This window comes from Citrobacter freundii ATCC 8090 = MTCC 1658 = NBRC 12681, from assembly GCF_011064845.1.
Taxonomy (GTDB): domain Bacteria; phylum Pseudomonadota; class Gammaproteobacteria; order Enterobacterales; family Enterobacteriaceae; genus Citrobacter; species Citrobacter freundii.
In genome coordinates, this window is sequence record NZ_CP049015.1 from 3,788,458 (window position 1) to 3,845,462 (window position 57,005).

Genomic DNA, 57,005 nt, shown 5'->3' on the forward strand with positions numbered 1-57,005 from the left:
CGTTTGCTGAAAATAAGCGGTGAGGATCTCCTCACCGCCTTCGTAATTAGATCAAAAAGTCATCAAGAGATTTACCGGTAGCCAGCGCCTGGGCAATTGGCTTCGGTGTGCGACCTTGCCCAGTCCATGTTTTCGTTTCACCATTGAGATCGATAAAACGATATTTCGCCGGGCGCGGTTGGCGTTTTTTAACTGAACGTGTCGTAGCAGGTGTTATGCTCAGCAGCTCCTCCGGGCTGATCCCGTCTGCCTGCATCTGCGCCAGCAAGGCATTAATTTTTGCCTGCTGTTCTGCGCGTTGGCGCTGTAGCTGTTCTTCTTCATCGCGCCGTTCTTTGGTCACTACCCTGAATTTTTCAAGCATATCTTCCAGTACATCAACGGAAAATTCACGAGCCATTGCACGCAGCGAGCGGATATTATTTAAGTTTTTTAACATTGAACTCATATTAACAAAACCTCTTTAACGTAAAACATAAAATGGTATTACGCTAAATATTGTATGCAACTGATTATTATATTTCCAGTCTAATTTATTCGCAGGTCATTAAACAAATAGCCAACTCTGATATTTATAGCATCCATTCTGCTATCGCTCAGACAATATATTCTATGACCCTGATTGCAGCTTTGAATATACCTGCAAGGTATCTCAGTGCGTCACTTAAGAAACAGGCCATAGCATCGCGTGGAACCAACGAGTATACATATTGCACATCAGTCAACATTCAGAAAAGGAGCGCAAAAATTTCAGAAAAACAAGCAAAAATAACTCTTTGATCTAAAAGAATTTTAATTAACACAGCAACGAAAACACCAAAACGAACAAAAAACAAACCATTACAGAGCATTTTATCGACAAAAAGACAATAAATAAAAATTTTAAGCTAGTTGCTAGTTATTATCCAGGCAGATATCCTATTAAAACGCGAAAGCAACAAGACAAATCACTAGCAGTTAAGGTATTCAAAACCTTTTTCCCCCTTTTTACAAGGAGCATTAACATGTTCTCTCCGCAGTCACGCTTGCGTCATGCAGTAGCAGACACGTTCGCGATGGTTGTTTATTGTTCTGTCGTGAACATGTTGATCGAAATATTCCTTTCTGGAATGAGCTTCGAACAGTCGCTGTATTCCAGATTAGTCGCTATCCCTGTCAACATACTGATCGCGTGGCCATACGGCATGTACCGTGATTTGTTCATGCGCGCGGCGCGTAAAGCCACGCAGGCAGGATGGGCAAAAAATCTGGCGGATGTGCTGGCTTATGTCACCTTCCAGTCGCCGGTGTATGTGATTATTCTGCTGACGGTTGGCGCGGACTGGCACCAGATTACGGCTGCAGTAAGTTCGAACATCGTGGTATCAATGCTGATGGGCGCTGTCTATGGCTACTTTCTTGATTATTGCCGCCGCTTGTTTAAGGTCAGCAGCTATCATCAGGCTAAAGCCTGACACGCTTCTTTGCGACTGGCACTGCCAGTCGCGTTATTAGTTAGAATTAACGTCGCCAAACAACCCACTCAGATAACGCTCCAGCGCAATTCGCGAGCTAAAGCCGTGCGGAATACCATAATGTTCGTGTGTCTCACCGGCTAAATACAGTGGGAATTGCTGATAATGATCGCAGGTTTTAATATCCGTCGCTGGTTCTGCCAGCGAAGAGCTGCGCTCTTTTAGCGTGGGATGGATAATTAATGCGGTACGTCCCATGCGTGCTTCACGGTTAACGTACACATAATTTTCGCCACGACGATAGCCGTACGTTTTCTGCGTCACTACATCAACGGTAAAGCCCACTTTTTCAAGTACGCGCGCCACCTCATCAGGTCGTAAATACATATTATTTTCCTCGTTATCTTTTACTGCGGGCTTACCTTACCTGATTCAGCATTAGCAACGCTTTCAGAAAAGTCCATAAACGGGTGGCGATGGTGGGACGCATATCGTAAGAACCTTATATACCCTAAATAATTCGAGTTGCAGGAAGGCGGCAAGGGAGCGAATCCCCAGGAGCTTACTAAAGTAAGTGACTGGGGTGAACGAACGCAGCCAACGCACATGCAACTTGAAGTATGACGGGTATAGATTTATGTCAGCGCCATCCGCAGTTGGTACGCCGCCTGTTGCGCCATTTCCGCCGAGCTGATATTGGTAAATGACAGCAATATTCCCCTCTTTCCTTCTGACGTTATTCGCCAGCGGCTTAAAGCCTGAACAGCTAACCCGGCTTGATTCGCTTTGCGCACCAGCGCAATATCATCTCCGTCCACACTCATCACCAGTTGAATCCCACCTTCCTGAGGAATGACGCTAAATCCTTGTTCGGTCAGGGCGTTTTCCATCCATTGTCGTCGTTCGGCATAATGTTGTCGCATACATTTTAAGTGTCGCCAGAAGTGACCGTCTCGCATAAAATCCGCCAGCGTTTGCTGCCATAGAACCGGAACGCTACAGGCCGTTAGCGCCGCTTGTTGGCGAAAGTGTTCAACCTGGGTCAGGGGCACCACCAGCCATGCCGTACGCAAAGCCGGAAACATCGATTTGCTGAACGTTCCGGCATAAATCACCCGCTGGGGCGCATCCAGACTTTTTAGCGGTGGCAACGGCTTACCGTGGTAACGAAATTCACTGTCATAGTCATCTTCGATTACCCACGCCTGCGCACGAGTCGCCCACTCCAGCAACTGGTGGCGACGGTCTAAAGACAGTGCTACCCCCAGTGGGCTTTGATGTGCGGGAGTGAGCAGTACAAAACGCGCCTGCGGGTAGTCGCGGATCCCGGCGCTGACATCCAGACCATCGGCATCCACCGCTACCGGCTTCAACTCAATGCGTTCTTGAGCCACCACAGGCCGAATCAGCGGAAAGCCGGGATCTTCGACCCACATTCCCTCTCCGGGGTGCGCCAGAGCGCGCAGGATTAACGTCATTGATGCCGCATAGCCTGAAGTGATAAAAATCTGCTCTGGCTGGCATTCAATGCTGCGTGAGACCCGCAGGTAATCCACAATCGCCTGACGTAACGCCCGCTCGCCACACACATCGCCCACCGCCAGATCAAAACGCGTTTGGGTGCGTAAACGCCGTCCCATCACCCGCGCCCAGACTTCGCGCGGAAAAAGATCGAGTGCGGGTAATCCCATCTGAAAAGTTTGCGGTCTGGGATTTTCTCCGGCAAAGATGGCAGGAGAAACAGGTGCCCTTTCTGGTCGCAGTTGCTCACTGACAAACGTTCCTGCCTGTCCACGCCGCGCGAGCCAGCCCTGCGCCACCAGCTCTGCATAGGCATTTTCCACCGTCGAGCGTGATACTCCCAGCTCCTGGGCCCAGGTCCGACTGGAGGGCAATCTGGTACCGGGCTTGAGTTCACCTTTCTCAATTGCGTTTTTTAACTGACGGGCGATTTGCTGATAGCGCGGCATTTATGGTCTGCTTTTTTGGCAAAAATATGGCTCTCTGTAGCAGTCCATTATAGTGCTACATTGCGGGTCATCCAAACGAGGAGAAATACCATGACCATGTTACGCCAGCCCTATTATGAACTCAGCCCTGAAATCTATAACGCTCTGGTTCAGGCAAGCAAAGCGCTGGAGAACTGCGCGCTGGAACCTACGCTGACGGAACTGATTTACCTGCGGGTCTCGCAAATCAACGGCTGCGCCTTTTGTCTGGAAATGCACAGTAAAGCACTGCGCAAATCCGGTGTTGCGCAGGCCAAACTGGATGCGCTGGCAGGCTGGCGGGTGAGTCACCACTTCAGCGAGCAGGAACGTGCGGCGCTGGCGTGGGCCGAATCGGTCACTCAAATTGCCACTACTCACGCCGAAGATGACGTTTATCTGCCACTACTCGACCATTTCAGCGCGAAAGAGATTAGCGACCTGACATTTGCCATTAGCCTGATGAACTGCTTTAACCGCCTGGCGGTGGGGATGCGCATGTGATTCTGCGCTGCCGGATGGCGGCATAAACGCCTTATCCGGCCTGGGAAGTGCTTTCCTGTAGGCCGGATTAGACGCGACGCGCGCCATCCGGCAACCTGCGATGGTACATATCACTTCCCCTGCCATGCCCATAACCCAGCCCATCATCAATCTAAAATTCCCATATCTTGTATGGTTGAATCTTTTTAAAACTACATCTAGTATCTTTCCTATCAGGACACACACAACCCGACGCCCTCTATCGCGCCGATCTTTTATTTTTAAATGGAAATACGAATCATGCGTATTATTATTTACACTCGCAATAACTGTGTTCAGTGCCATGCCACCAAACGGGCAATGGAAAGCCGTGGTTTTGACTTTGAGATGGTAAACGTCGATTTACAGCCCGATTTGGCTGATAACCTGCGCGATCAAGGGTTTCGCCAGTTACCGGTCGTAGTCGCGGGTGAAACCAGTTGGTCAGGGTTTCGCCCGGACATGATCAACCGTCTGCATCCGGAACACCGTGTGGCCAGCGCATGAGTCAGCTCGTCTACTTCTCCAGCAGCTCCGAAAATACGCACCGCTTTATGCAGCGTCTGGGGCTGCCTGCCATCCGCATTCCGCTTAACGAACGCGAGCCGATCCGGGTAGACGAACCTTACATATTAATCGTGCCGTCCTACGGCGGCGGCGGCACTGCTGGCGCGGTCCCAAGACAGGTGATCCGCTTTTTAAACGATACGCACAACCGGGCGTTAATCCGTGGAGTGATCGCCTCCGGCAATCATAATTTCGGTGACGCCTACGGTCGCGCGGGTGATGTCATCTCACAAAAATGCGGCGTGCCGTGGCTCTATCGCTTTGAGCTGATGGGCACCCAAAGCGATATCGACAACGTTCGAAAAGGAGTGAGCGAATTTTGGCAACGACAACCGCAGAACGTGTAATGCAGCCAACGCTGGATTATCACGCCCTGAACGCCATGCTGAATCTGTATGATAAAGCCGGGCGCATTCAGTTCGACAAAGACCATCAGGCGGTGGAGGCTTTCTTTGCCGCACACGTCCGCCCCAACTCGGTGGCGTTTGCCAGCCAGCAGGAGCGCCTGGAAACGTTGGTGGATGAAGGCTATTACGATGCCAGCGTGTTAGCCCGCTACGATCGCGCGTTCGTGCTGAAGCTATTCACCCACGCCCACGCCAGCGTATTCCGTTTCCAGACGTTCCTCGGCGCATGGAAGTTCTACACCAGCTATACGTTGAAAACGTTCGACGGTAAGCGCTATCTCGAAGACTTTGAGGATCGGGTAACGATGGTGGCACTCACGCTGGCGCAGGGCGATGAAGCACTCGCGATGCAACTGACCGATGAAATGCTCTCCGGGCGCTTTCAACCCGCCACACCAACCTTTTTAAACTGCGGTAAACAGCAACGCGGTGAGCTGGTCTCCTGCTTCCTGTTGCGTATTGAAGACAACATGGAGTCTATTGGTCGGGCGGTCAACTCCGCACTTCAGCTCTCCAAACGCGGCGGCGGCGTGGCATTTTTGCTCTCCAACCTGCGCGAGGCAGGTGCGCCCATTAAACGCATTGAGAACCAGTCCTCTGGGGTGATCCCGGTAATGAAAATGCTGGAAGATGCGTTTTCTTATGCGAATCAACTCGGGGCACGTCAGGGCGCAGGCGCGGTGTATCTGCACGCACACCATCCGGATATTTTACGTTTTCTCGATACCAAGCGCGAAAACGCCGACGAGAAAATCCGTATCAAAACGCTCTCGCTTGGCGTGGTGATCCCGGATGTTACCTTTCGACTGGCGAAAGAAAATGCCCGGATGGCGCTGTTCTCACCGTATGACGTGGAACGGATTTACGGCAAACCGTTCGGTGATATCGCCGTGAGTGAGCGGTATAACGAACTGGTGGCCGACGAACGCGTGCGCAAAAAATACATTAACGCCCGCGAATTCTTCCAGCGGCTGGCCGAGATCCAGTTTGAGTCTGGTTATCCTTACATCATGTTTGAAGATACGGTGAATCGCGCCAATCCGATTGCCGGTCGGATCAATATGAGCAACCTGTGCTCGGAGATTTTGCAGGTTAACAGTGCCTCCACCTACGATGAAAATCTCAATTACGCGCAGATCGGGCACGATATCTCCTGCAATCTCGGCTCCTTGAACATTGCCCATACCATGGATTCACCCGATTTTGGTCGTACCGTGGAAACGGCGGTTCGCGGCTTAACCGCCGTTTCGGACATGAGCCACATCCGCAGCGTGCCTTCGATCGACGCCGGGAACAGCGCGTCGCACGCGATTGGTCTTGGGCAGATGAATCTGCACGGGTATCTGGCGCGGGAAGGGATCGCCTACGGCTCGCCGGAAGGGCTGGATTTCACCAATCTCTATTTCTACACCATCACATGGCATGCGCTGAATACGTCAATGAAGATCGCTCGCGAGCGGGGTCAAACCTTTGCCGGATTCAAACAGTCACGCTACGCCAGCGGCGAGTATTTTAACCAGTATCTGCAGGGCGACTGGCAGCCAAAAACCGACAAGGTCCGCACATTGTTTGCCGTCAGCGGCATTACGCTGCCGACGCGCGAGATGTGGGAGCAACTGCGTGAAGATGTGATGCGCTACGGTATTTACAACCAGAATTTACAGGCGGTTCCGCCCACCGGTTCTATCTCCTACATCAACCATGCCACGTCAAGCATTCACCCGATCGTGTCGAAAGTGGAGATTCGCAAAGAGGGCAAAACCGGGCGCGTTTACTACCCTGCCCCGTTTATGACCAATGAGAATCTGGCCTTGTATCAGGATGCCTACGAGATCGGTCCACAAAAAATCATTGATACTTACGCTGAAGCAACGCGGCATGTCGATCAGGGGCTTTCACTGACGCTCTTTTTCCCCGATACCGCCACCACGCGCGATATCAACAAAGCGCAGATTTACGCCTGGCGTAAGGGCATCAAATCCCTGTACTACATCCGACTACGCCAGCTGGCGCTGGAAGGCACCGAAATCGAAGGCTGCGTGTCATGCGCGCTGTAAGGAGGAGAAAATGACATTATCCCGCGTGAGCGCCATCAACTGGAACAAGATTGAGGATGATAAAGATCTTGAGGTATGGAACCGTCTGACCAGTAACTTCTGGCTCCCGGAAAAGGTCCCGCTCTCCAATGACATTCCGGCCTGGCAAACGTTGAACGCAGCCGAACAGCAGCTAACAATCCGCGTTTTTACCGGGCTGACGCTGCTCGACACCATTCAGAATGTTGCCGGAGCACCAGCGTTAATGACTGATTCGTTAACGCCGCATGAAGAGGCGGTGCTGTCGAATATCAGCTTTATGGAGGCGGTGCACGCCCGTTCCTATAGCTCTATTTTCTCCACCCTTTGCCAGACCAAAGATGTGGATGCAGCTTACGCCTGGAGTGAAGAAAATACCCCACTCCAGCGCAAGGCGCAGATCGTTTTGGCACATTACGCCAGCGACGAACCGTTGAAGAAAAAAATAGCCAGCGTGTTTCTGGAATCCTTCCTGTTCTATTCAGGCTTCTGGTTACCGATGTATTTCTCCAGTCGCGGTAAACTGACCAATACCGCCGATCTCATTCGTCTGATCATTCGTGATGAAGCGGTTCATGGGTATTACATTGGTTATAAATATCAAAAAGGTCTGGAGCATATTTCCGAATCAGCACGCGAAGAGTTAAAGCATTTTGCCTTTGACCTGTTGATGGAATTGTATGATAACGAAGCGCGTTATACGGAAGAATTGTATGCACAGACCGGCTGGGTGGATGACGTCAAAGCCTTCCTTTGTTACAACGCCAATAAGGCATTAATGAATTTGGGATATGAGGCGCTATTTCCGCCTGAAATGGCGGAGGTTAACCCGGCAATCCTTGCCGCGCTGTCGCCCAACGCTGACGAAAACCACGATTTCTTCTCGGGTTCCGGTTCATCCTATGTGATGGGAAAAGCGGTCGAAACCGAAGATGACGACTGGAATTTCTAGCACTCATTTTCACGGGAAATACCGTACATTTTTCGCGGAAATATTTTAACAGGATCACACTTTTGTCGTGCAAATATAATTGTGTGATCTACACTCAATATCAGACGCATTATTCGCCTGCATTCCAGCAATTCAGGCGACTTTTCATTGCCATTTACAAAAAATATTAATCCGCTCACATTCGCGCTCAGCCCTTATATCACGGGAAGTCCCGCCACCTGGCCTTTGGCAATATTCATGCCACAACCAAATTCAGGGTTGTCTCAGATTCTCAGTATGTTAGGGTAGAAAAAGGTCACTATTTCCATCAGGTAATATATCGATATAAACAAATAACAGGAATCATTCTATTGCATGGCAATTAAATTAGAAGTTAAAAATCTCTATAAGATATTTGGAGAGCATCCGCAGAGAGCCTTCAAATATATTGAAAAAGGACTTTCAAAAGAGCAGATTCTGGATAAAACGGGGCTATCGCTTGGCGTTAAGAACGCCAGTCTGGCCATTGAAGAAGGCGAGATATTTGTCATCATGGGATTATCCGGTTCGGGTAAATCCACAATGGTACGCCTTCTCAATCGCCTGATTGAACCCACCCGCGGGCAGGTATTGATTGACGGCGTAGACATCGCCCGGATATCCGATGCTGAGCTTCGCGAGGTGCGCAGAAAAAAGATTGCGATGGTGTTCCAGTCCTTTGCCCTGATGCCGCACATGACGGTGCTGGACAATACGGCGTTCGGCATGGAATTAGCCGGTGTTGGTGCGGATGAACGTCGTGAAAAAGCGTTAGATGCGCTACGTCAGGTTGGTCTGGAGAATTATGCTCACGGATACCCGGATGAACTTTCCGGGGGTATGCGCCAGCGTGTAGGCCTCGCCCGCGCATTAGCCATTAACCCTGATATCTTATTAATGGATGAGGCCTTCTCAGCCCTCGATCCATTAATTCGTACTGAGATGCAGGATGAACTGGTAAAACTACAGGCGAAGCATCAGCGCACCGTGGTCTTTATATCGCATGATCTCGACGAAGCTATGCGTATTGGCGACAGAATTGCCATTATGCAAAACGGTGAAGTGGTCCAGGTCGGCACGCCGGATGAAATCCTGAATAATCCAGCCAATGATTATGTACGCACCTTCTTCCGTGGCGTTGATATTAGCCAGGTCTTCAGTGCGAAAGATATTTCACGCCGTAGCCCCGAAGGTTTAATTCGTAAAACGCCCGGGGTGGGTCCACGTTCGGCGCTGCAATTATTGCAGGACAAAGATCGCGAATATGGTTACGTGATCGAACGCGGCAATAAATTCGTTGGCGTTGTTTCAATCGACTCCTTAAAAACAGCGTTAAGTCAGGCGCAAGGTATTGAAGCGGCATTGATCGATGAGCCGTTAGCCGTAGATGCACAAACTCCTCTCAGCGAGTTGCTTTCTCATGTCGGCCAGGCCCCGTGCGCGGTGCCGGTTGTTGATGAGGAACAGCAGTATGTGGGCGTCATTTCAAAACGCATGCTGTTACAGGCTTTAGATCGTGAGGGGGTAAACAATGGCTGATCAAACTAATCCGTGGGATACCACACCAGCGGCCGACAGCGCCGCACAAACTGCCGATGCCTGGAGCACGCCATCCGGTGCGCCCACTGACGGCGGTGGCGCGGACTGGCTGACCAGCGCCCCCGCGCCGGCACCAGAGCATTTCAATATTATGGATCCGTTCCATAAAACGCTGATCCCACTGGACAGCTGGGTCACAGAGGGGATCGACTGGGTCGTTACCCATTTCCGTCCGGTCTTCCAGGGCATTCGTGTCCCGGTGGATTACATTCTCAACGGTTTTCAACAGCTGCTGTTAGGTATGCCAGCCCCGGTGGCGATTATCCTGTTCGCGCTAATTGCCTGGCAGATTTCCGGTGTTGGGATGGGCGTTGCTACGCTGATTTCCTTGATTGCCATCGGTGCCATCGGCGCGTGGTCGCAGGCCATGATAACTCTGGCGCTGGTGTTGACCGCGTTGCTGTTCTGCGTGGTGATCGGTCTGCCGATGGGGATCTGGTTGGCGCGCAGTCCACGGGCAGCAAAAATTGTTCGCCCGCTGCTGGACGCCATGCAAACCACACCCGCGTTTGTCTATCTGGTGCCGATTGTCATGTTGTTCGGTATTGGTAACGTCCCGGGCGTAGTGGTGACGATTATCTTCGCCCTGCCGCCAATCGTACGTCTGACTATTCTGGGGATTAACCAGGTTCCAGCCGATCTGATTGAAGCCTCGCGTTCGTTTGGTGCCAGCCCGCGTCAGATGCTGTTTAAAGTGCAGCTCCCGCTGGCAATGCCCACCATTATGGCCGGGGTTAACCAGACGCTGATGCTGGCGCTCTCAATGGTCGTCATCGCGTCGATGATTGCCGTGGGCGGGCTGGGTCAGATGGTTCTGCGCGGAATTGGTCGTCTGGATATGGGGCTTGCCACCGTCGGCGGAGTTGGGATTGTGATCCTCGCCATCATTCTGGATCGCCTGACACAGGCCGTTGGTCGCGATTCGCGTAGCCGTGGCAACCGTCGCTGGTACACCACTGGTCCCGTTGGGCTTATCACTCGCCCTTTCACGAAGTAATTCACCCGTTGCCCGGTGGCGCATTGCTTACCGGGCCTACAATTCATTAACTTGCACAAAATCATTCAAGTTGCATCGCGGCGGCAAACGAATGTATCCCCAGGAGCGTACAAGTAGTACGTGACTGGGGTGCATGAGTGCAGCCAACAAAGAGGCGGCTTGAAGGATGAAGTGCAATAAGGAACAACGATGCGACAGAAAGCAATTATTGCCACAGCGTTTGCCACCCTTGTCTCCACCAGCACTTTCGCTGCCGACCTGCCGGGCAAAGGCATTACCGTACAGCCAATCCAGAGCACTATCTCTGAAGAATCCTTCCAGACGCAGTTAGTCGCCCGTGCGCTGGAGAAACTGGGTTACACCGTTAACAAAACCAGCGAAGTTGACTACAACGTCGGCTATACCTCCATTGCCTCTGGCGATGCAACTTTTACCGCCGTGAACTGGCAGCCGCTGCATGATGATATGTACGCCGCGGCGGGCGGAGACAAAAAGTTTTATCGCGAGGGGGTATTCGTTACGGGTGCCGCACAGGGTTATCTGATCGACAAAAAAACCGCTGAGCAGTACAAAATCACCAATATCGCCCAGTTAAAAGATCCGAAGATCGCCAAAATCTTTGACACCAACGGTGACGGAAAAGCCGATATGATGGGCTGTTCACCAGGCTGGGGTTGTGAAGCAGTAATCAACCACCAGAACAAAGCTTTCGATTTGGAAAAAACCGTCGAAGTCAGCCACGGTAACTATGCAGCAATGATGGCTGACACCATTACCCGCTTCAAAGAAGGTAAACCCATTCTTTACTACACCTGGACACCGTACTGGGTCAGCGACGTAATGAAGCCGGGTAAAGATGTGGTCTGGCTGCAGGTGCCGTTCTCTTCCCTGCCAGGCGAGCAGAAAGATATTGATACCAAGCTGCCAAACGGCGCCAACTACGGCTTCCCGGTGAACACGATGCATATTGTCGCCAATAAAGCCTGGGCAGAGAAAAACCCGGCTGCGGCGAAACTGTTTGCCATCATGAAGCTGCCGCTGGCGGATATCAACGCGCAGAACGCAATGATGCACGACGGGAAAGCGTCTGAAGCCGACGTGCAGGGTCACGTTGACGGCTGGATCAAAGCCCACCAGCAGCAGTTTGACGGCTGGGTGAACGAAGCGCTGGCCGCGCAGAAATAACCCACTCACAGGCCTGATGAGCGTATTGCCATCAGGCCAGTAACCGCATAAATGCCGGATGGTGGCGCGATGCGCCTTATCCGGCCTATCCACCCTCCTCCAATCGCACAATCCATCACTCAACAAATCAGCAACATTTAATCACTTCCGTTATGATTGTTTTCTGCAATCCATTATTCAGTTGAAAACCATGACGAAAACAACTCAGGGACTTAGCCCTTCGCTAATCCTGTTAATGTCTATCGCCACCGGCCTCGCCGTCGCCAGTAACTATTATGCGCAGCCGCTGCTCGACACCATCGCACGCAACTTTTCGCTCTCTGCCAGTACCGCAGGGTTTATCGTCACCGCGGCCCAGCTCGGCTACGCCGCCGGCCTGCTGTTCTTAGTGCCGCTCGGCGATATGTTTGAACGCCGGATGCTGATTGTCTCCATGACGCTGTTAGCGGCTGGTGGCATGCTGATCACCGCCAGCAGCCAGTCGCTGGGTATGCTGATCCTCGGTACTGCCCTGACCGGGCTGTTCTCGGTAGTGGCACAGATTTTGGTTCCGCTGGCGGCAACGCTTGCCACACCGGACAAGCGCGGTAAAGTTGTTGGGACGATTATGAGCGGCCTGCTGCTAGGTATTCTACTGGCGCGCACCGTGGCGGGATTACTGGCGAATCTTGGCGGCTGGCGCACCGTATTTTGGGTCGCATCAGTATTAATGGCGCTGATGGCGGTTGCACTGTGGCGCGGCCTGCCGAAGATGAAATCCGATACCCATCTCAACTATCCGCAGCTGTTAGGCTCCGTATTCAGCCTGTTTATTCACGATAAATTGCTGCGTACCCGCGCGATGCTGGGCTGCCTGACTTTTGCCAATTTCAGTATTCTGTGGACCTCGATGGCATTTTTGCTCGCCGCGCCGCCATTTAACTATTCGGAAGGAATGATTGGTCTGTTCGGTCTGGCGGGTGCCGCAGGGGCGTTAGGCGCACGTCCGGCGGGCGGTTTTGCCGATAAAGGTAAATCCCACCTGACCACAACCATGGGGCTACTGTTACTACTGCTCTCCTGGCTTGCTATTTGGTTTGGGCATGCTTCAGTCCCCATGCTGATTATCGGTATTCTGGTGTTGGACCTCACCGTTCAGGGAGTGCACATCACCAACCAGACGGTTATCTATCGCATTCATCCTGACGCGCGTAATCGCCTGACAGCCGGATACATGACCAGCTATTTTATTGGCGGAGCGGCAGGTTCGCTGATTTCAGCCTCTGCCTGGCAGCATGCCGGGTGGGCTGGCGTTTGTCTGGCAGGTACGACCGTTGCCATACTCAACCTGTTGGTCTGGTGGCGAGGTTTTCACCGTCAGGAAGCCGTAAATTAAGCGTATAACGCATGTTTACCGCTGATTGGGCTCCACAGGGTGTTAAGGAGCCCATCAGTCTGCTAAGGTTATAACTCATTGAACCAAGTTATATTAATTTCGGTAATGAAACCTATAACCCTATGGAAAGCCCTGTACCCCAGTCTGAATCCAGTTCGGCAACGTTAACGGAAGGATTCAAAGACAGCCTGCCAATTGTTATCAGCTATATTCCGGTCGCTTTTGCATTTGGTCTCAATGCCACTCGCCTTGGCTTTACGCCGGTTGAAAGCGTCTTTTTCTCCTGCATTATCTATGCGGGAGCCAGCCAGTTTGTCATTACCACCATGCTCGCCGCAGGCAGTTCGCTGTGGGTCGCCGCGCTGACCGTCATGGCCATGGATGTCCGTCATGTTTTGTACGGCCCTTCCCTGCGTAGTCGGATCGCCCAGCGACTGAGTAAACCCAAAAGCGCGCTGTGGGCTTTTGGCCTTACCGATGAAGTCTTTGCCGCTGCAACGGCGAAACTGGTACGGGATAACCGGCGCTGGAGTGAAAACTGGATGATCGGCATTGCGCTATGCTCCTGGGCCTCCTGGGTGTTTGGTACGGTGCTCGGCGCGTTTTCCGGCAGTGGTTTACTCAAAGATTACCCGGCGGTTGAAGCGGCACTGGGCTTCATGCTCCCGGCGCTGTTTATGAGCTTCCTGCTCGCGTCATTCCAACGAAAACAGGCGCTTTGCGTGACTGCGGCCCTGGCCGGGGCGCTGGCTGGCGTCATGCTGTTTTCCATCCCTGCCGCTATCCTTGCAGGTATTGTCTGTGGATGCCTGACGGCGCTCATCCAGTCATTTTGGCAAGGAGGTCCTGATGAGCTATGAAGTTCTGCTACTTGGCCTGTTGGTCGGCTGCGTAAATTACTGTTTTCGCTATTTGCCGCTCCGTCTTGGGGTCGGCAATGTTCGCCCGACGAAGCGCGGCGCGACGGGCATATTACTCGACACTATTGGCATTACATCAATTTGCGCCCTGCTGGTGGTGTCTACCGCGCCAGAAGTGATGCACGACGCTCGTCGGTTCGTGCCTACTCTGGTGGGGTTTGTCATACTGGGTGCAAGCTTCTATAAGACCCGCAGCATCATCATTCCAACGTTACTGAGTGCTCTGGGCTATGGATTAGCCTGGAAAATGCTGGTTGTCTTATAGATAAAAACAATCATTTTAAATTAATAATACATTTACTTTATTTGTCACTGTCGTTACTATATCGGCTGAAATTAATGAGGTTATACCCAAATGGATAGTTCGTTTACGCCCATTGAACAAATGCTAAAATTTCGCGCCAGCCGCTACGAAGAGTTCCCTTATCAGGAAGTGCTTCTGACTCGTCTATGCATGCACATGCAGGGCAAGCTGCTGGAAAATCGCAATAAGATGCTGAAAGCTCAAGGGATTAACGAGACGTTGTTTATGGCGTTGATTACGCTGGAGTCTCAGGAAAACCACAGTATTCAGCCTTCTGAACTGAGTTGTGCGCTTGGCTCGTCACGTACTAACGCTACCCGCATCGCGGATGAGTTAGAAAAACGTGGCTGGATCGAACGTCGCGAAAGCGATAACGATCGCCGCTGTCTGCATCTGCAATTGACCGAGAAAGGCCATGCATTTTTGCAAGAGGTGTTACCGCCTCAGCATAATTGCCTGCACCAGCTCTGGTCGTCTCTTAGCACCACCGAAAAAGATCAGCTTGAGCAAATTACCCGTAAACTTCTGACCCGTCTTGATCAGATGGAGCAGGATGGCGCGGTGTTAGAAGCGCTGCGCTAAGGCGTCGACTCGCTCAGAAATCCAGATTTATAAATGAAAAAACCGACAGGCCAGCACGCATACTGCTGGCCTGTCTGATAAACAGGTCGGCTCAGCCGATGTGAATAAAAAGAAGATCGTGGAGAACAACATGAGCGCAAATGCGGAGACTCAAACCCCGCAGCAACCGGTCAAGAAGAATGGCAAACGTAAAAGTCTGCTTCTCCTTCTGACCTTGCTCTTTATTATCATTGCCGTGGCATATGGGATTTATTGGTTTTTAGTACTGCGTCATTACGAAGATACAGACGATGCGTACGTGGCAGGGAACCAGGTTCAAATCATGGCGCAGGTATCAGGCAGCGTGACGAAAGTCTGGGCTGATAACACTGACTTTGTAAAACAAGGCGATGTGCTGGTCACCCTCGACCAGACAGATGCCAAACAGGCATTTGAAAAAGCCAAAACTGCGCTGGCCTCCAGCGTGCGTCAGACGCACCAGTTGATGATCAACAGCAAGCAGTTACAGGCCAACATTGAAGTGCAGAAAACAGCTCTGGCGCAGGCACAAAGCGATTTTAATCGCCGAGTCCCGCTGGGCAACGCCAACCTGATTGGCCGCGAAGAGCTGCAACATGCGCGTGATGCCGTCGCCAGCGCTCAGGCTCAGCTTGATGTCGCAATCCAACAATATAATGCTAACCAGGCAATGATTCTCGGCAGCAAGCTGGAAGATCAACCCGCCGTACAACAGGCCGCCACCGAAGTGCGCGATGCCTGGCTGGCGCTGGAACGTACCAGAATTGTCAGCCCAATGACCGGTTATGTATCCCGTCGCGCCGTACAGCCTGGTGCGCAGATTAGCCCAACCACGCCGTTAATGGCGGTTGTTCCGGCCACCAACCTGTGGGTGGATGCCAACTTCAAAGAAACACAGCTCGCCCACATTCGTATTGGTCAACCCGCGACGGTTGTCAGCGATATTTATGGCGATGACGTGAAATATACCGGTAAAGTTGTCGGCCTCGATATGGGAACGGGCAGCGCCTTCTCCCTGCTGCCAGCACAAAACGCAACCGGGAACTGGATCAAAGTCGTCCAGCGTCTGCCGGTGCGTATCGAACTGGATGCGCAGCAACTGGCACAGCATCCTCTGCGGATCGGTTTGTCTACGCTGGTTACAGTCGATACCTCCAATCGTGACGGACAAATTCTGGCAAGCCAGGTCCGCACCACGCCGGTATCAGAAAGTAATGCACGTGAAATCGACCTTGCTCCGGTCAATAAGATGATCGAAGAGATCGTGCGGGCCAACGCGGGCTAATTCAAAGGTGCGTGTGATGCAACAGCAAAAACCGCTGGAAGGCGCGCAGCTCGTCATAATGACGATCGCGCTGTCCCTGGCGACATTCATGCAGGTGCTGGACTCCACCATTGCTAACGTGGCGATCCCCACTATCGCCGGGAACCTCGGCTCTTCACTGAGCCAGGGAACCTGGGTGATCACCTCATTCGGGGTGGCGAACGCTATCTCTATTCCGATCACCGGCTGGCTGGCAAAACGCTTTGGCGAAGTAAGACTCTTTATGTGGTCAACTATCGCCTTCGTCATTGCGTCATGGGCATGCGGGATGTCCACCAGCCTGAACATGCTGATTTTCTTCCGCGTAATCCAGGGTATTGTCGCCGGTCCATTAATTCCGCTGTCACAGAGCCTGTTGCTGAATAACTATCCACCCGCCAAGCGTTCCATCGCCCTCGCGCTATGGTCGATGACGGTGATTGTTGCCCCGATATGTGGTCCTATTCTGGGGGGCTATATCAGCGACAACTATCACTGGGGCTGGATATTTTTTATCAACGTGCCAATCGGGGCTGCGGTGGTATTGATGACCCTGCAAACCCTGCGCGGTCGGGAAACCAAAACCGAGCAGCGGCGCATTGACGCCATTGGTCTGGCACTGCTGGTCATCGGTATCGGCAGTTTACAGATTATGCTCGACCGCGGCAAAGAGCTGGACTGGTTCGCCTCGCAGGAGATTATCATCCTGACGGTGGTCGCCGTGGTTGCTATCAGCTTCCTGATCGTCTGGGAGCTTACCGACGAGCACCCCATTGTCGATCTCTCGCTGTTTAAATCGCGTAACTTTACCATCGGCTGCCTGTGTATTAGCCTGGCCTATATGCTCTACTTCGGTGCCATCGTCTTGCTGCCGCAGCTGTTGCAGGAGGTATACGGCTATACGGCAACCTGGGCTGGTCTGGCGTCCGCACCGGTAGGGATTATTCCGGTGATCCTGTCGCCAATTATCGGCCGCTTCGCGCACAAGCTGGATATGCGTCGGCTGGTGACGTTCAGTTTTATTATGTACGCCGTCTGTTTCTACTGGCGTGCGTGGACGTTCGAGCCGGGTATGGACTTTGGCGCATCGGCCTGGCCGCAGTTTATTCAGGGGTTCGCAGTAGCCTGCTTCTTTATGCCGCTGACGACCATTACGCTGTCCGGTTTACCGCCTGAGCGTCTGGCGGCTGCATCGAGCTTGTCTAACTTTACGCGAACGCTGGCCGGCTCTATTGGTACATCGATTACAACAACGATGTGGACTAACCGTGAGTCGCTGCACCATGCGCAATTGACGGAATCCGTTAACCCCTACAACCCAAATGCTCAGGCAATGTACGACAAGCTGCAGGATTTAGGGATGACGCACCAGCAGGCGTCAGGGTGGATAGCCCAGCAGATCACTAATCAGGGTCTGATTATTTCCGCCAACGAAATCTTCTGGATGTCGGCGGGGATCTTCCTGGTTTTGCTTGGTCTGGTGTGGTTCGCTAAACCGCCCTTCGGCGCGGGCGGCGGCGGCGGTGGAGCGCACTAACTATCTGATAAAAGGGATCTGCGGATCCCTTTTTTATTGTGGCCAGCATCAGAAATAATATTTGAATCTCAGGCGTCCGCCGTAACGAGCATCTTCGCTGTTGTCGCCATTGTTCGGATCGGCCTCAACCCATGAGGCATAAGCACCGAGATAGATATTAAAGTTTTTCATATCCATCACATTGGGGAATAAATATGAGGCATGAATAGTGTGAATGTCATAATTGCCGGGATCGGTGATCCAGCAATCGTTCTCACAAACGGCATCTATATTGGTAGCATTGAAGGCTTCGATTTTGTTATGCGCATAGATATAGCCCAGTTCGAATCGATGCCACAACGCGTTCACCCCAGCGGTAAAATCGGTCTCATCGGTCGCGTCCATATAAGCAGTATTCAGGTTAATCACCGCGCCGTCTTCCGCATCGGTTTTTTGTCCGTCCCAGGTCATGGTAAAACCATACCCCGTACGATCGGACTGATCGATCCACTTCCCGTTCTCATAATAGCCGTAGGCGTTGTTAACGACGTTACTTTCCATCGCCACTGCCGTCGAGAAACGCCCATTTTGCCAGGCGATCACCGGGCGCACGTAAGCCACGTTTTTATCATTGGTTAAGTCCATCCCGTGGTACTGCTTCTCGGTATAGAGCGTACTGCCATTTTCCATCAATGTATTCACTTCAAAATACCAGTTATCGATGGTTTTACTGATCAGGAAATTACCGCCGCTGTCGCTACGTCCACGCCCCTCTTTCATCATATAAATATAGCCATAGCCATCACTGTAAAGATCATTCGCCGTATTACCTGAATATTCAATAAACGTATCCTGATTCAGCGGGAACATATCGTACGCTTCAAAACGTCCGACCTTAATTTGCCAGTCTTTTTCCTGACCAAAAAAGAACACTGCATCATCGAGATTCATTTTTCCGGTCAGGTCTGCCAGCGGCTGAACTGAGAAGCCGGCGAAATTACCGTTGTTCAGTCGTTGGTAGCCATCAAACCCTAATAGCAGACGCCCGTTGATATCCCAACGTTCATTCGTTCCCGGCGCCCAATCTTTATTTGCCGAAGTTCTGGTTGATGTCAGACTACCAGAGCGGCTTGCCGCATCCATATTAAACTCAACGTCGCCATAGAACTTGATATCGCTAAAACCGGATAGCGTTAACTTGGGTGGATTTTTCGTAGAGGCGGAGGGTTCAGCAGACTGTACTTGCACCGTCGGCGCTGCAGCTACCTGCTGCTGCCTCAGCGAGCGAATTTGCGATTCAGCATCTGCGGCTCGCTGTTCGGCATTAATCACGCGCTGCTCCAGTTCGACAAGACGCTGTTCAATAGCGGTATTTGCTGCCCAAAGGTTATGCGAAAAGCAAGCGCCGACCACAAGCGCTAAATATTTCACCTTCATTTTTTATCCCTAAAGTTTAATGTATACCAGATAAGATTTGATAAAAACCCCATCCACCAGCGATGAAAAGAGTCTTTTTATTACCTGGATACCTGGCGTATTCCATTATGTTTTTCTATTAATTATTTATGTTTTTTGATTTGTGTGATCGGTGTGGGCTGGCATCGTTAATTATCCATTATTTTCTGTTTACCAGATCACGTTTTATTATTTAACAGGTCACCCATTAATTAACTGAAATTATATTCCTGTCGTAAATATAATAGATATAGATTATATGACGAAATAAAAAACCCCGGACATAAACCGGGGTTAATTTAAATACTGGAACAGCTAATCAATAAGACTAAATATGCAGTTCCTGCAATTTCTCTTTCGGCAGCGCCAGCTCTTCATTGCTGTTCACGCGTACATCCCGCTCCAGAATATGACGCGCGATATCCTGTGCTTCGCTAAGAGAGTGCATCTGATACGTACCGCACTGGTAAACGTTCAGCTCCGGGATCTGGTTCTGATCCTGTACTTTCAGCACGTCCGCCATTGCCGCTTTCCACGCATCGGCAACACGCTGCTCGTCCGGCGTACCAATCAGGCTCATGTAGAAGCCGGTACGGCATCCCATCGGAGAGATATCAATAATCTCAACGCCATTACCGTTCAGGTGGTTACGCATAAAACCTGCAAACAGGTGCTCCAGCGTATGGATACCTTTCTCAGGCATGACTTCTTTGTTCGGAATGCAGAAACGCAGATCAAACACGGTGATTGCGTCGCCATGCGGGGTATTCATCGTTTTTGCAACCCGGACTGCGGGAGCTTCCATCCGGGTGTGATCGACAGTAAAACTATCTAACAACGGCATTTAGCCACCTCCGATAAATTTTTTAAAAATAATCTGAACTCTTTGTTCCGGGGCGAGTCTGAGTATATGAAAGACGCGCATTTGTTATCATCATCCCTGTTTTCAGAGATGAAATTTTGGCCACTCCCGAGTGGCCTTTTTCTTTTGTATCAAGCGTGCTTTTCCAGCCACACGCTAAACGGCTCAGTATCAGCCGCTTCGATCTCCTGCTGACGACGCTTCGAAGCCTCGGTTTCAGCAATAAATTCAGCTTCCTGCAATATTTCTAATGGCTCTTCACGCAGCAGATTTCGGTAAGCCTCACCCAGCGCTTTGCCCGTACCGCCAATGCCTTCATCAATCATAGACCGTAGGATCCGGGCAGAGAAAGTCAGTTCAGGATTGTCAAAACAGACAACCAGTTCATCACAGACCTTCTGATACTCCTCTCCCCCATCGATGCTGTCCAGCGTTTGTGCCACGCGTTTCAGATCGCGGAACAAATCTTTCCCAACCTTAGGCAGCGGGAACTGGGCCGTTTCACAGCCAATACCTAACGTCAGTCCTGGCTTGCGACCTTCGAGAATCACGCGATTCCAGTTTTTACGCGTACACAGCAATTCATCGCTGCTCATTTCCGGGGCATCGGCCAGCGCACACCAGACCATAAACAGATCGAGGAAGCGTACCTGCTGCTCGTCCACGCCGATCGGTGAGAACGGGTTGATATCCAGCGAGCGTACTTCGATGTACTCGATACCGCCACGCAGAAGCGCATCAGACGGCGTTTCACCACGACGAGTGACGCGTTTCGGACGAATAGGCGCATACAGCTCATTTTCAATCTGCAGAACGTTGCTGTTGATTTGCAGACGCTTACCGTCTTTCTCCAGACCGATCGCTGCGTACTCCTCGGAGGGCGTTTTAATCGCGCGCTTTAATCCTGCCACATACTCATGCAAATCGTTAAACGTAATTCCAAGATTGCTTTGCGACTTATTGGTATAGCCCAAATCACTCAGACGCAACGAGGTCGCGTACGGCAGGTAGTACATCCCGCAGTCGGTTTTTTCAAACGGCAGAGTTGTTGGTTTTCCTTGCAGGAATGAGGAACAAATGGCCGGAGAGGCGCCAAACAGATACGGGATCACCCAACCAAAACGGTAGTAGTTGCGGATCAGACGGAAGTAGCCCGCGGAGATCTTCTCTTTAGCATCTTCGCCTTCGGTTACGCCGCACTTCGCCTGCCAGAAAGCCATTGGCAGCGAGAAGTTGTAGTGTACGCCTGAGATTGTCTGCATCAACGCACCGTAACGGTTTTTAAGGCCTTCACGGTACAGCGTCTTCAGGCGACCGGTGTTCGACGTGCCGTACTGCGCCAGTTCGATATCCTGGCCTTCGGCAATATAGCAAGGCATGCTCAACGGCCACATACGCTCGTCGCCCAGGTTTCTGGCGGTATAACGATGCAGGTCGCGCATGAATGTGAGCATTTTCTCAATGTCATCGCCTGGCGGAGTGATAAATTCCAGCAGCGCTTCGGCAAAGTCAGTAGTTATCCATTTATGCGTTAGCGCTGAGCCTAACACCTCAGGATGGCCTGTCGTTGCTAATGACCCATCTGCATTAACACGCAGCGTTTCGCGCTCCAGACCACGTTGAATCCCCTTTAACGCCTGAGGATGGTTTTCCAGCCAGGCCAGCGCCTGTGATACGTCCGGGATCAAATTGACCTCCCGCCTGTCAAAATCGTTTTAATTAGCATAATGGTATTGGTTACCCTGAAGGCTATCTCACAACACAATTAGTGCCACCACATAATGCCTTGCGTCGTAACCGCTGCGACAACAACATAGCGCAGCGCCTTGCCAAGGCATAAGAAAAAGAGAACTGGACCCCACGAGATGCGCATCCACCCGGCTAACAGGCACAATAAATCACCTACAACCGGCATCCAGCTTAATAATAGTGTGACAGCGCCATAGCGCCGCAGCCAGCCAGTGGCTTTTTCTTGCCAGCGCGATGTTTTACGCAAAGGAAAGAAACGCCCAAGGATAACGTTAGTTAACCCTCCAAGGCTATTACCCATTGTTGCTGTTAAGACTAAGACCCAGGGATGACTTATCCCGGAGACCAGCAAAGCAACTAAAACAACTTCAGAATTGCCGGGTAATAGCGTGGCGCTGAGAAAACTACTGGCAAACAGTGACAGGAGCGACAGTCCATCACTCACAATAACCGGACATCCACGGCGTCCATTCCCGCAGCGTGCGCCGCCTGTATTCCAAAATCGGCATCTTCAAACACGACGCAACGCGCCGGAATAACCCCCATACGTTCGGCACAAAGCAAAAACGTATCAGGAGCAGGTTTGTGGCGTTGTACGTGATCGGCTGCGACGACAGCATCAAAATAGCGACGCAGTCCAAGGTGAGCGAGCAGCGCTTCTGCAATTGCGCTTTCACTCCCCGTTCCTACTGCCATAGGCCGACGCCCATGCCAGGCTTTCACGACGTCAACCAACGGCAGAGGCTGGACGCTATCCAGCAACATGCTTTTCACCTTGTCAGTTTTCTCGCGCGCTAAGGCATGGGGGTCAAGATCGGCATGATTCAATTCAATTACCGACTGGGCAATACGCCACGTTGGGGAGCCGTTGAGGGCGACCATGGCTTGTTCATCAAACCGCAGCCCATATTGCCCCAATACCTCATGCCACGCCTTACGGTGCGTTGGCTCAGTATCCAGGATGGTGCCATCCATATCAAAAATCAAACCCGCATAACGTTCGTACATCGTCTTCTCACAAGCCGAATGACCAGACGTTATTTTATCGTAATTGATTGATTTTGTCGCTGACAGCGAATTGAAGGGTGTTCAGAGAGTATGTGGAAATAATTTAAAGGGGGAGATGGTGCATCCGGGAGGATGACTCACTAGCGTTCGCCCTGCGGGCCGTTGCTGGAGCAACGTTATCCTTCCTGGTGCTCGCGATTATCTCGCAGACCATGAAACAACAGTTTTGCTGCTATCTCGGAGAAGATGGTGCATCCGGGAGGATTCGAACCTCCGACCGCTCGGTTCGTAGCCGAGTACTCTATCCAGCTGAGCTACGGATGCATCGGGAATTGCTGATTACTACTGATACTGCAAAGAAGATGGTGCATCCGGGAGGATTACTCGGCTGCGCCTCGCCCTGCGGGCCGTTGCTGAAGCAACGTTATTCTCCCTGGTACTGGCGATTATCTCGCAGACCATGAAACAACAGTTTTGCTGCTATCTCGGAGAAGATGGTGCATCCGGGAGGATTCGAACCTCCGACCGCTCGGTTCGTAGCCGAGTACTCTATCCAGCTGAGCTACGGATGCATCGGGAATTGCTGTTTACTACTGATACTGCGAAGAAGATGGTGCATCCGGGAGGATTACTCGGCTGCGCCTCGCCCTGCGGGCCGTTGCTGAAGCAACGTTATTCTCCCTGGTACTGGCGATTATCTCGCAGACCATGAAACAACAGTTTTGCTGCTATCTCGGAGAAGATGGTGCATCCGGGAGGATTCGAACCTCCGACCGCTCGGTTCGTAGCCGAGTACTCTATCCAGCTGAGCTACGGATGCATCAGGAAAACTTACTTACTGCAGATTTGATATCGCTGCTAAAGTGATATCGATTTCCGTAACAACGCTAATGCGTTATTGCAGAGAAGATGGTGCATCCGGGAGGATTCGAACCTCCGACCGCTCGGTTCGTAGCCGAGTACTCTATCCAGCTGAGCTACGGATGCAAATGGCGGTGAGGCGGGGATTCGAACCCCGGATGCAGCTTTTGACCGCATACTCCCTTAGCAGGGGAGCGCCTTCAGCCTCTCGGCCACCTCACCAACACGCCTCTTGCGAGTGCTTCGAAGAACTTGTTTCTGCTCATCGTCGCTGCGTGGCGCACATATTACTTTCTGGGACTTATAAGTCAAACAATTTTTCCAGAGCTTTTATCGTTTGCACATTTCACGCGCAATTAGTCTGCAAAAACGGCAAAAAGAGTGTTTTATCAACAGATAAATTGGCAATTTCCTGAAGCAGTGAACAAACGGAAACTTCGTCGGGAAAGGTGTTACGCCCAGTAGAATCGAAAAAATGGGGAGGACGAAGAAGAAAAGAGAAGAAAAAGGGTAACTCAATCAGGTTGCGCCTCACCAGAAAGGTGAGACGCGAAAACCTTAGTAACTGGACTGCTGGGATTTTTCAGCCTGGATACGCTGGTAGATCTCTTCACGATGGACAGAAACTTCTTTCGGGGCGTTTACGCCAATGCGCACCTGGTTGCCCTTCACCCCTAAAACTGTCACGGTGACCTCATCGCCTATCATGAGGGTCTCACCAACTCGACGAGTCAGAATCAGCATTCTTTGCTCCTTGAAAGATTAAAAGAGTCGGGTCTCTCTGTATCCCGGCATTATCCATCATATAACGCCAAAAAGTAAGCGATGACAAACACCTAAGTGTAAGCAGTCACGGCATCACATTCTGTTAAACCTAAGTTTAGCCGATATACACAACTTCAACCTGACTTTATCATTGTCGATAGCGTTGATTCGCATGCCGTAACTTAGGGTTTCGGCATGCGCTGACGCTTATAGTTATTACAGTTTTGCGCTGACCCAGCCTTTCACACTGGCTAACGCTGCAGGCAGAGCCGCTGCATCCGTACCACCGGCTTGCGCCATGTCCGGACGACCGCCACCCTTACCGCCGACCTGCTGAGCGACCATTCCAACCAGTTCCCCTGCTTTCACGCGATCTGTCACGTCCTTAGACACACCCGCAATCAGAGAAACCTTACCTTCCACTACCGTTGCCAGAACGATAACGGTAGACCCCAGTTGATTTTTCAGATCATCAACCATGGTACGCAACATTTTCGGCTCAACGTCCGCGAGTTCACTGACCAGCAGCTTCACACCGTTGATATCAACCGCTTTGCTGGAAAGATTTGCACTCTCCTGCGCCGCAGCCTGTTCCTTCAATTGCTGCAATTCTTTTTCCAGTTGACGTGTACGCTCCAGCACGGAACGAACTTTGTCAGCGATATTCTGGCTATCGCCTTTCAGCAGCTGCGCAACATCGCTTAAGCGATCGCTCTCAGCATGCACGGTTTGGATAGCGCCTTCACCGGTTACCGCTTCGATACGACGAACGCCTGCCGCAGTACCTGACTCGGACACTATGCGGAACAGACCGATATCACCCGTACGGCTGGCGTGAGTACCGCCACACAGTTCGGTAGAGAAATCACCCATGCTCAGAACGCGCACATGGTCGTCATATTTCTCGCCAAACAGCGCCATTGCGCCTTTGGCTTTTGCCGCTTCGAGATCCATGATGTTCGTTTCAATCGACAAGTTGCGACGGATTTGCGCATTCACCAGATCTTCAACAGCACGGATTTCAGCAGGCTTCATCGCTTCGGTATGAGAGAAGTCGAAGCGCAGCAGTTTATCGTTAACCAGCGAGCCTTTCTGTGCCACATGAGTGCCCAGAACCTGGCGCAGCGCCGCGTGCATCAGATGCGTTGCGGAGTGGTTCAGGCGAATACGCGCACGACGCGCTTCATCCACATCAGCCTGCACTGCATCACCAATTTTCAGAGAACCCGCAGACAGCTTGCCAATGTGACCAATGGCCTGGCCATATTTCTGTGTGTCGCTAACGGCAAACGCAAAACCTGCGCCTTTCAGTTCGCCTTTATCGCCAACCTGACCACCAGATTCCGCATAGAACGGCGTCTGATCCAGTACGACAACAGCGTCCTGACCAGCGTTAATTGCGTCTACCGCTTTACCATCAACAAACAGCGCGGTGACTTTGCCGTTCAGTTCCAGCTGCTCGTAGCCTTTAAATTCAGAAGCGCCATCAACACGAATCATTGCATTGTAGTCTGCGCCAAAACCGCTGGCTTCACGTGCGCGACGGCGCTGTTCTTCCATTGCAGCTTCAAAGCCAGCTTCATCAACCTTGATGTTACGCTCGCGGCAAACGTCTGCCGTCAGGTCAACCGGGAAACCGTAAGTGTCATACAGACGGAATGCGGTTTCGCCGTCCAGCGTATCGCCAGACAGTTTTGCCAGTTCTTCATCCAGCAGCGCCAGACCACGCTCCAGAGTACGTGCAAACTGCTCTTCTTCGGTTTTCAGAACCTGCTCAACCATAGCCTGCTGACGCTTCAGTTCTTCACCTGCAGAGCCCATGACGTCCACCAACGGACCAACCAGCTTGTAGAAGAAGGTATCCTTCGCGCCCAGCATGTTGCCATGACGTACCGCGCGACGAATGATACGGCGCAACACATAGCCACGGTTTTCATTCGACGGCACAACGCCATCAGCAATCAGGAACGCACAGGAACGGATATGGTCGGCGATAACGCGCAGCGACTTGTTGCTCAGATCGGTCGCGCCGGTGACTTTCGCCACGGACTCAATCAGTGAACGGAACAGGTCGATTTCATAGTTGGAGTTAACGTGTTGCAGCACGGCCGCAATACGCTCCAGACCCATACCGGTATCCACGGACGGTTTCGGCAGCGGTTCCATGGTGCCGTCAGCCTGACGGTTGAACTGCATGAAGACGATGTTCCAAATCTCAATGTAGCGATCGCCATCTTCTTCTGCGCTTCCCGGAGGCCCACCCCAGATATGGTCGCCGTGGTCGTAGAAAATTTCGGTGCATGGACCGCAAGGACCGGTATCACCCATCTGCCAGAAGTTGTCGGAAGCATAAGCCGCACCTTTGTTATCACCGATGCGGATGATACGTTCGCGCGGAATACCGACTTCTTTTTCCCAGATTTCATAGGCTTCATCGTCAGTTTCATAGACGGTGACCCACAGACGCTCTTTTGGCAGGGCAAACCAGTTTTCACCGGTCAGCAGTTCCCATGCATATTGAATAGCATCGTGTTTGAAGTAATCGCCGAAGCTGAAGTTGCCCAGCATTTCGAAGAAAGTGTGGTGACGTGCAGTGTAACCGACGTTTTCCAGGTCATTGTGCTTACCACCCGCACGTACACAACGCTGCGAGGTGGTTGCGCGGGAATAATTACGCTTGTCGAGGCCAAGGAAAACATCCTTGAACTGGTTCATCCCGGCGTTGGTAAACAACAAAGTAGGGTCATTGTTCGGTACCAGGGAGCTGCTGGCAACTACCTGGTGTCCTTTACTATGGAAAAAATCGAGAAACGCCTGACGGATCTCAGCGGTGCTCTTGCTCATAATTATCCTGAAGAAATCAAGCTAACGAAATGTCATTACCAGCATCGGCAAGCAAACTGCGCCTCTGGCAATCGAAAAGTGGGAATAAGATAAGTTTTCTTTACTGGGAAGTAAAATCCCGTATGCGGTCAATCGTCAAAATTTCGCCATATTGCCTGAATATCTTCCATCAGATAGCCGCGATAGAGCAAAAAACGCTGGACCTTTACCTTATCTGAAAAATCGACAGGTAAAGGTTCACCGTACTTCCGAATGGCCTGCTCACGCGCAAGCACTGCCCAGTCAATTTCGCACTCACGCATGGCCCGCTCGATAGCTTCACGCGTGATCCCTTTTTGGTTTAATTCCTGGCGCACCCGGGCAGGTCCATAACCTTTGCGGCTACGGCTGGCGATAAACTGCTGCACGAAGCGATCATCATCCAGATAACGACTTTCAATACACCAGGCGATGACCTTGTCGTAATCCTCCGGCGTGGCATCAATTTCTTCTGGTCCATTTTTCCCCATCACCGGAGCGGCCAGCTTGCGCCGCATTTCCTGCTCGCTGTGATCGCGCATCGCCAGAATACGTACGGCGCGGTCAAGCAGTCGGGAATAAGCGGAACGGCGGGAAGTTGCTTCTGTCATAGTAAGCCTTCAGAAATGAAAAAGGGCTGCATGATATGCAGCCCTTTACTATATGCGATTCAAAACATGCGATTCAAAACATGCGATTCAAAACAGATTATCAGAAATCTTCGTTCGTTTCTTTTACGTCTTCGCCGCTGTCATCAACGGAGAAATCAGGCGTTGAATCCTGGTTATTGAGCAGTAGCTCACGTAATTTCTTCTCAATTTCTTTCGCAGTTGCCGGGTTTTCTTTCAGCCAGTTGGTCGCATTCGCTTTACCCTGACCGATTTTCTCACCGTTGTAGCTGTACCATGCACCAGCTTTTTCAATCAGCTTCTCTTTCACGCCCAGGTCAACCAGTTCGCCGTAGAAGTTGATGCCTTCACCGTAAAGGATCTGGAATTCAGCCTGTTTGAACGGCGCTGCAATTTTATTTTTCACAACCTTAACGCGGGTTTCGCTGCCAACCACGTTGTCACCTTCTTTCACCGCACCAATACGACGGATATCCAGACGAACAGACGCATAGAATTTCAGGGCGTTACCACCGGTGGTGGTTTCCGGGTTACCGAACATAACGCCAATCTTCATACGGATCTGGTTGATGAAAATCAGCAGCGTGTTGGACTGCTTCAGGTTACCGGCCAGCTTACGCATCGCCTGGCTCATCATACGCGCCGCAAGGCCCATGTGAGAGTCGCCAATCTCGCCTTCGATTTCTGCCTTCGGCGTCAATGCGGCAACGGAGTCGACAACGATAACGTCAACCGCACCGGAGCGCGCCAGTGCATCACAGATTTCCAGCGCTTGTTCACCGGTATCCGGCTGAGAACACAGCAGGTTATCGATATCAACGCCAAGCTTACGGGCATAGACCGGGTCCAGTGCGTGTTCTGCATCGATAAATGCACAGGTTTTACCTTCACGCTGCGCAGCGGCAATAACCTGCAGGGTCAGCGTTGTTTTACCGGAGGATTCAGGCCCGTAGATTTCGACGATACGGCCCATTGGCAAACCGCCCGCGCCCAATGCGATATCCAGAGAAAGCGAACCGGTGGAGATAGTTTCCACATCCATGGAACGGTCTTCACCCAGGCGCATGATGGAGCCTTTACCGAATTGCTTTTCGATCTGACCCAGCGCTGCCGCCAACGCTTTCTGTTTGTTTTCGTCGATAGCCATTAATTACTCCTGTCATGCCGCTTTCGGGTTAAACCGCGAAACGTGATAGATAATGTTCTGTTGAGGCAATTATACTGTATGCTCATACAGTATCAAGTATTTTGTAGAAATTGTTGCCACAGGGTTTGTAACGCGTAGGCGGTTGCCTGCCGACGGACCGCATCGCGATCGCCGCTAAAGCATTCCCGGCGGGTAATCCCCTCGCCGCTCGCGCTGGCAAAGGCAAACCATACCGTTCCCACAGGTTTTTCTTCGCTACCGCCATCCGGCCCCGCAATACCGCTTATCGAAACAGCAAAATGCGCACGGGCGGCTTTTAACGCGCCTATCGCCATCTCCACCACCACAGGCTCACTCACCGCGCCATGTTGGGCCAGCGTCTCTTCGCGCACGCCAATCATCTGCGCTTTGGCTTCATTGCTGTAGGTCACAAACCCACGTTCAAACCAGGCGGAGCTTCCGGCAATATCCGTAATCGCTTTGGCTACCCAGCCGCCGGTGCAGGATTCCGCCGTCGTCACGGTTGCCCCGCGCGCTTTCAGCGCCAGGCCAACCTGCTCGCTTAACTGCATCAGTTCACTGTCGGTCATTTCAGCCTCTGTCAGTTAAAAAAATATGCCGGACAAGATAGCACTTTCATGACCAATGTGGGGATGGGGAGAACGTTTTACGAGGGGGATTCCAAAAATTGCTCCGTTGCACAAATAAGACCTGCCGGATGGCGATGCCAGGACATCTTATCCGGCCTACCAGAGATATCTTCCGGTAGGCCGGTGGAGCGATTACTGTACGCGCGCCAGCGCCACCGCCTGACCTAACTGCCAGACTGCCATCGCGTAATGCGTGCTGTGGTTATAGCGGGTAATCGTGTAGAAGTTCGGCAGTCCGTACCAGTACTGATAACCCGTGCCAATATCCAGGCGCAGCAGGCTGGCCTGCTGATGATTACCCAACGACTGCTGCGGCGTCAGACCCGCGGCAGCAAGCTGAGAAATGCTGTACTGGGTTTTAAAGCCGTTCGCAAGCCCAGGTGCCTGACCATTTGCCGGAACCGCGACCGTATCGCCTTTCACCCAGCCGTGGCCCTTGAAGTAGTTCGCCACACTACCGATGGCATCAACCGGATCCCACAGGTTAATGTGTCCATCGCCATTGAAATCAACGGCATATTGTTTATAGGAAGACGGCATAAACTGGCCGTATCCCATTGCCCCCGCGAAAGAACCTTTCAAATCGAGCGGATCGTCGCTTTCATCTCGCGCCATCAGCAGGAAGGTTTCAAGCTCACCAGAGAAGTATTCCGCACGACGAGGATAGTTAAACGACAGCGTCGCCAACGCATCCAGAATCCGCGTTTTACCCATCACGCGGCCCCAGCGAGTCTCTACGCCAATAATACCGACAATAATTTCCGGCGGAACTCCGTAGACCTGCCACGCACGGTTCAGCGCATCTTCATATTGATTCCAGAAAGCCACGCCGTTTTGCACGTTGTCAGGTGTGATGAACTGTTTGCGATAGCGCAGCCATGCGCCGTTAGGTCCGGCTGGCGGTTGAGTCGTCGGTGCCTGGCGGTCCATCAAACGCAATACCGAGTCCAGACGCTTGGCCTGCGACAGGATCTCCTGCAGCTGCTGGCGGTCGAAGCCGTGCTTGTTCACCATTTTCTCGATGAACTGCTGCGCGTTCGGATTATTGGCAAAATCGCCGCCCGTTTGCATGACGTTGTGCTGTGGCTCAAGCAGGAAGCCGCCGGATGGCGCACCCGTAGTCGTTTGAGTCTCTGAAGGTTTAGGTTTGCTGCTACAGGCAGCGAGCAGTACGAAAAGGGGGAGTAACGCTACATAACGACGCTTGAACATGAGACATCCATTAAACAAATTCAGCCTGGGAGAAGTATGGTAAAGCATCCTCCGCCATACAAGGAAGCGGTAGTCGCTCTCCTTCACAGAATTTACATCCCCTTTCATCTCTGACCATCACATTTGCGAGCTTTCACGCAAAAACTTTCAAATTAAAATATTTATCTTTTATTTTGAGATCAAAATAACACTTTTATATCTTTCAATCTGATTAAAATCAGCCACCGTTTGGCAAGATAACTAAAAATCCCTACAGGAGAGAATAATGATCGACACCATCACACTCGGTGCTGAGTGGTTTATCGGGCTGTTCCAGAAAGGCGGAGAAGTGTTTACCGGCATGGTGACCGGTATTCTGCCACTGCTGATCAGTCTGCTGGTCATCATGAATGCGCTGATTAACTTTATCGGTCAGCAGCGTATTGAACGTTTTGCCCAGCGTTGCGCCGGAAACCCGCTATCCCGCTATTTGCTACTGCCGTGCATCGGCACATTTGTATTTTGTAACCCAATGACGCTGAGTCTGGGTCGCTTTATGCCAGAAAAATACAAGCCCAGTTACTACGCCGCCGCGTCTTACAGTTGCCATTCCATGAACGGCTTATTCCCGCACATCAACCCCGGCGAACTGTTCGTCTATCTGGGGATCGCCAGCGGACTGACCACGCTGGGGCTTCCGCTTGGCCCACTGGCGGTGAGCTATTTGCTGGTCGGTCTGGTGACCAACTTCTTCCGTGGCTGGGTGACCGATTTCACCACCACTATCTTCGAGAAAAAAATGGGCATTCAACTTGAGCAGAAGGTACATCTGGCGGGAGCAACATCATGACACGTATTCGTATTGAAAAAGGCACCGGCGGCTGGGGTGGCCCGCTTGAACTGGATGCCGTTCCGGGCAAGAAAATTGTCTATATCACCGCAGGAACTCGCCCCGCGATCGTCGACAGGATAGCAAGCCTGACCGGCTGGCAGGCCGTTGATGGCTTCAAAGAGGGCGAGCCGCCGGAGAGCGAAATTGGTGTGGCGATCATCGACTGCGGCGGCACGCTGCGCTGTGGGATCTATCCCAAACGTCGTATACCGACGGTGAATATTCACGCTACGGGTAAATCCGGCCCACTGGCTCAGTATATTGTCGAAGATATCTATGTCTCTGGCGTAAAAGAAGAAAACATTACTGTTGTCGGCGAAGCGTCCGCCACGCCAACGCCCGCAAGCAGCAGCATGGGACGCGATTACGACACCAGCAAGAAAATTACCGAGCAAAGTGATGGTCTGTTGGCAAAAGTGGGGATGGGCATGGGTTCAGCCGTTGCGGTTCTGTTCCAGGCCGGGCGCGACACTATTGATACCGTCCTGAAAACTATTTTGCCATTTATGGCGTTCGTCTCAGCACTGATCGGCATCATTATGGCTTCGGGTCTGGGAGACTGGATCGCCCATGGACTCGCACCACTGGCCAGCCATCCGCTGGGACTGGTCACGCTGGCACTGATCTGCTCTTTCCCACTGCTGTCGCCTTTCCTCGGCCCCGGTGCGGTTATCGCCCAGGTTATCGGCGTGCTAATCGGTGTACAGATTGGTTTGGGGAATATTCCCCCACATCTGGCGCTACCTGCCCTGTTCGCCATTAACGCCCAGGCTGCATGCGACTTTATTCCTGTCGGGCTGTCGCTGGCCGAAGCGCGTCAGGACACGGTCCGCGTCGGCGTGCCATCTGTTCTGGTGAGCCGCTTTCTGACCGGCGCGCCAACCGTTCTCATCGCCTGGTTTGTTTCCGGCTTTATTTACCAATAAGAGGCACTCAAAAATGACCGTGATTTATCAAACCACCATCACCCGTATCGGCCAGAGCGCCCCGGATGCACTGTGCGACCAGATGCTGATTACCTTTCGTGAAGGCGCGCCCGCGGATATCGAGGGGTTTTGCTTCATCCATTGCCACGGCGAGCTGAACGGTTCGTTGCAAGCTGGGATCCAGTTTGAACTAGGCCAGCATCACTACCCAGTCACCGCCGTTGGCAGCGTGGCGGAACAAAACTTACGTGAACTCGGGCATATCACTCTGCGCTTTGACGGACTGAGTGAAGCGGAATTCCCCGGTACCGTACACGTTGCAGGTCCCGTACCGGACGGTATTGCGCCGGGCTGTATTTTGAAGTTTGTTGCTTAAGATTGAAGGAGATAAAGATGAATCAGGTTGCCGTTGTCATTGGTGGAGGCCAGACCCTTGGGGCATTCCTTTGCCGTGGGCTTGCGACAGAAGGATACCGCGTCGCGGTGGTGGATATTCAAAGCGATAAAGCCGCCAACGTGGCGCAAGAAATTAACGCCGAGTTTGGCGAAGGCACCGCCTACGGTTTTGGCGCAGATGCCACCAGCGAACAGAGCGTGCTGGCGCTGTCGCGCGGAGTGGATGAAATATTCGGTCGTGTTGATCTGCTGGTTTACAGCGCGGGTATCGCTAAAGCCGCGTTTATCAGCGACTTTCAGCTTGGGGATTTCGACCGCTCGCTGCAGGTCAATCTGGTTGGCTACTTCCTCTGTGCACGTGAATTCTCACGCCTGATGATCCGCGATGGCGTGCAGGGACGCATTATCCAGATCAACTCAAAATCAGGGAAAGTGGGCAGCAAACACAATTCAGGCTACAGCGCGGCAAAATTTGGCGGCGTGGGCTTAACCCAGTCACTGGCGCTGGATCTGGCGGAATACGGCATTACCGTGCATTCACTGATGCTCGGCAATCTGTTGAAATCACCGATGTTCCAGTCGTTATTACCGCAATATGCAACCAAACTTGGCCTTAAGCCAGATGAAGTTGAGCAGTACTACATTGATAAGGTTCCGCTTAAGCGCGGCTGCGATTATCAGGACGTGCTAAACATGCTGCTGTTTTACGCCAGTCCGAAAGCCTCTTACTGTACCGGGCAGTCCATCAACGTCACCGGCGGTCAGGTGATGTTTTAATGTTGAATTGCCGGATGGCGTCTGCGCTTATCCGGCAAAATCAAAGGAGTACAAAATGGTTTCCGCACTGATTACCGTCGCCGCTATCGCCTGGTGTCTACAACTGGCGCTTGGTGGCTGGCAAATATCCCGCTTTAACCGGGCGTTTGATAGGCTTTGCCAACAGGGTCGGGTTGGTGTTGGTCGCTCCGGTGGGCGTTTTAAACCGCGCGTGGTAGTCGCCATCGCGCTAAATGAGCAGCAGCGGGTGACCGACACGTTATTTATGAAAGGTCTTACGGTATTCGCCAGACCCGGCAAAATTGCCACGATAACCGGCAAACATCTTGATGATTTACAGCCTGATGTGATCTTTCCCCATGATCCGTTAGCACAGAATGCACTATCATTGGCGCTTAAACTGAAACATGGGTAATTTCGTTGTGAATGCTAATAGCTTGCGAAATTATCATTTTGCAACCTATACCCCAAATAATTCGAGTTGCAGGAAGACCAACGCACATGCAGCTTGAAGTATGACGGGTAAATACATAAGTCAGGGTAATCACGCCTATGAAACCTCGTCAGCGTCAGGCTGCCATATTGGAGCACCTGCAAAAGCAGGGAAAATGCTCGGTTGAAGAACTGGCCCACTACTTTGACACGACTGGCACGACCATTCGCAAAGACCTGGTCATTCTGGAGAACGCCGGAACCGTCATTCGTACCTATGGCGGCGTGGTATTAAATAAAGACGAATCCGATCCGCCAATCGATCACAAAACGCTAATTAATACGCATAAAAAAGAGCAGATTGCCGAAGCTGCCGTCCGTTTTATACACGATGGCGACTCTATTATTCTGGATGCAGGCAGCACCGTACTGCAGATGGTGCCGATGCTCACGCGCTTTAGCAATATCACCGTCATGACCAACAGTCTGCACATTGTTAACGCTCTTTCGGAACTGGACAACGAGCAAACCATCCTGATGCCGGGCGGGACCTTTCGCAAAAAATCTGCGTCATTTCACGGTCAGCTGGCAGAAAACGCCTTTGAGCAGTTCAGCTTTGATAAACTCTTCATGGGCACCGACGGCATTGACCTCAATGCCGGCGTGACCACTTTTAATGAGGTGTTTAGCGTCAGTAAAGCGATGTGTAATGCCGCTCGCGAAGTGATTCTGATGGCTGACTCGTCAAAATTTGGGCGCAAAAGTCCTAATGTTGTATGCAGTCTGGAAAGCGTCGACAAGCTGATTACCGATGCAGGTATCGACCCTGCATTTCGTCAGGCGCTGGAAGCAAAAGGGATTGAAGTGATCATAACCGGAGAAACCAATGAGTGATGCACTACTGAACGCGGGCCGTCAGACGTTAATGCTGGAACTACAGGAAGCCAGCCGTTTGCCTGAGCGACTGGGCGATGATTTTGTCCGCGCCGCCAATACTATCATCCACTGTGAAGGCAAAGTCATTGTCTCCGGTATTGGTAAATCAGGTCATATTGGCAAAAAAATTGCGGCGACCCTCGCCAGTACCGGCACGCCTGCCTTTTTTGTGCATCCGGCGGAAGCGCTGCACGGTGACTTAGGGATGATCGAAAGCCGTGATGTCATGCTGTTTATCTCCTACTCCGGCGGTGCGAAAGAGCTGGATCTCATCATTCCGCGCCTGGAAGACAAATCCGTCGCCCTGCTGGCAATGACCGGAAAACCGACCTCACCGTTAGGCCTGGCCGCCAAAGCCGTGCTGGATATTTCCGTTGAGCGCGAAGCCTGTCCGATGCGCCTGGCACCGACGTCCAGTACCGTAAATACGTTGATGATGGGCGATGCGCTGGCAATCGCCGTAATGCAGGCGCGCGGCTTTAACGAGGAAGATTTTGCCCGCTCGCATCCGGCAGGTGCGCTGGGCGCTCGTCTGTTAAATAAAGTGCATCATCTGATGCGCCGTGACGATGCCATCCCGCAGGTGACACTTACCACCAGCGTCATGGACGCGATGCTGGAGCTCAGCCGCACGGGTCTTGGCCTGGTCGCGGTCTGCGACGACCAGTCACTGGTGAAAGGGGTCTTTACCGACGGCGACCTGCGCCGCTGGCTGGTTGGCGGCGGAGCGCTCACCACTCAGGTTAGCGAAGCAATGACCCAGAATGGCATTACGCTGCAGGCGCAGAGCCGCGCGATTGACGCCAAAGAGATCCTGATGAAGCGCAAAATCACTGCCGCCCCGGTGGTCGATGAAAACGGTAAACTCACCGGTGCTATCAACCTACAGGATTTCTATCAGGCCGGTATTATCTAATCCTTCAACCCCAGACGCTTCGCCAGCCGGTGCAGGTTGGCGACGTCTGTTTCCAGCGCCCGCGCACTTGCCGCCCAACTATGGTTATTTTGTGCCAGCGCCCGGCGGATCATCTCCCGCTGGAACGACTCTGTTGCTTCACGCAGGTTGTGATGCTGTGGGATCTCCGCAACAACTTCCGCCGCCGGTGTTACTGGCGCTTCATCCTGCAGGGCAAAATGCTGCGTCTCCAGCACCACTTCATCCCCTGCTCTGGTCGCCCTTGCCAGAACCACCGCGCGGTGAATGGCATGTTCCAGCTCGCGCACATTCCCGGGCCAGGCGTAGCTCAACAGATGGCTACGCGCACCGGGGCTTAACACCACGCGGGACAGTCCCAGCCGCAGCCGACATTGCTCGCAAAAATAGCCTGCCAGTAGCACCACGTCTTCACCGCGTTCACGAAGAGGCGGTACCGAAAGGGGAAAGACGCTCAGCCGGTGGAACAAATCCGCACGGAAATTCCCAGCCAACACCTCTTCGCGTAAATCACGGTTCGTCGCCGCCAGCACTCGCACATCCACGCGCAAGCTGCGATCGTCACCTACGCGCTGAATATCACCGTACTGCAATACGCGCAGCAGCTTAGCCTGTAGCGCCAGCGAGAGTTCGCCTATCTCGTCGAGAAATAGCGTCCCATTGTCGGCCATTTCAAACTTACCGCTACGATTGCTGATAGCCCCGGTAAACGCGCCTTTTACGTGACCAAACAGTTCACTTTCGGCAACGCTTTCCGGCAACGCCGCGCAGTTCAGATACACCAGTGGATTCACCGCGCGCGGCGAACCTTCATGGATAGCTTTAGCCACCAGCTCCTTCCCGGTTCCCGTTTCACCGCTAATCAGCACGTTGAGATCGGACCCCGCCACAATCTCAATCTCTTTTTTCAACTGCATCATATTGGGCGACAGGCCAATCATCTGGGTTTCCGTCACCTGCTCAAAGTTGGTTGACGAACCTGGCAGCATATTCTGGCTTTCCAGCTGTTCAATCAGCAACGCATTGCTCAATGCGCCAGCCGCCAGCGCGGCAATCAGCCTAAGCTCCTCATCGCTGAAAACATCGAACTGATCGGGCTCCATGCCATCCAGGGTTAACGCACCAATCAAATTTTGACCGGCGAACAACGGCAGTCCAATACAGGCATGCACCTTCAGACTCTCCTGCCCCGGAATCAGACCATCATACGGGTCTGGCAAATCGCTGTCGGCAGGGAAACGAACCACGTCCCCGGCGCGGGCAATCGCCTCCAGACGCGGATGCCCTTCCAGAGTAAAGCGTCTGCCGAGAACATCCTGCGCCAGCCCATCGATCGCCAGCGGAATAAACTGTCGCGACTCGTAGCGCAGCAGTGCCGACGCGTCGCACTCCAGCACCTGACGCAAGGTGGTTATCAGTCGTTGAAAACGGTCCTGATGCCCAATACCGCTTTGTAATTCAATGGCGATGCCCGCCAGCACGTCTACGGAAAAGCTCATGGCTACCTCATTGTCATTTTGACAATTCATATTGTCATATTGACAATAAAACATATAGTCACTTTGACTACCACCTTATAGGTGGCAAAACAACTAATCCTTTAAAATCAAACAAATAAAAAGTTGGCACGCAACCTGCAATTAGCAAAGCATCTTTTTTGAAAAACGCTGAATTAATTGAGGTTGTTATGTCTATTCTGGTTAAAAATAACATTCATTGGGTTGGCCAACGTGACTGGGAAGTGCGTGATTTCCACGGAACTGAATACAAAACGCTGCGCGGCAGCAGCTACAACAGCTATCTCATCCGTGAAGAAAAAAATGTCCTGATCGATACAGTAGACCACAAGTTTAGTCGTGAATTCGTGCAGAACCTGCGCAGTGAAATTGACCTCGCGGATATCGACTACATCATCATTAACCACGCTGAAGAAGACCATGCCGGGGCGCTGACCGAGCTGATGTCCTGCATCCCGGACACGCCGATTTACTGCACCGCCAACGCCATTGACTCTATCAACGGGCACCACCATCACCCGGAATGGAACTTTAACGTAGTGAAAACCGGTGATTCGCTGGACATTGGTAACGGCAAGCAGCTGATCTTCGTTGAAACGCCGATGCTGCACTGGCCGGACAGTATGATGACCTACATGACCGGCGATGCGGTGCTGTTCAGTAACGACGCCTTCGGTCAGCACTACTGCGACGAACGTCTGTTTAACGACGAAGTTGACCAGACTGAACTGTTCGAACAGTGCCAGCGTTACTACGCCAACATCCTGACGCCATTCAGCCGTCTGGTTACACCGAAAATTACTGAGATCCTCGGCTTCAACCTGCCGGTCGATATGATTGCCACTTCCCATGGCGTGGTATGGCGCGACAACCCGACACAAATCGTTGAGCTGTACCTGAAATGGGCGGCGGATTATCAGGAAGACCGCATCACCATTTTCTACGACACCATGTCCAACAACACCCGCATGATGGCGGACGCGATTGCCCAGGGCATCAACGAAGTCGACCCGAATGTAGCGGTAAAAATCTTTAACGTCGCCCGTAGCGACAAAAACGAAGTTTTGACCAACGTCTTCCGCTCTAAAGGCGTGCTGGTCGGGACTTCCACAATGAACAACGTGATGATGCCGAAAATTGCCGGTCTGGTGGAAGAGATGACTGGCCTGCGTTTTCGTAACAAGCGTGCCAGCGCCTTTGGCTCGCACGGCTGGAGCGGCGGTGCAGTAGACCGTTTGTCCACGCGTTTGCAGGATGCAGGTTTCGAGATGTCACTGAGCCTGAAAGCGAAATGGCGTCCGGACCTGGATGCACTGGAACTGTGCCGCCAGCACGGCCGTGAAATCGCGCGTCAGTGGGCGCTGGCTCCATTGCCGGAAACAACCGTGAAAGCCATCGCCCAGGAAGAAGCCTGTGCGTGTGCCGCTGCGGCTGCGGCTGCCGCCGATCTTGGTCCAAGCATGCAGTGCAGCGTGTGCCAGTGGATTTACGATCCGGCGAAAGGCGAACCGTTGCAGGACGTTGCACCGGGTACGCCATGGAGCGAAGTTCCGGACAACTTCCTGTGCCCGGAATGCTCACTAGGTAAAGACGTCTTCGACGTACTGGCAACGGAGGCAAAATGAGTCACGGCATTGTCATCATTGGTTCGGGCTTCGCCGCCCGCCAGTTAGTCAAAAATATCCGTAAGCAGGATGCGAATGTTCCGCTGACCTTGATTGCCGCGGACAGCATGGATGAGTACAACAAGCCCGATCTCAGCCATGTTATCAGTCAGTCACAGCGTGCAGACGACCTCACCCGCCAGTCGGCGGGGGAGTTTGCCGAACAGTTTAATTTGCGCCTGTTTCCACATACCTGGGTAACCGACATCGACGCCGATGCCCACGTAGTGAAAAGTCAGGACAAGCAGTGGCAGTATGACAAGCTGGTGCTGGCGACGGGCGCTTCAGCCTTTGTACCGCCGGTTACCGGACGTGAGTTAATGCTCACGTTAAACAGCCAACAAGAGTATCGCGCTTGTGAAACGCAACTGCGTGACGCCCAGCGGGTGCTGATTGTCGGCGGCGGCTTGATTGGTAGTGAACTGGCGATGGATTTTTGTCGTGCCGGTAAAGCGGTAACGCTTATCGACAACGCCGCCAGCATTCTGGCTTCGCTGATGCCGCCGGAAGTCAGCAGTCGCTTACAGCATCGTCTGACCGATATGGGCGTACACCTGCTGCTGAAATCACAGCTCCAGAGTCTGGAGAAAACCAGCACCGGTATTCGCGCCACGCTCGATCGTAGCCGCAACGTAGAAGTCGATGCAGTGATTGCCGCCACCGGCCTGCGCCCGGAAACCGCACTGGCGCGTCGCGCCGGATTGAACATCAATCGTGGTGTCTGCGTCGACAGCTACCTGCAAACCAGCCACCCGGACATTTATGCTCTCGGCGACTGTGCGGAGATTAACGGTCAGGTGCTCCCGTTCCTGCAGCCGATTCAGCTGAGCGCCATGTATCTGGCGAAAAACCTGCTCGGCGGCAATGCGCCATTGAAACTTCCAGCCATGCTGGTAAAAGTCAAAACGCCAGAACTGCCTTTACATTTGGCCGGGGAAACCCAGCGCCGCGATCTGAACTGGCACATCGCCGCCGAAGCACAGGGGATGGTCGCAAGAGGGATGAACGACGAAGGCCAGCTGTGTGCGTTTGTCGTCAGTGAAGACCGCATGAAAGAGGCCTTTGCGCTGCTGAAAACGTTGCCCGTGTAAGTCTGTGATGCCGGATGGCGCCACTTCGCGTCTTATCCGGCCTACGACTTTGCCCGGCAACGCTGCTACTGATTTATTAACCTCACGCACATGGATGTGCGTTGCCACTTGTCGGTATGCCCCGACATGTTTTTCTTGCCCCGCCAGTCCCGGGGCTTTTTTTATTTTTGCGTCAACACCCGCGCCGCGGCAATCACGCCCTGTCCCAATGACAACCCGCCGTCGCCCGCCGGTAAACGCTGCGGGAACAGTAAGGTAAAATCACGCAGATAAAACGCCAGACGGGCCGACAATAAGCGGTTATGCATCACGCCACCGCTGAATACTAACGTTTTAATTCCGCGCGCTTCGGCCTGCTCACGCATCAGCGTGGCAAAACCACACGCCAGCGCGTCGTGAAACGCCCACGCTCTTTCTGCAGGGGCGGTCTGCCAGGTCAGCCATTGCTGCCAAAAAATTGCTAAGTCCAGTTGATTGCCATTAAACGGCACCGTAACAGGGTGATCAACACCTGCACACTGCGATGCCAGCGCCTCCAGCGCACAGGCCGCCTCACCTTCATAACTCAACGATTCCGGCGCACAATGCAACGCGGCGGCAACCGCATCAAACAGTCGTCCGCACGACGATGCCAGCGGGGCATTGATTCCCCGCTCGATGGCGCGCGCCAGTACGTTCCAGTTTTGATGCTGTAGCCCCGATGTTTCCGGGTAACGCTGCCAGTCAGGAACAAAACGCAGGCACTGCGCGAGCAGATTGCGCCATGGCTGTTTTGCCGCCAGATCGCCACCCGCCAGCGCTACCGCCGGTAAGCCGCCAAGGTGTTCGCATTCACGATAGTTGACCCGCAGACATTCGCCGCCCCACAGCTCGCCATTTTCCCCCATACCAATGCCGTCCAGCGTCAGAGCAATCACATCGCCGCCATCGAGCGGCCAGCCGTGCTCGGCAAGACATGCAGCGGCATGCGCATGGTGATGCAGTACCGTTTCGGTTGGCAGATTCATTTCGCTGGCCCACTGGCTGGAAACATAGCCAGGGTGGGCATCATGCACGATACGCAGTGGCGTAAAATCATAAATATTCTGGATCAGGCGTAGCGCATCACGCCACTGCTGCTGAATGCCGTCATCGCTGAGATCGCCTAAATGCTGGCTGATAACCGCCTGTTCGCCACGCACCAGGCAGAAGGTATTTTTCAGATCCGCGCCTAAGCACAGCATCGGCGGCACGTCGCGAAATCCTGGCGGCAGCGCGACCGCATCCGGCACGTAACCCCGGGAACGACGCAGCATTTCCCCGCTATCACGCACCACGGAGTCATCCATCCGCTGCACAATTTCGCGGTTATGCAGCAGGAAACCATCAGCAATCGCACTTAAATCTTCCAGCGCCTGGGCGTTGGTAATGGCCGGAGGCCTGCCGCTGAGGTTGCCGGAGGTCATCACCAGTGGACAATTCATCTCTTGTAAGAGCAAATGCTGCAATGGATTCGCGGGCAGCATGACGCCCACTTCCGTTAACCCTGGCGCAATGCCCTCGCTCAATGCAGCGACATAGCGTTTCTGCACCAGCACGATCGGCGCAGCAGGTGTAGTCAGCAAACGACGAGCAGGTTCGGGCAGTCCGTCATCACCTGGCAGCATTACCGCCAGCGGTTTCGCCGGACGGTGTTTACGCAGCCTGAGCAGCGCGACGGCGTCATCATTGCGCGCATCGCACACCAGATGAAACCCACCAATGCCTTTAACCGCCACAATACCGCCTGCTTTCAGTCGCGATACCGCCGCCTGCAGCGCCTCTTCTTTCTCCGCCCGATCATCCGTGCTGAACCACTCAAGATGAGGGCCGCACACCGGACAGGCAACGGGCTGGGCATGGAAGCGACGATCATACGGGTCACGATACTCTTTGTCGCATTGCGCACAGAGTGGGAACGACGCCATCACGGTGAACGGGCGGTCATAGGGCATGGCGCAGATAATCGTAAAGCGTGGACCACAGTGGGTGCAGTTGATAAAGGGGTATCGGTAGCGGCGTTCGCCGGGGGTGTTCATTTCAACAAGGCATTCGGGACAGGTCGCGGCATCCGGAACGATTTGCGTATTCATCGTACCGCCAGTACTTTGACGAATCGAGAAATCAGCAGGCTGCTGCGTCCAGGCGAATGCTTCGCTCTCAACGCTGTCAATGCGCGCCAGCGGTGGGCAGTGTTGATGTAACTGCGCAATAAATACCGCCGGATCTTCCTGTAAGCGCACAACCACACCGTCACCGTCGTTACACACATCGCCATGCAGTTGTAACCGCTGCGCCAGTTGCCAGACGTAGGGGCGAAATCCGACGCCCTGTACTTTGCCGCGAATACGCAACTGTACGCCGGAGTGGTTGTTTATTGTCATTAGATTATTCCCGCAGTCATCAATCCCGGTTAGCCTGATGGCGCGATACTTATCAGGCCTACGGGGATGCGAACAGTAGGCCGGATAAGGCGAAGCCGCCATCCGGCATAAGTACTACCGTATTTTACGCGGATTTTCAGATATCAGAACAGCAAAGATGCGGTGGAATCCAGCGCCGCGCGACGGCGTTTTTCCGCGCTAAGTTGCTCAAGCTTATTGCGATCTACATAAATCAGCGCGTGAGTCGGGCACACTTCCATACAGGCAGGACCGGCCTCGCGATGGTGGCACAGGTCGCACTTATTGGCTTCAGCTTTTTCTGCACGGACGTTCAGACCCGCGCCGCTGTTACGCACAACCGGACGCACGACCACTTCCATTGCGCCGTAAGGACAAGCCACAACGCAAGTTTTACAGCCAATGCAGCGTTCCTGCATTACGTGAACAAAACCTTTATCGCGGCTGATCGCACCGTTCGGGCAGACGTTAGCGCACGGCGCGTCTTCACACTGGCGGCACAGCGTCGCCGTGGAGACATTAACGCCTTTGATGACGTGAATGCGGGGTAAAAAAGTTTCAGGGGTCAGCGATGCGCAGTCCTGGTTATCCTGATGGGATACCACGCAGGCCACTTCACAGGTACGGCAACCAATGCATTTATTGGCGTCTGCAATGATGAAACGGTTCATCAATTTCTCCAGCAATGACAGAATATCTGCCGAAGCATTCACAAATCGTGCCAGAATTTAATTTGCTGTTATTAAAGGAATTTTATTTTGAAGAACGCAAGAAGGGCGTGTCATCGTCACTAGTGACGATGACAAATGACAGCCGTCAGCGCGAAGCGGGCGGCGCAACTGAGTCGCGCTGGATGAGTTCACCGGTGAAGGTCTTTGGCGGCCTAAACGCCCCGTCACCCAACATAAAGATCAGACGCCCAATCGTTTCCTGAATCATTTCTGTTACCGGAATTTTAACGCTGGAAAGCGCCGGAATAGTGTATGGCGCGAGGGCGATATCATCAAAGCCAATCACCGACACCTGTGCGGGAACGCTCACGCCTTGCTCGTGCAACTGCTTCATCGCGCCAATCGCCATATCGTCATTACTGGCCACCAGCGCGGTAAAATTGACATTGCGCGAAAGCAAAGTATCCACACCCGCTGCGCCGCAGGCTGGCGTCCATTTCCCTTTAACAATCAGATCATTATTTAGCGCGATACCATGATGTGCCAGCGCGTCTTTATAGCCTGAAAGTCGCTCCAAGCCTGTTGGAGAATCCATCGAGCCGGTAATAAAACCAATCTCTTTATGCCCAGCGGCAATGAGCTGAGTAACGGCGTTAAAGCTGGTCTGCTTTTGATCACACCATACGCTGTGGCTACTGTTTTTCCGCAGGCGTCGATTAAGCACCATAATCGGCTGGCTGTGGGTATCGATGATATCGTCTATCTCATCCACGCTGAGAAAACGCGGATAAATCATAATCGCGTCACAGCGCAGGTCGAGCAGGTACTGGATCGCCTGGCGCTCTTCCTCAGCGCTATGCTTACCGTCAGCCAGCAACAACTGGCGTCCTTTATCTTCCGCCATCCGCGCGGTATGAAACAGCAGCTCGCTGAAATAGACGCCGTGATAAAGGGTATTTGTTACCACCAGGCCCAGCGTCTGCGTGGTTTTCGCCGCCAGACTGCGCGCCAGCAAGTTTGGGCGGTAACCACTCTCTTCAATGGCCTGAAACACGCGGTCTTTGGTCTCCTGGCTGACGTAGCCGTTCCCGGAAAGCACCCGGGAAACTGTCGCTTTCGACACCCCGGCACGCTTCGCCACCTCCAGCATCGTGGTCATATTACTCATCCCTATTCTCTCAATGTGACGCAGTGTACTGCACCATTTCGCCGCTGTCCTTGCTGCTAAATCGCAGACGCTGACATCTGGTGATCGGAGTCACAATTACAAAAAATGATAAAAATTAAATCTTGCTCATTACTCATATTTTAAACATGATTTTGTGGAACCGGTTTCCTATCTGCGTTTCATAACCCAGAAAAGCGACCCAACGTAAACGGATAAAACATAACGTACCCTACTGATAAAACAGGATTAAATCCGATGTCCAAGAATTATGCAGCGCTGGCGCGCTCCGTTGTGACGGCTCTGGGAGGCGTCGACAACATCACAGCAGTGACCCACTGTATGACCCGTTTGCGTTTCGTTATCAAAGATGACTCGCAGGTCGACAGCGCGACGCTGAAGACGCTTTCTGGCGTACTTGGCGTGGTGTGTAGCGATAACCAGTGCCAGGTGATCATCGGCAACACCGTTTCGCAGGCGTATCGCGAAGTGGTCAGCCTGTTGCCTGCCAATATGCAGCCTGCTGAGCCGCAAACCAAACCCCGACTGACGCTGAAGCGGATTGGCGCGGGGATCCTCGACGCGCTGATCGGCACCATGTCGCCGTTGATCCCGGCAATTATCGGCGGATCAATGCTCAAACTGCTGGCAATGATCCTCGAAATGACCGGCGTGCTGGAGAAAGGATCGTCCACGCTCACCATTCTTACCGTTATCGGTGACGGCGCATTTTTCTTCCTGCCGCTGATGGTCGCCGCGTCGGCCGCTATCAAATTCAAAACCAACATGTCGCTGGCAATCGCCATCGCGGGCGTACTGGTGCATCCCAGCTTCATCGATCTGATGGCGAAGGCTGCGCAGGGTGAGCACGTTGAGTTTGCCCTGATCCCGGTGACGGCAGTGAAATACACCTACACGGTGATCCCGGCGCTGGTGATGACCTGGTGCCTGTCATACATCGAACGTTGGGTCGATCGCATCACTCCGGCGGTAACCAAAAACTTCCTTAAACCAATGCTAATCGTGCTGATCGCCGCGCCGCTCGCTATCGTCATCATTGGCCCGATCGGTATCTGGATCGGTAGCGCAATTTCAGCGCTGGTATATACCATTCACGGCTATCTCGGCTGGCTGTCGGTGGCCATTATGGGTGCGCTGTGGCCGCTGCTGGTAATGACCGGTATGCACCGTGTCTTTACGCCAACCATTATTCAGACCATTGCCGAAACTGGAAAAGAAGGCATGGTGATGCCGTCAGAAATCGGCGCCAACTTGTCGTTAGGTGGTTCATCGCTGGCAGTGGCATGGAAAACCAAGAACCCGGAACTGCGTCAGACGGCGTTAGCGGCAGCCGCCTCCGCCATCATGGCGGGGATTTCCGAACCTGCGCTGTATGGCGTAGCGATCCGCCTGAAACGACCACTGATTGCGAGTCTTATCAGCGGTTTTATCTGCGGTGCCGTTGCCGGAATGGCCGGACTTGCAAGCCACTCCATGGCAGCTCCTGGCCTGTTCACCAGCGTCCAGTTTTTCGATCCGGCCAATCCGATGACTATCGTTTGGGTATTTGGCGTGATGGCGCTGGCGGTAGTGCTTTCCTTTGTATTAACGCTGATTCTCGGCTTTGAAGATATCCCTGTCGAAGATGCAGCCGCGCAGGCAAGAAAAAACCAGGCCGCACAACCGGGCAATATCAATGGAGCCAGCATTTGACTGGTATGAACTGAGGTTAATTATGTCTGTTTTTCCGCAAGGATTTTTATGGGGCGGCGCACTGGCCGCCAACCAGTCTGAAGGGGCATACCGGGAAGGCGGCAAAGGACTGACTACCGTCGATATGCTCCCCCACGGCACACATCGGATGCCCGTCAAGCTGGGTCAGGAAAAGCGCTTTGCGCTGCGGGATAACGAATTTTATCCCAGCCATCAGGCGATCGACTTTTATCATCGCTATAAAGAAGATATCGCGCTGATGGCGGAAATGGGTTTTACGGTATTTCGTACTTCCATTGCCTGGAGCCGTCTCTACCCTAACGGCGATGAGCTGACGCCGAATGAAGAGGGCATAGCGTTTTACCAGAGCGTGTTTGCCGAGTGTAAAAAATACGGTATTGAGCCATTAGTCACGCTGTGTCACTTCGATGTGCCAATGCATCTGGTCACCGAGTACGGCTCCTGGCGTAACCGCAAAATGGTTGAGTTCTTTACCCGCTACGCCCGTACCTGCTTCGAGGCCTTTGACGGTCTGGTGAAGTACTGGCTGACGTTCAACGAAATCAACATTATGCTGCACAGCCCCTTTTCAGGCGCCGGGCTGGTATTTGAAGAAGGTGAAAATCAGGATCAGGTGAAATATCAGTCCGCTCACCACGAACTGATAGCCAGCGCCCTGGCGACTAAAATAGCCCATGAAATTAATCCGCAAAACCAGGTCGGTTGTATGCTGGCTGGCGGTAATTTTTATCCTTATTCGTGTAAGCCGGAAGATGTGTGGACCGCGCTGGAAAAAGACCGCGAAAACCTGTTCTTTATTGATGTGCAGGCGCGCGGGGCCTACCCGGCTTATTCTGCCCGCGTGTTTCGCGACAAAGGCGTGGTCATAGAAAAAGCCCCAGAAGATGACGACATCCTGAAAAACACCGTCGATTTCGTCTCGTTCAGCTATTACGCATCGCGCTGCGCCTCGGCGGAAATGAACACCGGCAATACCAGCGCCGCCAACGTGGTGAAGTCGCTGCGTAATCCGTATATTGCGGCCAGCGAATGGGGCTGGGGCATCGATCCGCTTGGTCTGCGCATCACCATGAATATGATGTATGACCGCTACCAGAAACCGCTATTTCTGGTGGAGAACGGGCTGGGAGCGAAGGATGAAATCGATGCCAATGGTGAGATCAATGACGACTATCGCATTAGCTATTTACGCGAACATATTCGCGCCATGGCAGACGCGATTGAAGATGGCGTGCCCCTGATGGGTTACACCACCTGGGGCTGTATCGATCTGGTTTCTGCCTCAACCGGTGAGATGAGCAAACGCTACGGTTTTGTGTATGTGGACCGCGATGACGCGGGCAACGGCACGCTGGCGCGCACCCGCAAGAAATCATTCTGGTGGTACAAAAAAGTAATCGCCAGCAACGGCGCCGATCTGGCATAACAGATCTGCCGGAGGGGGTTACAGTCTTCCGGCAGAATTACATATTTTCATTTCATTTATTACATTCCAGATGTGGAATCGTCCTTCCAGTTTCAGGTTTGCCCTCATCCTTTTTTACTGGCATTTTATTCAGTAGTTTTTAATCCTGGCCGTTCACCACAAGGAAGCGTGCATGTTTGATAAAAAGGGTAAATCAGCAGAGGTAATCACCAAACCGGTACGTCGCTTGAAAGTCAGCTATGTCAGAAAACGCCATGAAGATCCAAAAACGGGTTACACGCGACGAATCAGTCGGCACGCCTCGCTCACGCTGAACGGCGACTGGCTGGAACAAGCTGGATTTCCGACCGGTACGGCAGTGAATGTATCAGTGATGCAGGGGAAATTAATTATTGAGCAGGCAATTGAATGACGAGGATACACTGGGAAAACAGGCCGGATGTCGTTCACATCCGGCACTGATACGGTTTACTCTTCTGGCGCTTCCAGCTCGGAGAATCCACCGTGTCCTTCCCAACCGGCTAATCGCTGATAGACGGTATCAACAGCATCTTTGATCGGCTGTGTCATCGGGTAGTAAAAACCGACGATGTCCGGTTGAATGCCGAGGAAAATCACCTCGCCAACGTCGTCTTTCAACTGATCGACCAGGTAATTCAGCGGCATGTTATGAGTGGTCATCATGAACATCTCGGCAATGTCATCGGGATCGATAATGCGGATTTCACCAGGGTTCAGCCCCATATCGGTAGCATCAACAATCAACAAACGTTGCGGACGCAGTTCACGGATGGCGACAATATCGTTTTCTGGCGCACTACCACCGTCGATGACAACCCAGTTGCCTTGAGGATTTGCAGCACACATTTCAGCCAGCAGCGGGCCCGCGCCGTCATCGCCCATCATGCTGTTACCCACACATAATAAAACGTCAGTCACGGTGTCTCCTCACCATCAGATAGATGGCGCTTTCCTGGTGTATGTCGTGCAGCATGCTAAGCATCAGCTTGCTCCACTCCTGCTGCTGCGGGGTCTGTACGGCACGCGCATCATCGAACGCGCGTGCCAGCATTTGCACATGGTTGAAATCGATAACGATCTCGCCGTATTTCGGCACACCTTCCATTTTCCGGCGAGCTTCGCTTCCCTCAGCAAGGGTAGCAATCCATGCCAGATATTCGTCCCATGGACAAGTTAACGCCGCTTCCAGGCAATCGATGATCCCAAGGTGGTGACCAATCGCCAGGCTGTAATAGACAACCTGCTGCGCCTCAGCGGGCGTCGCATCGTTCTCATCAATAAACTTACGGCTCAGTTGACTGAACACCACCGTTTCACTCATCGGATACGCGCCTCTTCGACAACATGGTTAAGATGCGTGACGATCTCGGTCAGACGCGGATCGTTTTCCGCCTCCAGCCAGCGCGCCACCTGATGCTCGCCCTGCCCTAACTGCGTCATATAGTCATCAGCAATCTGGCGGCCATAGCGGTATCCCGCCAGACGGCGAGCCTCGCGATCCACCTTCACTCGCAGCGGCTGAACCATATCCGGATGCAGAATTTCGGCGGGCTGTTCGTCCAGTTCACCCGGCGCACGCGCGTGAATTTTTTGTTCCAGCAGACCCAACGCCATGGCAAAACCATACAGCGTGGCTGCAGGCGTTGGCGGGCAGCCAGGGATATACACATCCACCGGTACGATTTTGTCCGTGCCGCCCCAGACGCAGTATAAGTCGTGGAAAATACCGCCGCTGTTACCGCAAGCACCGTAAGAGATACAAATTTTCGGGTCTGGCGCAGACTGCCAGGCGCGTAGCGCCGGAGAGCGCATGGCACGGGTTACCGCGCCGGTAAACAGCAGGATATCCGCATGGCGCGGGGACGGTACCACTTTGATGCCAAAACGTTCGGCGTCAAACAGCGGAGAAAGCGTGGCGAAGATTTCGATTTCGCAACCGTTGCAGCCGCCGCAGTCCACACGGTAAACGTACGCTGAACGCTTGATGCTTTTTAGCAGCGACGCTTTCATGCTGGCAATGGATTCATCCACCGTCATCGGTACCGGAATACCGTTGGCGTCACGTGGGCCTAATAAATTGCTCATCAGCTGGCCTCTTTCATATGGCGAGTCAGTTCAATACGGTCAGACGGCACCAGGCATTTCTGGCGCTTACAGTCCGGGCAGGTCTCAAAGCTTTCACGGTGGTTTTCCGCGCGGCTATCACCGTTGTGCTTAAGTAGCGCAATGGCGTAATCAATCTCTTTTTGTACCGCAAACGGACGGTTACATACGCGGCAATTACACAGCGCAAAGCGGGACTGCTGCAGGAAATCCTCTTTCTTCCACACCGCCAGCTCATACTCCTGCGACAGCTTGATCGCCGCCGTCGGGCAAACTTCTTCGCAACGGGCGCAGAAGATGCAGCGACCGAGGTTGAACTGCCACGCCAGCTCATTGGTGGCCAGATCGGTTTCGACCGTCAACGCGTTCGACGGGCACGCATTCACACAGGCCGCACAGCCAATGCACTGCTGCGGATTATGTTCCGGTTTGCCACGGAAGTTTTTATCGACCGCGATCGGCTCCAGCGGATACGACGATGTCGGTGCCCCGGTTTTGATGACTTTTTTGATAAAGGTAAACATGGCGATTCCTTATTTCAGCGGCGAGTTTTTACGCTCGATGCTGTAGCGCTCAAGTTCTTTGTACGGCACGACTTTGCTCTTCTTCTTACGTACATCGACCACGGTCATACGGTCAGTACAGGAGTAGCAAGGATCGAGGCTACCGATAATCAGCGGCGCATCGGAAACGGTATTACCACGCAGCATGTAGCGCAGCGTCGGCCAGTTGGCGTAGGTCGCCGCACGGCAGCGCCAGCGATACAGTTTCTGGTTGTCGCCGGTCATGCTCCAGTGAATGTCATCTCCGCGCGGCGCTTCAGCAAAGCCCAGTGCGAAACGGTGAGGAATGTAGGTAAAGCCTTCCACCATCAGCGGGCCGCCCGGCAGGTTATCCAGACCAAAGTCGATCATATTCAGTGCGGTGTAGACTTCATTAATACGAACTTTCAGACGAGAAATAACGTCGCAGCCTTGCTCGCTATGAACTTCCATCGGCAGCAGACCATAGCCGACAAACGGGTGATCGGCGCGGGTGTCACGCGCGTGGCCGCTGGCGCGAACCATCGGGCCGACGTTACTGAAGTCACGGGCAATTTCCGGATCCAGACGACCAATACCAACGGTACGCTGTTCCATATTCGGCGTACTGAGCAGCATATCGACCAGTTCCTGCACGTCACGACGCATCTGCTGCGCCAGTTGACGGGTCTGGATCATATCTTCTTTCAGCAGATCACGACGGATACCGCCGATCAGGTTCAGACCGTAAGTTTTACGAGCCCCGGTGAGGATTTCCGCCATCTTCATCGACGTTTCACGCACGCGGAAGAACTGCATAAAGCCGGAGTCAAAACCGGTGAAGTGACAGGCCAGGCCGAGGTTCAGCAGGTGCGAGTGCAGACGCTCAACTTCCAGTAGAATGGCACGGATCATCTGCGCACGTTCCGGCACCACGATGCCCATCGCATTCTCAACGGAGGTGGTATAGGCGGTGCTATGCGCAAAGCCGCAGATACCACACACGCGATCTGACAGGAACGTCACTTCGTTGTAACCCATACGGGTTTCCGCCAGTTTCTCCATGCCGCGGTGGACATAGAACAGACGGTAGTCGGCATCAATAATGTTCTCGCCGTCCACGAACAGGCGGAAGTGACCGGGTTCATCGGAGGTGACGTGCAACGGGCCAATCGGCACCACGTTATTTTTCTTGTCGCCCAGTTCGTTGATGAACTCGTAGGTTTCAGCATCGGTAGTCGGCGCCGGGCGCTGACGATAATCCATGCTGTCTTTACGCAGCGGATAGAGTTCGTCCGGCCAGTCATCGGGCAGTACCAGACGACGCTCATCCGGCAAGCCAACCGGGATCAAACCGTACATATCGCGCACTTCGCGCTCGCCCCAGACCGCAGCCGGAACGCGCGGCGTGACGGACGGGAACTCCAGCTTATTGGCATCGACTTCAACGCGGACGGTTATCCAGCATTTGGTGCCCTGCTCCATCGACATCACATAATAAACAGCGTAATGGCCGCACAGCTGGCGTTCGTCGTTACCAAACAACACGGACAACCAGCCGCCCTGTTTGTAGTACAGGAACTCCACCACTTCCGGCAGGTAGTTCACCTTGACGGTGATCGTCAGCTGATCTTTGGTCTGCCAGGCTTCATCCAGCACCACGCCCGGAAAGGCCTGATGCAGCGCAGCGAGATATTGTTGACCTAATTTTTCTTCAGACATGCTCAAACTCTCTTAAATCACGCCACCAGCAAGGAGACGAACGCTAAAAACGCAAACCCAAAACCGGCCCAGGTCACGCGTGAAGTGGCGCAAAAACGCAGACGCGCCATGCTGTTTTCGAACAGGGCGATGACCAGCACGCCGAGGACCAGCTTGACGACGGCAATCACCAGCGCCAACAGCAGCCCACCCGCGGTGAAGGTTTCCATCTGTCCCCACGGCAGGAACACACCAACGAACATTTGCAGAACGACCAGTTGCTTGAGGCTAATGCCCCATTTCAGCACGGCAAAACCGCTGCCGCTGTATTCAGTCAATGGACCTTCCTGCAGCTCTTGCTCTGCTTCTGCCAGATCGAATGGCAGTTTGCCCATTTCGATAAAGGTGGCGAAAGCACAGGCGCACAGTGCCAGAATCAGCGGGATGCTGCGCGCAGCAGGCCAGTGGTAAATGGTATCGGCGATATTGCTGATATGGGTTGAACCCGCAATCTGTGCCGCTACCCACAGCCCCAGCAACAGGATAGGTTCAACCAGCACGCCGAGCATCGCTTCACGGCTGGCACCAATGGCGGTAAACGGGCTACCGGTATCCAGTCCCGCGATAGAGAAGAAAAAACGGGCAATGGCGAACAGGTAAATTAAGGTGATCAGATCGCCCAGTTGCGGCAGCGGTGAGCCAACGGTCACTACCGGTAGCGCAGTGGCGATAGTCAGCATCACGCCCACCATCACAAACGGCGTCAAGCGGAAGACCCAACTGGAATCCGCAGGCGCAATGCTCTGACGGCCCAGCAGTTTGATAATGTCGCGGTATTCCTGCAAAACGCCCGGACCGCGGCGATTGTGCAAACGCGCGCGCGCCACGCGGGTAACGCCGGACAGCAGCGGCGCAACGGCAAACAGCACCAGCGCCTGAATTAACGGATATAAAACACTCATTTTCAGGCTCCTCGTGAAACCACAATCACCACCAGCACCGCCAGCTCAATCAGCGCCAGGCGACGGAACAGCACCGGCGCAGCCGCATTCTCCCAGCCCGGAACCAGTGATACCGGATTCAACCACTTACGCAGTTTGAGTACCGGGGCAAAGGCTTCTTTCACCGGCATGGCAAAACCGTGCGCGGTAATGACCATTGACTGCTCGTGATCGTAACCACACACCCATGCCGCACCGCGTGAACGCGACGGCAGACGGTTGCCTTTGAAAATTGCCATGATGATGAACGGCAGCAGCGGACATGCGATCAGCAGCAGCGTGATCATTGGCTGAGAAACGGTGGTGTTCGCAGTTTCCAGCGGCAGCGGAACGGCAGATGAGATCATCGGCAGCAGCCACGGCGCAGCCACGCCGCCAATCACACAGCAGATAGCCAGCGCAACGACGCTCACGCCCATCAGGATTGGTGCGCAGCAGGCGTTTTCAGCTTCCTTCGTGCGCGGTGCACCAAGGAACGTTACGCCATAGACTTTCGCCATACACATCACCGCCAGCGCGCCGGTAATTGCCAGCCCAACCGCCAGCAACGGCCCTAACAGACGACCGACAAACGCCCCGCTGTTACCCAGCTTGAAGAAGGATTGATAGATAACCCACTCACCGGCAAAACCGTTCAGCGGCGGCAGCGCGGCCATCGCCATCAGGCCAACCAGCATCGCCAGAGAGATAACCGGCATGCGTTTGCCGATACCGCCCAGTTTTTCGATATCACGATGACCGGTACGGAACCAGATGCTGCCTGCGCCCAGGAATAGAACGCTTTTGAAAAGGCTGTGGTTTACCAGGTGGTACAGACCGCCGGTCAAACCCAGCGCAATCAGCGCCGGTTGATTCAGGGAAATCCCGGTCACGCCAGCGCCCAGCCCCAGCAGAATAATGCCGATGTTTTCCAGCGTGTGGTACGCCAGCAGGCGCTGGATATTGTGTTCCATCAGCGCATACAGACCGCCAACAAATGCGGTGATCATGCCCAACACCAGCAGCGTAACCCCCCACCACAGCGGTGCATTACCGCCCAGCAGCGACAGGGAGAGAATACCCAGTAGACCGACCTTCATGACGACGGTAGAGAACAGTGCCGCAGCCGGTGCGCTGGCATTGGCGTGTGCCTGTGGCACCCAACCATGCAGAGGAATAATCCCGGCCAGCAGGCCAAAACCTGCCACGCCCAGCAGCCAGATGTCAGACCCGAGCGGCAGCTCCTGGGTGCGCAGGTCTAGCAGACGCAGCTCCAGAGTGCCGTAACGTTGCCACACAAGGTAGCAGGCAACCGCCAGCAGCAGCGTACCAATACGCCCCAGCGCAAACCACAGTTTGCCTTCTTTACTGCAGCCGGTGAGGAACACGGCACACAGCGCCATGATTTCCGCCATCACCACCAGCGTACCGAGGTTGCTGGCAACCACCGCACATACCGCCGCGGCCATCAGCAGATTCACCAGCAGGCCGTTAGCTTTCACCTGCGGATGACGATGCCAGTCAATGTTGTACAGGCTGACAAACAGGCCGCACAGTCCCAGCGTAATCAGCCAGATAGCATTCAGCGGAGTAATTTGCAGACTGTGCCCAATAAACGGCATCACGCCGCTCACCGCCAGCGCATTAGTCAGAACGGTAAAACCAGCGGCTGCCGTACACAAGCTGCCGACCGCACCGCCAACTCCAGCAATCCAGCCGCTCAGCGATTTATGAAATGAAAACAGAAATGCCAGAACCGCAGCCGCTGTAAACCAGGCCACGCCGCTGTTAATCAGTGAAATTGCGCTCATTTTGCATCCCCACTCTGAGCCTGCTGAAACAAGGTGAGATCGCCAAAATCGGTATTGAAAGTCAGCTCACGCTTACGTTTGCTGGCGCGGGCGATATCCATGTTGCTCACCAGGTGCAGGGCTTTGGTCGGACACATGCGCACGCAGGCCGGACCAAGCTCGTCAAAACTGCACAGATCGCATTTCACCGCGATGGCACGAACGCCTGGAACCCAGTCCAACAGCGAACTCACGCGAGCAGGCGCTGGCGGAGCCGGAGGCGCTTTTGGCGTATTGGCGTTTGCCGGGATATGCAGCGGACGGCTACCAGAAAACTCTATCGCGCCAAACGGACAAGCGATCCCGCACAGTTTGCAGCTTACGCACAGGCTTTCATTCAGCTGTACGGCGCCATCAACGCGGTTAATGGCATTAACCGGACACACGGTGGCGCAAGGCGCATCTTCACACTGGTGGCAAAGCTGCGGCGCGGATTCTTTTTCATTTAACATCACTTTCAGGCGCGGCATTGACTGCAGGCCATGCTGGCGATGTGTCTCTGAGCAGGCGGCTTCACAGGTGTGGCAGCCAATACAAAGAGTGGAGTCAGCAATTACAAAACGATTCACCAGGCATTCCTCAGGTGATAGTCATTTTTGACGAAAACATGTCTGCAAAATGTCATTTCGACATTTTTCGACATGCCCATTCCCTAAAACATCGTGACGCAGTATGTAAACCGCATCATGACAAAGTGGACAGCACCTGAGGCTTAAGCCGGGCTATGTCCCTCAACCAGTTGGCTTAAATTCACCGGCATATTGTTCTCAACCGCGGTGTACAGGCTGTCGTAGACGGTGGCGATTTTCTCGAGATAGTGCTCCAGCACCTGTTCGCGATCGCGGTTACTGAAACGCTCATCGACTTGACCGTCGATGGTCAACTGTGCCTGTGCAATCAGTTGCTTATCATCACCATCTTTTGTTTCGACGTAGTACTCGATGGTGTGGCTATTGAAGCCATCCGCCAGCGTGACGTAGATAGTGAAGTGTTCAAAAAGGACAAAGCAGAGATCTTTGTCCGGCGCACAGCTCATTGCATGATGCAAACGCGCTTTCGAGAGGGTGATCCCCTGAACCAGCGAGTTGCAGTAAATACGCCACTGGTCCTGTAGGCGACGATGCCGTTCAGCGATGTAATCGGCTTTTTCGCTTATTTCCCAAATAGTCATGTCAGGTTACCCGTTTAGCAGAGATGAACAGCCTTAAGCACATTTCATGCCAAAATTAAATTACTTAATTTTCATATAGATAAAAAATAAAAGGCGGGTGACGACATGTCATTTCGTCATTATCGTCATTGTCACGAATGAAAGAATTCAACCTGGCATGCTTATTGCTTTTGATATGGCAACTTCACAGGAGGCGGTATGCACGAAATAACCCTCTGCCAACGGGCACTGGAATTGATTGAACAACAGGCCACGCAACACGGTGCTCAGCGAGTAACTGGGGTCTGGCTCAAAATTGGCGCATTTTCTTGCGTAGAAACCAGCGCTCTCTCCTTTTGTTTTGATCTGGTATGCCGCGGGACCCTTGCAGAAGGTTGTAAACTCCACCTCGAAGAACAAGAAGCCGAATGTTGGTGCGAATCTTGTCAACAATACGTCACGTTACTGACGCAACGCGTGCGCCGATGTCCGCAATGCAACAGCGATATGCTGAGAATTGTGGCCGATGACGGCCTACAGATTCGACGTATTGAAATAGATCAGACTCCAGCGCCGGATGGCGACGCTTAAGCGTCTTATCCAGCCTACAGAAAGAGCTCGTTTGTAGGCCGGATAAGGCAACGCAGTCATCCGGCAACAGATGTATCGCAAGTAAAAAGATCAGGAGTGAGCGATGTGTACGACATGTGGTTGCGCTGAAGGCAACCTATATATAG

Annotated in this window: 57 protein-coding genes and 5 tRNA genes (2 of these 62 only partly in view); 30 read left to right on the plus strand and 32 right to left on the minus strand. The window is 53.1% G+C overall.

The features are described from left to right. Positions 1-10, plus strand: the end of a protein-coding gene (locus tag G4551_RS18150; protein WP_003037253.1) for a hypothetical protein. Its footprint begins 170 nt before the window's first position; 10 of the gene's 180 nt are visible here — the last part of the coding sequence; the start codon falls outside the window, past its left edge; it ends in the stop codon at positions 8-10. Positions 11-46: 36 nt separating this feature from the next. Here G4551_RS18150 and stpA read toward each other — a convergent pair whose 3' ends face one another. Then, positions 47-448, minus strand: a complete 402-nt coding sequence (gene stpA, locus G4551_RS18155; protein ID WP_003839690.1) for a DNA-binding protein StpA — start codon at positions 446-448, stop codon at positions 47-49. A 556-nt stretch (positions 449-1,004) separates the two neighbouring features. Here stpA and alaE point away from each other — a divergent pair. Beyond that, positions 1,005-1,454 carry an L-alanine exporter AlaE gene (alaE, locus tag G4551_RS18160; RefSeq protein WP_003037259.1) on the plus strand — a complete coding sequence of 150 codons (450 nt, stop codon included), beginning with the start codon at positions 1,005-1,007 and terminating at the stop codon, positions 1,452-1,454. Between the two features lie 36 nt (positions 1,455-1,490). On the opposite strand, the gene G4551_RS18165 is transcribed toward alaE, so the two are convergent. After that, the gene (locus tag G4551_RS18165) at positions 1,491-1,841 is read right to left on the minus strand and encodes a DUF2002 family protein (protein WP_003037262.1); all 351 of its coding nucleotides are present in this window, start codon (positions 1,839-1,841) and stop codon (positions 1,491-1,493) included. A gap of 248 nt (positions 1,842-2,089) precedes the next feature. Next, a complete protein-coding gene (gene pdxR, locus G4551_RS18170) occupies positions 2,090-3,424 on the minus strand; it encodes a MocR-like pyridoxine biosynthesis transcription factor PdxR (protein ID WP_003839687.1) in 1,335 nt (444 codons plus the stop codon). 90 nt (positions 3,425-3,514) lie between these two features. On the opposite strand from pdxR, the gene G4551_RS18175 reads away from it, so the two are divergent. From G4551_RS18175 to emrB, 14 genes are all read left to right on the plus strand, one after another. Then, entirely contained in the window at positions 3,515-3,946 is a 432-nt protein-coding gene (locus tag G4551_RS18175; RefSeq protein ID WP_003839686.1) for a carboxymuconolactone decarboxylase family protein, read from the plus strand. A gap of 279 nt (positions 3,947-4,225) precedes the next feature. Beyond that, positions 4,226-4,471: a glutaredoxin-like protein NrdH gene (gene nrdH / locus G4551_RS18180; protein ID WP_003037270.1), complete on the plus strand. Its 246-nt coding sequence runs from the start codon at positions 4,226-4,228 to the stop codon at positions 4,469-4,471. Beyond that, positions 4,468-4,878, plus strand: a complete 411-nt coding sequence (nrdI, locus tag G4551_RS18185) for a class Ib ribonucleoside-diphosphate reductase assembly flavoprotein NrdI (RefSeq protein WP_003839682.1) — start codon at positions 4,468-4,470, stop codon at positions 4,876-4,878. Before nrdH ends, nrdI begins: the two co-directional genes overlap by 4 nt. Next, complete coding sequence (nrdE, locus tag G4551_RS18190) at positions 4,851-6,995, plus strand: class 1b ribonucleoside-diphosphate reductase subunit alpha (RefSeq protein ID WP_032941180.1); 2,145 nt, start codon at positions 4,851-4,853, stop codon at positions 6,993-6,995. The genes nrdI and nrdE overlap by 28 nt, the downstream gene beginning before the upstream one ends. Before the next feature lie 10 nt (positions 6,996-7,005). Beyond that, positions 7,006-7,965: a class 1b ribonucleoside-diphosphate reductase subunit beta gene (nrdF, locus tag G4551_RS18195; protein ID WP_003839677.1), complete on the plus strand. Its 960-nt coding sequence runs from the start codon at positions 7,006-7,008 to the stop codon at positions 7,963-7,965. Positions 7,966-8,319: 354 nt separating this feature from the next. Next, complete coding sequence (proV, locus tag G4551_RS18200) at positions 8,320-9,522, plus strand: glycine betaine/L-proline ABC transporter ATP-binding protein ProV (protein ID WP_003037282.1); 1,203 nt, start codon at positions 8,320-8,322, stop codon at positions 9,520-9,522. Further along, positions 9,515-10,579, plus strand: coding sequence for a glycine betaine/L-proline ABC transporter permease ProW (gene proW / locus G4551_RS18205; RefSeq protein ID WP_003037285.1), 1,065 nt, complete (start codon positions 9,515-9,517; stop codon positions 10,577-10,579). The genes proV and proW overlap by 8 nt, the downstream gene beginning before the upstream one ends. A 189-nt stretch (positions 10,580-10,768) precedes the next feature. Beyond that, positions 10,769-11,764: a glycine betaine/L-proline ABC transporter substrate-binding protein ProX gene (proX, locus tag G4551_RS18210; RefSeq protein ID WP_003037288.1), complete on the plus strand. Its 996-nt coding sequence runs from the start codon at positions 10,769-10,771 to the stop codon at positions 11,762-11,764. Between the two features lie 190 nt (positions 11,765-11,954). Continuing rightward, positions 11,955-13,139 (plus strand): MFS transporter, encoded by a 1,185-nt coding sequence (locus tag G4551_RS18215; RefSeq protein WP_003839673.1) that lies wholly within the window; start codon positions 11,955-11,957, stop codon positions 13,137-13,139. Between the two features lie 122 nt (positions 13,140-13,261). After that, positions 13,262-13,999: an AzlC family ABC transporter permease gene (locus G4551_RS18220; protein WP_003839672.1), complete on the plus strand. Its 738-nt coding sequence runs from the start codon at positions 13,262-13,264 to the stop codon at positions 13,997-13,999. Further along, positions 13,989-14,324 carry an L-valine transporter subunit YgaH gene (gene ygaH, locus G4551_RS18225; RefSeq protein ID WP_003037297.1) on the plus strand — a complete coding sequence of 112 codons (336 nt, stop codon included), beginning with the start codon at positions 13,989-13,991 and terminating at the stop codon, positions 14,322-14,324. Before G4551_RS18220 ends, ygaH begins: the two co-directional genes overlap by 11 nt. Before the next feature lie 90 nt (positions 14,325-14,414). Beyond that, positions 14,415-14,945: a multidrug efflux transporter EmrAB transcriptional repressor EmrR gene (gene emrR, locus G4551_RS18235; protein ID WP_003037300.1), complete on the plus strand. Its 531-nt coding sequence runs from the start codon at positions 14,415-14,417 to the stop codon at positions 14,943-14,945. Between the two features lie 130 nt (positions 14,946-15,075). Then, a complete protein-coding gene (gene emrA, locus G4551_RS18240; RefSeq protein WP_003037303.1) occupies positions 15,076-16,248 on the plus strand; it encodes a multidrug efflux MFS transporter periplasmic adaptor subunit EmrA in 1,173 nt (390 codons plus the stop codon). Between the two features lie 16 nt (positions 16,249-16,264). Continuing rightward, positions 16,265-17,803: a multidrug efflux MFS transporter permease subunit EmrB gene (emrB, locus tag G4551_RS18245; RefSeq protein WP_003037306.1), complete on the plus strand. Its 1,539-nt coding sequence runs from the start codon at positions 16,265-16,267 to the stop codon at positions 17,801-17,803. A gap of 48 nt (positions 17,804-17,851) precedes the next feature. On the opposite strand, the gene G4551_RS18250 is transcribed toward emrB, so the two are convergent. The 16 genes from G4551_RS18250 to mltB form a co-directional block, all read right to left on the minus strand. Next, positions 17,852-19,219 (minus strand): carbohydrate porin, encoded by a 1,368-nt coding sequence (locus G4551_RS18250; RefSeq protein WP_003839666.1) that lies wholly within the window; start codon positions 19,217-19,219, stop codon positions 17,852-17,854. 346 nt (positions 19,220-19,565) lie between these two features. Beyond that, the gene (gene luxS / locus G4551_RS18255; protein ID WP_003037312.1) at positions 19,566-20,081 is read right to left on the minus strand and encodes an S-ribosylhomocysteine lyase; all 516 of its coding nucleotides are present in this window, start codon (positions 20,079-20,081) and stop codon (positions 19,566-19,568) included. Between the two features lie 149 nt (positions 20,082-20,230). Then, entirely contained in the window at positions 20,231-21,787 is a 1,557-nt protein-coding gene (gshA, locus tag G4551_RS18260) for a glutamate--cysteine ligase (protein ID WP_003037314.1), read from the minus strand. A gap of 77 nt (positions 21,788-21,864) precedes the next feature. Continuing rightward, the gene (locus G4551_RS18265; RefSeq protein ID WP_003839664.1) at positions 21,865-22,293 is read right to left on the minus strand and encodes a YqaA family protein; all 429 of its coding nucleotides are present in this window, start codon (positions 22,291-22,293) and stop codon (positions 21,865-21,867) included. After that, entirely contained in the window at positions 22,290-22,856 is a 567-nt protein-coding gene (yqaB, locus tag G4551_RS18270; protein WP_003839661.1) for a fructose-1-phosphate/6-phosphogluconate phosphatase, read from the minus strand. The genes G4551_RS18265 and yqaB overlap by 4 nt, the downstream gene beginning before the upstream one ends. Positions 22,857-23,103: 247 nt before the next feature. Further along, positions 23,104-23,180, minus strand: a tRNA-Arg gene (locus tag G4551_RS18275). A gap of 171 nt (positions 23,181-23,351) precedes the next feature. Next, a tRNA-Arg gene (locus tag G4551_RS18280) sits at positions 23,352-23,428 on the minus strand. A gap of 171 nt (positions 23,429-23,599) precedes the next feature. Next, positions 23,600-23,676, minus strand: a tRNA-Arg gene (locus G4551_RS18285). A 90-nt stretch (positions 23,677-23,766) separates the two neighbouring features. Beyond that, positions 23,767-23,843 (minus strand) — tRNA-Arg (locus G4551_RS18290). A 3-nt stretch (positions 23,844-23,846) separates the two neighbouring features. Further along, positions 23,847-23,939, minus strand: a tRNA-Ser gene (locus G4551_RS18295). A gap of 336 nt (positions 23,940-24,275) precedes the next feature. After that, positions 24,276-24,461 (minus strand): carbon storage regulator CsrA, encoded by a 186-nt coding sequence (csrA, locus tag G4551_RS18300; protein ID WP_000906486.1) that lies wholly within the window; start codon positions 24,459-24,461, stop codon positions 24,276-24,278. A gap of 237 nt (positions 24,462-24,698) precedes the next feature. Next, positions 24,699-27,326, minus strand: coding sequence for an alanine--tRNA ligase (alaS, locus tag G4551_RS18305; protein ID WP_003840242.1), 2,628 nt, complete (start codon positions 27,324-27,326; stop codon positions 24,699-24,701). Between the two features lie 128 nt (positions 27,327-27,454). Continuing rightward, positions 27,455-27,955 carry a recombination regulator RecX gene (recX, locus tag G4551_RS18310; protein ID WP_003840244.1) on the minus strand — a complete coding sequence of 167 codons (501 nt, stop codon included), beginning with the start codon at positions 27,953-27,955 and terminating at the stop codon, positions 27,455-27,457. Between the two features lie 100 nt (positions 27,956-28,055). Beyond that, positions 28,056-29,120, minus strand: a complete 1,065-nt coding sequence (recA, locus tag G4551_RS18315) for a recombinase RecA (protein ID WP_003037330.1) — start codon at positions 29,118-29,120, stop codon at positions 28,056-28,058. A gap of 92 nt (positions 29,121-29,212) precedes the next feature. Beyond that, positions 29,213-29,710, minus strand: coding sequence for a nicotinamide-nucleotide amidase (pncC, locus tag G4551_RS18320; RefSeq protein WP_003037333.1), 498 nt, complete (start codon positions 29,708-29,710; stop codon positions 29,213-29,215). A 192-nt stretch (positions 29,711-29,902) separates the two neighbouring features. Further along, complete coding sequence (gene mltB / locus G4551_RS18325; RefSeq protein WP_003037336.1) at positions 29,903-30,982, minus strand: lytic murein transglycosylase B; 1,080 nt, start codon at positions 30,980-30,982, stop codon at positions 29,903-29,905. 265 nt (positions 30,983-31,247) lie between these two features. Between mltB and srlA the strand changes: the two genes are divergently transcribed. The 7 genes from srlA (at position 31,248) to gutQ (ending at position 36,236) form a co-directional block, all read left to right on the plus strand. Next, complete coding sequence (gene srlA, locus G4551_RS18330; protein ID WP_003037339.1) at positions 31,248-31,811, plus strand: PTS glucitol/sorbitol transporter subunit IIC; 564 nt, start codon at positions 31,248-31,250, stop codon at positions 31,809-31,811. Beyond that, complete coding sequence (srlE, locus tag G4551_RS18335) at positions 31,808-32,779, plus strand: PTS glucitol/sorbitol transporter subunit IIB (protein WP_003840246.1); 972 nt, start codon at positions 31,808-31,810, stop codon at positions 32,777-32,779. Before srlA ends, srlE begins: the two co-directional genes overlap by 4 nt. Positions 32,780-32,792: 13 nt before the next feature. Further along, on the plus strand, positions 32,793-33,155 hold the full coding sequence (gene srlB / locus G4551_RS18340) for a PTS glucitol/sorbitol transporter subunit IIA (protein ID WP_003840248.1): 363 nt from the start codon (positions 32,793-32,795) through the stop codon (positions 33,153-33,155). Positions 33,156-33,172: 17 nt separating this feature from the next. Continuing rightward, positions 33,173-33,952, plus strand: coding sequence for a sorbitol-6-phosphate dehydrogenase (srlD, locus tag G4551_RS18345; RefSeq protein ID WP_003037345.1), 780 nt, complete (start codon positions 33,173-33,175; stop codon positions 33,950-33,952). Between the two features lie 55 nt (positions 33,953-34,007). After that, complete coding sequence (gene gutM, locus G4551_RS18350) at positions 34,008-34,367, plus strand: transcriptional regulator GutM (RefSeq protein ID WP_003037348.1); 360 nt, start codon at positions 34,008-34,010, stop codon at positions 34,365-34,367. Between the two features lie 137 nt (positions 34,368-34,504). Beyond that, positions 34,505-35,278: a glucitol operon DNA-binding transcriptional repressor SrlR gene (gene srlR / locus G4551_RS18355; RefSeq protein ID WP_003037350.1), complete on the plus strand. Its 774-nt coding sequence runs from the start codon at positions 34,505-34,507 to the stop codon at positions 35,276-35,278. Next, positions 35,271-36,236, plus strand: coding sequence for an arabinose-5-phosphate isomerase GutQ (gene gutQ / locus G4551_RS18360; protein WP_003037353.1), 966 nt, complete (start codon positions 35,271-35,273; stop codon positions 36,234-36,236). Before srlR ends, gutQ begins: the two co-directional genes overlap by 8 nt. Here the strand turns inward: gutQ and norR are convergent. Further along, positions 36,233-37,753 carry a nitric oxide reductase transcriptional regulator NorR gene (gene norR, locus G4551_RS18365; RefSeq protein WP_003840251.1) on the minus strand — a complete coding sequence of 507 codons (1,521 nt, stop codon included), beginning with the start codon at positions 37,751-37,753 and terminating at the stop codon, positions 36,233-36,235. The two genes, gutQ and norR, sit on opposite strands and share 4 nt — an antisense overlap. A 188-nt stretch (positions 37,754-37,941) precedes the next feature. On the opposite strand from norR, the gene norV reads away from it, so the two are divergent. Further along, positions 37,942-39,396, plus strand: coding sequence for an anaerobic nitric oxide reductase flavorubredoxin (gene norV, locus G4551_RS18370; RefSeq protein WP_003840253.1), 1,455 nt, complete (start codon positions 37,942-37,944; stop codon positions 39,394-39,396). Then, positions 39,393-40,526 carry an NADH:flavorubredoxin reductase NorW gene (gene norW, locus G4551_RS18375; RefSeq protein WP_003037362.1) on the plus strand — a complete coding sequence of 378 codons (1,134 nt, stop codon included), beginning with the start codon at positions 39,393-39,395 and terminating at the stop codon, positions 40,524-40,526. Before norV ends, norW begins: the two co-directional genes overlap by 4 nt. A gap of 161 nt (positions 40,527-40,687) precedes the next feature. Here the strand turns inward: norW and hypF are convergent, their stop codons facing one another. The 3 genes from hypF to G4551_RS18390 form a co-directional block, all read right to left on the minus strand. Beyond that, positions 40,688-42,928 (minus strand): carbamoyltransferase HypF, encoded by a 2,241-nt coding sequence (hypF, locus tag G4551_RS18380; RefSeq protein ID WP_003840255.1) that lies wholly within the window; start codon positions 42,926-42,928, stop codon positions 40,688-40,690. 143 nt (positions 42,929-43,071) lie between these two features. Further along, entirely contained in the window at positions 43,072-43,617 is a 546-nt protein-coding gene (gene hydN / locus G4551_RS18385) for an electron transport protein HydN (protein ID WP_003037366.1), read from the minus strand. A gap of 145 nt (positions 43,618-43,762) precedes the next feature. Further along, a complete protein-coding gene (locus G4551_RS18390) occupies positions 43,763-44,776 on the minus strand; it encodes a LacI family DNA-binding transcriptional regulator (protein ID WP_003840257.1) in 1,014 nt (337 codons plus the stop codon). A gap of 264 nt (positions 44,777-45,040) precedes the next feature. Between G4551_RS18390 and ascF the strand changes: the two genes are divergently transcribed. The 3 genes from ascF (at position 45,041) to G4551_RS18405 (ending at position 48,354) form a co-directional block, all read left to right on the plus strand. Beyond that, positions 45,041-46,495: a PTS cellobiose/arbutin/salicin transporter subunit IIBC gene (gene ascF, locus G4551_RS18395; protein ID WP_003840259.1), complete on the plus strand. Its 1,455-nt coding sequence runs from the start codon at positions 45,041-45,043 to the stop codon at positions 46,493-46,495. Positions 46,496-46,517: 22 nt separating this feature from the next. Continuing rightward, positions 46,518-47,942, plus strand: a complete 1,425-nt coding sequence (locus tag G4551_RS18400; RefSeq protein ID WP_003840261.1) for a 6-phospho-beta-glucosidase — start codon at positions 46,518-46,520, stop codon at positions 47,940-47,942. Between the two features lie 172 nt (positions 47,943-48,114). Beyond that, positions 48,115-48,354, plus strand: a complete 240-nt coding sequence (locus G4551_RS18405; RefSeq protein WP_003037379.1) for a SymE family type I addiction module toxin — start codon at positions 48,115-48,117, stop codon at positions 48,352-48,354. 56 nt (positions 48,355-48,410) lie between these two features. On the opposite strand, the gene hycI is transcribed toward G4551_RS18405, so the two are convergent. The 9 genes from hycI to hycA form a co-directional block, all read right to left on the minus strand. After that, positions 48,411-48,881: a hydrogenase maturation peptidase HycI gene (gene hycI, locus G4551_RS18410; protein ID WP_003037382.1), complete on the minus strand. Its 471-nt coding sequence runs from the start codon at positions 48,879-48,881 to the stop codon at positions 48,411-48,413. Further along, entirely contained in the window at positions 48,874-49,284 is a 411-nt protein-coding gene (locus tag G4551_RS18415; protein WP_003037385.1) for a formate hydrogenlyase maturation HycH family protein, read from the minus strand. Before G4551_RS18415 ends, hycI begins: the two co-directional genes overlap by 8 nt. Further along, positions 49,281-50,048, minus strand: coding sequence for a formate hydrogenlyase subunit HycG (gene hycG / locus G4551_RS18420; protein ID WP_003037388.1), 768 nt, complete (start codon positions 50,046-50,048; stop codon positions 49,281-49,283). The genes G4551_RS18415 and hycG overlap by 4 nt, the downstream gene beginning before the upstream one ends. Further along, the gene (hycF, locus tag G4551_RS18425) at positions 50,048-50,590 is read right to left on the minus strand and encodes a formate hydrogenlyase subunit HycF (protein WP_003037391.1); all 543 of its coding nucleotides are present in this window, start codon (positions 50,588-50,590) and stop codon (positions 50,048-50,050) included. The genes hycG and hycF overlap by 1 nt, the downstream gene beginning before the upstream one ends. Positions 50,591-50,599: 9 nt before the next feature. Next, positions 50,600-52,309: a formate hydrogenlyase subunit HycE gene (gene hycE, locus G4551_RS18430; protein WP_003037393.1), complete on the minus strand. Its 1,710-nt coding sequence runs from the start codon at positions 52,307-52,309 to the stop codon at positions 50,600-50,602. A gap of 17 nt (positions 52,310-52,326) precedes the next feature. Beyond that, on the minus strand, positions 52,327-53,250 hold the full coding sequence (locus G4551_RS18435) for a respiratory chain complex I subunit 1 family protein (RefSeq protein ID WP_003840266.1): 924 nt from the start codon (positions 53,248-53,250) through the stop codon (positions 52,327-52,329). Between the two features lie 2 nt (positions 53,251-53,252). Next, complete coding sequence (gene hycC / locus G4551_RS18440) at positions 53,253-55,079, minus strand: formate hydrogenlyase subunit 3 (RefSeq protein WP_003840269.1); 1,827 nt, start codon at positions 55,077-55,079, stop codon at positions 53,253-53,255. Continuing rightward, positions 55,076-55,687 carry a formate hydrogenlyase subunit HycB gene (gene hycB, locus G4551_RS18445; RefSeq protein ID WP_003037401.1) on the minus strand — a complete coding sequence of 204 codons (612 nt, stop codon included), beginning with the start codon at positions 55,685-55,687 and terminating at the stop codon, positions 55,076-55,078. The genes hycC and hycB overlap by 4 nt, the downstream gene beginning before the upstream one ends. Before the next feature lie 143 nt (positions 55,688-55,830). Beyond that, positions 55,831-56,289 (minus strand): formate hydrogenlyase regulator HycA, encoded by a 459-nt coding sequence (hycA, locus tag G4551_RS18450; RefSeq protein ID WP_003840271.1) that lies wholly within the window; start codon positions 56,287-56,289, stop codon positions 55,831-55,833. A 198-nt stretch (positions 56,290-56,487) separates the two neighbouring features. Between hycA and hypA the strand changes: the two genes are divergently transcribed. Next, entirely contained in the window at positions 56,488-56,859 is a 372-nt protein-coding gene (gene hypA, locus G4551_RS18455) for a hydrogenase maturation nickel metallochaperone HypA (protein WP_003037406.1), read from the plus strand. 103 nt (positions 56,860-56,962) lie between these two features. After that, positions 56,963-57,005, plus strand: partial view of a hydrogenase nickel incorporation protein HypB gene (hypB, locus tag G4551_RS18460; RefSeq protein ID WP_003037409.1) — the 5' portion only. 830 nt of this gene lie beyond the right edge of the window; 43 of the gene's 873 nt are visible here — the first part of the coding sequence; it begins with the start codon at positions 56,963-56,965; the stop codon falls past the right edge of the window.

What these genes read in the sequence shown, in the direction of transcription:
- stpA (WP_003839690.1), bottom strand. Translation starts at nt 448, where the DNA reads ATGAGTTCAATGTTAAAAAACTTAAATAATATCCGCTCGCTGCGTGCA.
- alaE (WP_003037259.1), top strand. Translation starts at nt 1,005, where the DNA reads ATGTTCTCTCCGCAGTCACGCTTGCGTCATGCAGTAGCAGACACGTTC.
- G4551_RS18165 (WP_003037262.1), bottom strand. Translation starts at nt 1,841, where the DNA reads ATGTATTTACGACCTGATGAGGTGGCGCGCGTACTTGAAAAAGTGGGC.
- pdxR (WP_003839687.1), bottom strand. Translation starts at nt 3,424, where the DNA reads ATGCCGCGCTATCAGCAAATCGCCCGTCAGTTAAAAAACGCAATTGAG.
- G4551_RS18175 (WP_003839686.1), top strand. Translation starts at nt 3,515, where the DNA reads ATGACCATGTTACGCCAGCCCTATTATGAACTCAGCCCTGAAATCTAT.
- nrdH (WP_003037270.1), top strand. Translation starts at nt 4,226, where the DNA reads ATGCGTATTATTATTTACACTCGCAATAACTGTGTTCAGTGCCATGCC.
- nrdI (WP_003839682.1), top strand. Translation starts at nt 4,468, where the DNA reads ATGAGTCAGCTCGTCTACTTCTCCAGCAGCTCCGAAAATACGCACCGC.
- nrdF (WP_003839677.1), top strand. Translation starts at nt 7,006, where the DNA reads ATGACATTATCCCGCGTGAGCGCCATCAACTGGAACAAGATTGAGGAT.
- proV (WP_003037282.1), top strand. Translation starts at nt 8,320, where the DNA reads ATGGCAATTAAATTAGAAGTTAAAAATCTCTATAAGATATTTGGAGAG.
- proW (WP_003037285.1), top strand. Translation starts at nt 9,515, where the DNA reads ATGGCTGATCAAACTAATCCGTGGGATACCACACCAGCGGCCGACAGC.
- proX (WP_003037288.1), top strand. Translation starts at nt 10,769, where the DNA reads ATGCGACAGAAAGCAATTATTGCCACAGCGTTTGCCACCCTTGTCTCC.
- G4551_RS18215 (WP_003839673.1), top strand. Translation starts at nt 11,955, where the DNA reads ATGACGAAAACAACTCAGGGACTTAGCCCTTCGCTAATCCTGTTAATG.
- G4551_RS18220 (WP_003839672.1), top strand. Translation starts at nt 13,262, where the DNA reads ATGGAAAGCCCTGTACCCCAGTCTGAATCCAGTTCGGCAACGTTAACG.
- ygaH (WP_003037297.1), top strand. Translation starts at nt 13,989, where the DNA reads ATGAGCTATGAAGTTCTGCTACTTGGCCTGTTGGTCGGCTGCGTAAAT.
- emrR (WP_003037300.1), top strand. Translation starts at nt 14,415, where the DNA reads ATGGATAGTTCGTTTACGCCCATTGAACAAATGCTAAAATTTCGCGCC.
- emrA (WP_003037303.1), top strand. Translation starts at nt 15,076, where the DNA reads ATGAGCGCAAATGCGGAGACTCAAACCCCGCAGCAACCGGTCAAGAAG.
- emrB (WP_003037306.1), top strand. Translation starts at nt 16,265, where the DNA reads ATGCAACAGCAAAAACCGCTGGAAGGCGCGCAGCTCGTCATAATGACG.
- G4551_RS18250 (WP_003839666.1), bottom strand. Translation starts at nt 19,219, where the DNA reads ATGAAGGTGAAATATTTAGCGCTTGTGGTCGGCGCTTGCTTTTCGCAT.
- luxS (WP_003037312.1), bottom strand. Translation starts at nt 20,081, where the DNA reads ATGCCGTTGTTAGATAGTTTTACTGTCGATCACACCCGGATGGAAGCT.
- yqaB (WP_003839661.1), bottom strand. Translation starts at nt 22,856, where the DNA reads ATGTACGAACGTTATGCGGGTTTGATTTTTGATATGGATGGCACCATC.
- csrA (WP_000906486.1), bottom strand. Translation starts at nt 24,461, where the DNA reads ATGCTGATTCTGACTCGTCGAGTTGGTGAGACCCTCATGATAGGCGAT.
- alaS (WP_003840242.1), bottom strand. Translation starts at nt 27,326, where the DNA reads ATGAGCAAGAGCACCGCTGAGATCCGTCAGGCGTTTCTCGATTTTTTC.
- recX (WP_003840244.1), bottom strand. Translation starts at nt 27,955, where the DNA reads ATGACAGAAGCAACTTCCCGCCGTTCCGCTTATTCCCGACTGCTTGAC.
- recA (WP_003037330.1), bottom strand. Translation starts at nt 29,120, where the DNA reads ATGGCTATCGACGAAAACAAACAGAAAGCGTTGGCGGCAGCGCTGGGT.
- pncC (WP_003037333.1), bottom strand. Translation starts at nt 29,710, where the DNA reads ATGACCGACAGTGAACTGATGCAGTTAAGCGAGCAGGTTGGCCTGGCG.
- mltB (WP_003037336.1), bottom strand. Translation starts at nt 30,982, where the DNA reads ATGTTCAAGCGTCGTTATGTAGCGTTACTCCCCCTTTTCGTACTGCTC.
- srlA (WP_003037339.1), top strand. Translation starts at nt 31,248, where the DNA reads ATGATCGACACCATCACACTCGGTGCTGAGTGGTTTATCGGGCTGTTC.
- srlE (WP_003840246.1), top strand. Translation starts at nt 31,808, where the DNA reads ATGACACGTATTCGTATTGAAAAAGGCACCGGCGGCTGGGGTGGCCCG.
- srlB (WP_003840248.1), top strand. Translation starts at nt 32,793, where the DNA reads ATGACCGTGATTTATCAAACCACCATCACCCGTATCGGCCAGAGCGCC.
- srlD (WP_003037345.1), top strand. Translation starts at nt 33,173, where the DNA reads ATGAATCAGGTTGCCGTTGTCATTGGTGGAGGCCAGACCCTTGGGGCA.
- gutM (WP_003037348.1), top strand. Translation starts at nt 34,008, where the DNA reads ATGGTTTCCGCACTGATTACCGTCGCCGCTATCGCCTGGTGTCTACAA.
- srlR (WP_003037350.1), top strand. Translation starts at nt 34,505, where the DNA reads ATGAAACCTCGTCAGCGTCAGGCTGCCATATTGGAGCACCTGCAAAAG.
- gutQ (WP_003037353.1), top strand. Translation starts at nt 35,271, where the DNA reads ATGAGTGATGCACTACTGAACGCGGGCCGTCAGACGTTAATGCTGGAA.
- norR (WP_003840251.1), bottom strand. Translation starts at nt 37,753, where the DNA reads ATGAGCTTTTCCGTAGACGTGCTGGCGGGCATCGCCATTGAATTACAA.
- norV (WP_003840253.1), top strand. Translation starts at nt 37,942, where the DNA reads ATGTCTATTCTGGTTAAAAATAACATTCATTGGGTTGGCCAACGTGAC.
- norW (WP_003037362.1), top strand. Translation starts at nt 39,393, where the DNA reads ATGAGTCACGGCATTGTCATCATTGGTTCGGGCTTCGCCGCCCGCCAG.
- hypF (WP_003840255.1), bottom strand. Translation starts at nt 42,928, where the DNA reads ATGACAATAAACAACCACTCCGGCGTACAGTTGCGTATTCGCGGCAAA.
- hydN (WP_003037366.1), bottom strand. Translation starts at nt 43,617, where the DNA reads ATGAACCGTTTCATCATTGCAGACGCCAATAAATGCATTGGTTGCCGT.
- G4551_RS18390 (WP_003840257.1), bottom strand. Translation starts at nt 44,776, where the DNA reads ATGACCACGATGCTGGAGGTGGCGAAGCGTGCCGGGGTGTCGAAAGCG.
- ascF (WP_003840259.1), top strand. Translation starts at nt 45,041, where the DNA reads ATGTCCAAGAATTATGCAGCGCTGGCGCGCTCCGTTGTGACGGCTCTG.
- G4551_RS18400 (WP_003840261.1), top strand. Translation starts at nt 46,518, where the DNA reads ATGTCTGTTTTTCCGCAAGGATTTTTATGGGGCGGCGCACTGGCCGCC.
- G4551_RS18405 (WP_003037379.1), top strand. Translation starts at nt 48,115, where the DNA reads ATGTTTGATAAAAAGGGTAAATCAGCAGAGGTAATCACCAAACCGGTA.
- G4551_RS18415 (WP_003037385.1), bottom strand. Translation starts at nt 49,284, where the DNA reads ATGAGTGAAACGGTGGTGTTCAGTCAACTGAGCCGTAAGTTTATTGAT.
- hycG (WP_003037388.1), bottom strand. Translation starts at nt 50,048, where the DNA reads ATGAGCAATTTATTAGGCCCACGTGACGCCAACGGTATTCCGGTACCG.
- hycF (WP_003037391.1), bottom strand. Translation starts at nt 50,590, where the DNA reads ATGTTTACCTTTATCAAAAAAGTCATCAAAACCGGGGCACCGACATCG.
- hycE (WP_003037393.1), bottom strand. Translation starts at nt 52,309, where the DNA reads ATGTCTGAAGAAAAATTAGGTCAACAATATCTCGCTGCGCTGCATCAG.
- G4551_RS18435 (WP_003840266.1), bottom strand. Translation starts at nt 53,250, where the DNA reads ATGAGTGTTTTATATCCGTTAATTCAGGCGCTGGTGCTGTTTGCCGTT.
- hycC (WP_003840269.1), bottom strand. Translation starts at nt 55,079, where the DNA reads ATGAGCGCAATTTCACTGATTAACAGCGGCGTGGCCTGGTTTACAGCG.
- hycA (WP_003840271.1), bottom strand. Translation starts at nt 56,289, where the DNA reads ATGACTATTTGGGAAATAAGCGAAAAAGCCGATTACATCGCTGAACGG.
- hypA (WP_003037406.1), top strand. Translation starts at nt 56,488, where the DNA reads ATGCACGAAATAACCCTCTGCCAACGGGCACTGGAATTGATTGAACAA.